The organism is Arthrobacter sp. NPDC057388 (genome assembly GCF_042668165.1).
GTDB lineage: Bacteria > Actinomycetota > Actinomycetes > Actinomycetales > Micrococcaceae > Arthrobacter.
On the sequence record NZ_JBHVBL010000001.1, the window covers coordinates 159702 to 214864 of the forward strand.

Sequence of the window (55163 nt, forward strand, 5' to 3'; positions counted from 1 at the left end):
CCCGCCTGTGCCGCGGGACTAAACTGCCTGGGCTATCCCGCCTGCCCGAGAACCGTGCGGTAGATTCCTGTATGGTCCAACTCGCCGTCGCCCGCGGCGATCATGAGCTCAAAGGCGCCGCGCACGCTGGCGGAGAGGGGCAGCTTCAGGCCTCTGTCCTTGGCTATCTCGGCGATGAAGTTCAGGTCCTTCAGCTGGTTCTTCGCAGAGCCGCCCCCTTCGAAGTCCCCGTCGATCCAGCGCCGCCCCTTCTGCCGGAGCACCTCAGAATCCGCCAGCCCCCCGGCCAGGATGGACTGCACCTTCTCGGGGTCGAGTCCGCTGGCAGTCGCCACCGCCATCGCTTCGGCCAGGGCCGTGACGGTGGCGGACACCACGATCTGGTTGCACGCCTTGACCGTGGACCCTGCGCCGGTTTCGCCGAACCGGACCACGGTGGAACTGTAGAGCCCGAAGAGCGGCAGGAGGCGCTGCACAACATCACTTGGCCCGCCGACCATGGTACTCAGCCTGCCTTCCTCGGCACCGATGGTCCCTCCGCTGAGCGGCGCGTCCACCACCGTGACCCCGTGCTGGCGGCGGCAGTGCTCGGCGAACTCGGCGACAGCCACGGGGGAAACCGTTCCGTGAACCACCAGAACGGGTTCCTCGATACGGGCCGCCCGCCACCCGGCCAGGAGCCCGTCATCGCCGGACAGAAGGCCGGCGACCTGCGGCAGGTCCGGCAGGACAGTCAGGACAGCCTCGGCGGCGGCCCCGGCCGGGGTGGCGGCTACCTGTCCCCCTTCGATGGCCCTGGCCTTTTCCGCGGTGCGGTTCCAGAGCGTGAGGGGAACGCCGCCGGCAAGGATGTTCCTGGCGATCGGGGCACCCATCGGTCCTGTGCCCAGCAGGGCAACGGACGCGGGGATGCCCTGGGTGAGGTTCTGTGTGTCTGTCACGGTGCTCATGTCGTTAGGAGGTGGTGTTGGTTAGAAGGGGATCAGGCCGGCCATGGCGGGCAGGAAGGTGCTGAACCACGGAACGGCAGCCAGCACCAGCAGCCCGATGAATACGGCGATGAGGTACGGCCAGAAATGCTTGAGGCTCTTTTCCACCGTCTCGAGTCCGGTTGCGCAGGCGACGTAGAAGCCGACGCCGGCGGGCGGGGCGAACGAACCGATGCCCATGGAGATGATCAGGACCATGGCGTACTGCACCGGGTTGACGCCGAATTCCGTGGCGATGGGCAGGAGCAGCGGCGCGAAGATCAGCACCGCGGGCAGGCCCTCAAGGAGCTGGCCCATGATGATCAGCAGCACGATGGTGAACAGCATGAAGAGGATGGGTGAGTCGCCCAGGCCGGACATGAGGTCATGGATCTGCTGGGATACACCGGCGAGGGCAAGCGTCTGGGCCAGCGGCGACGCGGCAGCGATGATGAACAGAACCATGCCCGCCGTCGTCGTTGTTTCCCGCAGGGTATCGCCCAGCAGCCGCTTGCTGCCGCGCCGGTAGGCGGCGGCAAGAACAAAGGCATAGGCGACGGCGACCGAGGACACCTCGGTGGGGGTGGCGAACCCGCTGAGGATGCCAACCACCATGCCCACCGGAAGCAGCAGCGTGGGGATGGCGAAGAACGTGGCGGAGCCGCGCGCACGCCAGGTGGCCTTGGGGCTGGAGACGCCGCCCTGCTTCTTTGCGCGGAGGAAGACGAGTGCCATGACCACGAGGGCCAGGAAGGCAGCCGGAACGAAGCCGGCGAGGAACAGCGTAGTGGTGGAAATCGTGGTGATGGAGCCCATGATGAGCAGGACGATGCTCGGCGGGATGGTCTCACCCATGATGGCCGAGGCGGACAGTACCGCCACCACCTCGCCGCGGGGGTACTTTCGTTCCTCGAGCATGCCGCGCATGGTGGTGCCGACGGCGGCGACGTCCGCAACCTTGGAGCCGGAGATGCCCGAGAAGATGTACATGGTCACGACGACCACCTGAAGCAGGCCGCCCCGCAGGTGCCCGATGAGTGCGTCCACCAGCTTGGCGAGCGGCAGGGTCAGCCCGGCGGAGTTCATGACGGTTCCGGCGAGGATGAAGAACGGGATGGCCAGGAGCACGAAGCCCTTGGCCCCGGAGGCCATGCCGATCGGGATGGCGCTGACTTCGGAGATCCCGCCCAGGTACAGGTAGATCCCGGAGGCCAGGGCGAGGACGAACGCGATGGGCAGGCCAAGGAACAGGAGGGCGAACAGGGCAACCAGGACCACGCCGAGGAGGACGTTGGGCGAGGCGTAGTAGAACAATGGCTGGGACAGGACCACGGCCGCGGCCAGGACGGCAGTTATCCCCGCGCCGACCAGGACGGCGCGGCGGGGCTGGCTCCACAGCTTCAGGACAGCAAACCAGGCGATGAGCACCATGCCGACTGAGAAGGGCAGCGAGACCCAGAACACCGGCAGCTGGAGGATCGGCGTCTTTTCCTCGAGCTGCTGGACGAGGGTGGGAACGAACAGCGCAAAGGCGCCCGCGCTCATGACGAAGACAAGCCAGTCGACGACGGCCGCCAGGTAGGGCTTCCAACTTGCCGGAAGCCGCATGATCAGCGCTTGGACGGCCATGTGCGCACCCTTGGGGTAGGCGATCGCGCCGCCGATGAAGGCGATGGTCAGGAGCGCAATTTCAGACACTTCCTGGGTCCACAGCACAGAATCACCCGTGGCCACCCTGACCATGATGTTCAGCAGGATCACGACGAGCTCGGCGAGGATGGCCGCGCCGACGGTCCATTCCAGGGCCTTGTCCAGCCAGATGGCGCCGCTCCAGCGCGGTGCGACGTGCCCGTGGTGGAGGATCTCTTCCGCGTCAGACGGAAGCACGTCTTCGAGGTCCTTGGGGGCGAGTGTATGTTCCATGTTCTTCCAGACTGTCAACGTTAAGAGCGGGATGCTGAGTTCGGGTGTGGGGCTGAGGGCCGAAGCGCCGGACTGCGCTCCGGCCCGCAAAGGGCCCTACTTGGCGGCGGCGATCGCCTGGTCGAAGAATTCCTTGCCGATCAGCTTCGAGAAGTCCGGGTAGAGGCTCTTGGAAACGGCCTTGAACTGCTCAATGCCGGCGGCGGTGGGCTCGTTGGCCTTCATGCCCTTGGCGGTAAGCTCAGCCAGCTGCTTCTCCGACTGCTCGGCGTCGTACTCCGTCTTGAAGGTGGCCGTCTCTGCCGAGGCGTCCGTCAGGATCTTCTTCTGGTCCTCCTTGAGGGAGTCCCACTTCTTCGAGGACAGGGCCAGGACCCAGGCGTCGTTGATGTGGTGCGTCAGCGAGACGTACTTCTGGACCTCCGAGAACTTGTTGGTCCAGGGCACCTCGATCGGGTTTTCCTGGCCGTCGATCGTTCCGGTCTGCAGGCCGGTGAACACCTCGGAGAAGGCCATGGTGGTGGGGCTGGCGCCCAGCTTGCCGAAGAACTCCGTCCACAGCGGGTTGCCCGGCACGCGGATCTTCAGGCCCTTGAGGTCCGACGGCTTTTCGATGGGGCGTTCGGAGTTGGTGATCTGGCGTCCGGTCCTGGTGAGGAAGGACAGCGCCACCGTGTTCTTCTCCTTGAGCTTTTCCTTCAGGACGTCGCCCGGCTTGCCGGCCAGGAACGCGGCTTCCTCCTTCGTGTCATCGAACAGGTAGGGAATGCTGATGGCGTTCATTTCCGGGACCACGGAGGCGTACACCGATGTGGACAGGATCAGCGCGTCCAGGGACCCGCCCTGCAGCCTGGTCACAGCGGCGTTCTGGTCTCCGCTGAAGCTGGTCCCGTTGGGCACCACGGTGACAACCACTGAGCCGTTGGAGGTCTTCTTCACCTGGTCGGCGAAGTGCTGGGCGGAGACACCCACCGAGGAGGTCAGCGGATCCGGGATGGACAGCTGGATCTTGGCTACCGGCGCGCCCCCGCCCGGAGCTCCGGAAGCGCATCCGGCGAGGAGCGTGGCGGCGAGGGCGGTGGCCAGCAGTCCGGTGAGGGCGCGGGTCTTGGTGTTCATGTGATGCCTTTCTTCATTGGAAGGAGTCTTTTCCGGCAGGCGCGGGATGGCATGGGCTTCCCGCGCCCGGACCGGAGGGGCAAAGCGGATGGTTAGGCGCTCAGGGCGGCTTCCGAGACGAGCGCTTCTGTTTCGCGGCGCAGCTCAAGGGCCTGGGAAAGGGATTCGTCCATGATGACGTCCTCCCACCGCACGGTTGCGCCCTTGGCGATGTCGGCACGCAGCTCGACGTGGTGGGCCAGGGCCACCGGCAGGGCGCCGATTTCCACCGAGTGCTTGGCCGAGACGAGCTTGCCCCACACGGTGAAGCCGCCCTCGCCGTCGAGGAATTCGCCGGCCTTCAGGTCCTTCTTGGCGGTGGCAACGACGTCGCCGAAGAAGCCGACGGGCGAGCCGGTGGCGATGCCGCGCAGCGCCGCGTTGGCGATGGACATATTCAGTTCGAGACCCACGTAGTGGTACGGGCGGTACAGCGCTGCGTACTGGCCGGTGGGGTCCGGGTGCCACGGGTACTCGTTGAAGCAGCCGGAGACGTAGCCATTCGTGGCCTTGACGACGACGAACACGCCTTCCTGGGTGTTGTGGCTGATCCAGCTGCCGTCGCGGTTGACGCTGGACATGACGTCCACGCTGCCCTCGTGGGCCAGGGCGCCACCGACGTCGGCGGGGCGGCAGATGGTGGCGATCTCTTCGACGTCACCCGGGGTGAAGCTCAGCCCGTTGTCCGACGGCGTGAGGCCGGCACCGTTGGCGACGGCGGCCATCTCGATGGATGCCTTGGTGCCGTCACGGAAGGAGGTGTGCATGTACGGGTTGAGCTGGCCGGAGTCGGTGAGCTCCTTGGAGAACTCCCAGTTTTCCCATACGTTGTCCGGGTTCATCTCGTGGTAGTGCTCGAGGTACTTGGCGCCCTTGCCCGCACACACCACGTCGAAGCCGCTCGTCCGGGCCCAGTCCACCAGTTCCATGATGAGCGCGGGCTGGTCGCCGTAGGCCATGGAATAGACGACGCCGGCCTCCTCCGCGCGCTTGGCGAGGGCCGGGCCGGCCAGGGCGTCCGCCTCGACCGTGACCATGATGATGTGCTTCTTCGTTTCGATCGCCCGCAGTGCGTGCTTCACACCGACGATCGGGTTGCCGGTGGCTTCAACGATAACGTCGATGCCGACGTCGAACAGCTCGTCGGCGTTGGCCACGATGGTGGTGGAACGGTTCTTGAGGGCGGTTGCGATGTCAGGAGCGATCTGGTCCTTAGGCCATCCGACCAGCTCGAACGCGCCTTCTGCCCGCTTCACATTGATGTCGGCGATGGCAACAACATGGATGCCCGGGATGTTGTTTGCCTGAGCCAGGTACATGGTTCCGTACCGGCCGGCGCCGATGAGGCCTACACGGATGGGACGGCCCTGGTTCTCGCGGTCGCTAAGAAGCTTGTGAAGGTTCATGGGGAGCTCTCTGGTTGATGTCTGACCGAAGAGAAATAGCCGTCCATTCGGGGGATGAGGCAACCTCTTCGTCGCAGCCAAGTGTGATCTGGGACGCAGATGCTGTGATCTGCGTTACCGGAGTGGAACCGGTTCCACTTTTGTACCAGTCAGTGTTAAGCTGTGTCAACAGATGTCGGTGAGCCCCACCGGCCACGAGGAGGAGCATTGAAGAAGGCGCCCACAATCCGCGATGTGGCGGCAGCGGCGGGAGTCTCGGTGTCCGTGGTGTCGCGGGTGCTGAACCCGGACTCCGGTCCCGTAGCGCCTGCCAAGCGCGAACAGGTGCTGAAGGTCATCAGCGAACTCGGCTACCGCCCCCGCGCTGCGGCGCGCGAGCTGAGCGCGGGCCACGCCCTCACCGTGGGCCTGGTGGTCACGGACCTGGCCAACCCGTTCTTCGCCCTGCTGGCTGACCGCGTGGTGTGGGAGGCCCGGAGCCACGGCGTGCAGGTGGTGGTCATGACCACCCAGGAGGACCCGCACCTGGAGGCCGAGTCCCTCGACACGCTCCTGGACCGCTCGGTGGGCGGCGTCATTGCAACGCCCACGGGCGGAAACGTCGAGAAATGGGACCGCCTGCGGGAACTCGGCGTCAACGTGGTGTTCGTCGACCGCGCCATTGCGGAACTTGGCGATGTCGACGTCGTCAGCATCGAAAACTCCGACTCCGCCCGGCGCGCCACCGACCACCTCATCGCCCTCGGCCATGAGCGGATCGGACTTATCACCGGACCGGCCAGCACGTCCACCGGGCGTTCGCGGATCGGCGGCTACCGCGCCGCCCTCGACAGCGCTTCCATAAGCCTTGATCCCACCCTGGTCCGCGACGTCCCGTTCCGCGGAGACGGCGGGGGCGACGCCGTCGGATCCCTTCTGGCGCTCCCGGATGCCCCCACCGCCTTGATCGTGGCCAACACCGCCCAGGTGCAAAGCTCAGTCCGGCGCCTCGTCCAGATGGGGGTGCGCATACCCGATGACCTATCGGTTATCGTTTTTGACGACAATCCGTGGACCGAGCTGACGAGCCCGCCGCTCAGCGTGATCAAACAGCCGATCGGCATGCTTGCGGTGCACTCCCTGGAGCTCGTCCTCGGACGGATGCAGGGCCGGCTCCCCGCCGGCGCCAGGACCATCGAAGTGAACGCGGATTTCGTGCCGCGGAGCAGCTGCGCGGCACCCGCCCGATCCCTGGCCAGCAAGTCCGTAAACCAGTAACCAGATAGGAAAAGGAAACCCATGAGCGTAGTTGTCACCGCCATGTTCACGCCCAAGGAAGGCGCCTTCGACGACGTCGTCGCCGCCCTCTCCCCCGCCATCGCGGAGGTGCATGAGGAGCCCGGCTGCATCCTGTACGCCATCCACGAAGCACCGAATGGCCAGATCGTCATGATCGAAAAGTGGGAGAGCGCCGAGCTCCTCGACGCCCACGGCGCCGGCGAGGCCGTCGCCCGCCTGAACGCCTCCCTTGAGGGACTGCTGGAAGAGCCGGTGGAAGTAACCCGGCTGGCGGCCATCCCCGCCGGCACCAGCGCGCAGGGCGCGCTCTAGCCTTTCAGTACACCTGAAGAACGACGGCGCCCCTCGCCTCTGCGGCAGGGCGCCGTTCGTGTACGGCCAGGAAGCCGAACAGCTCAGGCAGGCGGCGCCGTCGAGCCCCTGACCACCAGCTCCGGGTCCACGAGCTTCGTTTGAACCGGCAGGTCCGGATCCTTCATGCGCTCCAGCAGCGCCTTGGCGGCCCCGGCACCCACCGTGCCGTTGCGGCCATCGACCGTGGTCAGGCGCAGCAAATTCGCCGACGCCAGGGGCGAATTGTCGTAGCCGATCAGGGACAGATCCTCCGGGACGCGCCGGCCCCGGTCCCGCGCTGCCGCGGCGACCCCCATCGCCATCACATCGTTGGCGGCAAAAACCGCGGTCAGTGCCGGGTTCTGGTCGAGAAGCCGCAGTCCGCCTTCGTAGCCGTCCGGCTCCATCGTCTGCCCAAAGCCCTGCACCGTGGGCGCACGCAGACCGCGTTCGCCCATCGCCGCGGCAAACCCTTCGGCCCGCAGCCGGGCGGCGCCGCCCCCGCCGGTGACGTGGCCGATCTCCGTGTGTCCCAGTCCGATCAGGTGCTCGGCAGCCAGGCGGCCGCCGGCCTTGTCGTCGTTGGCAACGATGTCCGCTCCGGGAACTGCGACGTCACGGTTGCCCGCCACCACTGCAGGAACATCGACGGCGGCAAACATCTCTTCGGTGGGCTCGGTGGCAATCACGATCCCGTCCACCCGCAGTGACATCAGGCCGTCCACCGGAGTCCGGTCCAGATGGGCGTTGAAGGACGGGTCGGCCACCGCCACCCGGAAACCGAGCGGTGCAAGCTCATCATGCAATCCGCCCAGCAAGCCGACAAACCAGGGATTCCGGTAGTCGTCCAGAACGACGCCGATGGTGCGGGACCTGTTGCCGGCCAGGGTGGCCGCCGCGCGGCTCGGGCGGTAGTTCAATCGCTCGATGGCCTCCTCGACCGCGGCGCGGCGGGCGGGGGACACGCCAGGCGCCCCGCGCAGGACCAACGAGACCAGGGACTTCGACACCCCGGCCGCGGAGGCAACGTCATAAATGTTCGGGCGCCTGCCCGTCTCCTGGGTCACCCTGCAATTGTGCCCCACCAGCGGTTCGAGTTGGCATATTGACAGGACAAAGTAGCGGCCCTATCGTCTTTATGGAGCGCTCCATTTCACATCCATGTTTCCCGCGGCTGAGACCCGCAGAGCCCGTTTCAAAGGAGAAAACCAATGCCCAAAGATATCGGCGTCGCCGTCATCGGGGCGGGCATGGCCGGCAAGGCTCACGCCGCCGCTTACCGCACCGCCTCCGCCCTCTACAACCCGGTTCTGCCGCCGGTCCGGCTGGTCTCAATCGGGGACGTGAACCCGGAGTTCGGTTCCCTCGCTGCCAGGCGCTTCGGATACGAGCGCAACGACACCTCCTGGCAGGCCATCGCCGAGGCCGATGACATTGACGTGGTCAGCGTGGTCATCGCCAACTCCCTGCACCGGGAAGTGGTGGAGGGCCTCCTCGCCGCCGGCAAGCACGTGCTGTGCGAAAAGCCGCTGAGCGACACCCTCGAGGACGCCCGGGCCATGGCTGACGCCGCCCGCAGCGCCTCCTCGATTGCGCGCATCGGGTTCACGTTCCGCCGCACCCCCGGCATCGCCTACATCCGCGACCTCATCCACAACGGAACCCTCGGCAGGGTGCTGCACTTCAGCGGCCGCTACTGGACGGACTACGGCTTCAGCCCCGAGGCCCCCATGAGCTGGCGCTACAAGGGCGGCCCGGGCTCCGGCGCCCTGGCCGACGTCGGAAGCCACCTCACCTACGTGTCAGAGTTCCTCTGCGGCGACATCAAGTCCGTCAGCGGCGGCCGCCTCAGCACCGCAATCGACAAGAGGCCCCTCCCCCTGGGAGCCGTCATCGGACACGACCATGCCGCCGTCAGCGACACCTATGAGGCTGTCGAAAACGACGACTACGCCGCCTTTTCCGCCGAATTCGAAAACGGCACGGGCAGCCTCGAGGTCTCCCGCGTTGCCGCCGGGCACGCCAACAGCCTCAACTTCGAGGTCTTCTGTGAAAACGGCGCGGCGAAGTTCGACCAGCGCCGCCCCGGCGAGATCCAGCTGTTCCTCAACGACGGCTCCGGCCACGAGAACGGCTACCGACAGGTCAGCCTCGGCCCCGGCCACCCCTACATCGCCGGCGGCCTTGCCATGGATGCCCCCGAGGTCGGCTTCGGCCAGAACGACGCCTTCGCTTACCAGTCCCGCGCGTTCCTTGAAGAGGTCGCCGGATTCAGCGAGGCCGAATCCCTGCCCCGCTGCGCCACCTTCGACGACGGCGTCCGCAACATGGAACTGCTCGCAGCCGTCACCGAATCAGCCCTGAACAACGGAAAGAAGATCACGCTATGAAGCTCGGCGTCTACAACGCGATCCTGCACGACCGCCCGCTGCCCGAGGCGCTGAAGGTCGTCGCGGACCTCGGCCTGACCGGCATCGAAATCAACTCCGGCGGGTTCCTTCCCGCCGTGCACATCCCCACGTTCGACGACATCCTCGAAAGCGACGCCGCCCGCGACGACTACCTGGCCATCTTCGAGGGAACCGGCGTCTCCATCGCCGGGCTGAACTGCAACGGCAACCCGCTGCACCCCAACCCCGTCATCGGCGACAAGCACGCCGAGGACATCCGCCGCTCCATCCGGCTGGCGCACCGCCTCGGACAAAACCGTGTGGTCACCATGTCCGGCCTGCCCGGCGGGGAACCCGGCGCCACCGTGCCGAACTGGATCGTCAACGCCTGGAACTCGGCAGCGCTGGACGTCCTGGACTACCAGTGGGGCGTCGCCGCGAAGTTCTGGAAGGAAACAGACCGGCTCGCCGCCGACCACGGCGTCAAGGTCGCCCTGGAACTGCACCCGCAAAACCTCGTCTTCAACCCCGCGGACGTGTACAGGCTCGTCGAACTGACGGGGGCCACGCACCTCGGCGTCGAACTCGACGCTTCCCACCTGTTCTGGCAGCAGATGGACCCGGTCGCCGTCGTCCGCGAACTCGGCCCCCTGGTCTTTCACGCCGCCGCCAAGGACGTGCGCGTGAACAAGGAGACTGCCGCGATCTACGGCGTCCTGGACAACCGCTTCCGCCGGCTTTCCCCCGAGGAGAACCGCACCAACCTCGGCGGCGACGAGTGGGCCAACGAATGGCCCAAGCCCGCAGCGTGGGACTTCGTCGCCCTGGGCAAAGGCCATGACACCGCTTACTGGACCGAGTTCCTGCGCGCCCTCCACGAGGTGGACCCGGACATGCTCGTCAACATCGAACACGAGGACGTCGAGTTGGACCGCATCGAGGGCCTCGAAGTCGCCGCCGCAGTCCTCAAGGACGCCGACGCCGCCCTGACCGCTTCACTCGTCAGCCCCTAACCCTAACATCGTCACCGCGTCACGGCCGGTGGTGCACGAACAGCGGACCGTGGCGGTGGCGGGGGCAGACCTCTCCATGGAGTCCATCGAGCGCACGTTCCTGCTGAATCTGGGGCGGCGGGACGAACACGTCGCACTGATCACGGAAACAGGCAAGATCGTCGCCTCCAACAGTGCCCGCTTCGCCCCCGGTACGCGCTTCGAAGGTCCCCGAAGCGGGCCCGGTACGGTCACCGTGCCGGTGGCGGACCTCGCCACTTCCCCGTGCCACCTCGTCGCGGGCGAGTGAACGCTCAGCGCTGGTAAACGCCGGTCAGCGTGGCCGTGCCCAGCAGGTGCCGGGCAAGCTCGGGACCCAGGGCAGCCGGCTTCATCCCTGGCCCCCCAGGCAGCTCCTCGACATCCAGTGCGTAGACCGTGACGATGTAGCGGTGCCGGCCGTGCCCGGGAGGCGGGGCCGCCCCCAGGTAGCCGTGGAAGCCGCCGTCGTTCTTCAGCTGCACCCCACCGCTTGGGAGCTGCGGGCCGGCCTCGGCCCCGGCGCCCTCCGCGAGCGAGGTGACGTCGGAAGGGACGTTGATGACCGCCCAGTGCCAGAACCCGCCGGCGCCCGGCGCATCGGGATCGAACATGGTCACGGCATAGCTCCTGGTTCCGTCCGGCGCGCCGCTCCAGCTCAGCTGCGGGGAGTCGTCGGCCCCGCCCGCATGCATCCGGCCGCTGCGCTGAGGCGGCGGAAGGGTCTCGCCGTCCTGAAATGACCGGCTGGTGAGCCCGAACGTAGGGACGTCCGGCAGGTTTGAAAAAGGACCCGGCGTTGTCATGGCTGCTCCTCAGGTGGTGGGAACTTCTGCTTCCTCTGCTGCTGCTTCGACGTGGTTAAGCTCTGCCCGGGTGGGAGGATTGGCTCCCGCACGGGACACGGTCACGGCCGCGGCACGGGAGGCATGGGCCAGCAGCGCGGTGAGTCCCTCGGCCGGGAGTGCCCGCAGGTCCGCACGGTTCTGGGCGCCGTCCAGGCCGCGGTCCACCACGCCGGAAAGCAGCGCCGCCATGAAGGAGTCACCGGCGCCCACGGTGTCCGCCACCTCCACCCGGGGCGCGACAAACTCGGCCTCCCCTGCCGCAGTGATCCCCCACGGCCCTGCGGCGCCGCGGGTCACCACCACCACGGCCGGCCCCTCCGCGCCGCCCAGCGTCAGCCAGCGGCGCGCTGACGCCAGCGGGTCCACCCCGGGGTAGAGCCAGGCGAGGTCCTCGTCGGAGGCCTTGACAATGTCGGAGAGGGTCACGAACTTTTCCGCCTGCCGGCGGGCATAATCGGGATCCGAAATGATGCTGGGCCGGCAGTTCGGGTCAAAACTGATGGTCGACGCCGGGTGGGCGTGTTCGACGGCGGCCAGCACCTCCGCTGCGCCGGGCGCCAGCATGGTGGCAATGGAGCCGGTGTGAAGCAGCGTGGTTCCCTGCAGCATGAACGGCAGCCGTTCTCCCAGGCCGGGGAGCTCCCAGGCGAGGTCGAACGTGTAGGTGGCGGCGCCGTCGTTGTCCACCAGTGCGGTGGCCACGCTGGTGGGAAGCCCGTCCGGCGGCAGCGGAAGCATGACGGAACTGGCCCTGAGGTGGGCGGCCACGGAATCACCGTAGGCGTCCCTGCCATACCGTCCGATGAACTGCACCGGGTGCCCCAGGCGGGCGAGCCCGACTGCAACGTTGAGCGGGCTGCCGCCCACATGGGCTTCGATTCCGGAGCTGCGCTGGACCACGTCAACGAGGCCCTCGCCGATAACAGTGAGCATGGTCATACTCTGCCAGAGAACGCCGCCGGGCGCGCGGGTCCAGCGCCCCGGATTAGGCCTTCTTCCCCGGCAATGCCAGCTTGAACACCTTCGCCCAGGAGGATCCCACCTGCTTCAGCAGCGGCCCCGTGGTGTACGGCAGGCCATAGCGGCGGCAGATTTCCTGCACCTTCGGAGCCACCTCCCCGTACCGGTTGGACGGCAGGTCCGGGAAGAGGTGGTGCTCGATCTGGTGGGACAGGTTCCCGGTCATGATGTGCATGAACTTGGAACCGGAGATGTTGGCCGAGCCGATCATCTGCCGGACGTACCAGTCGCCGCGGGTCTCGCCCTCAACCATTTCCTCGGTGAAGGTGTCCGTCCCTTCGGGAAAGTGTCCGCAGAAGATGACGGCGTGGGCCCACACGTTGCGCACGGCGTTGGCCGTGAGCGTGCCGAGGAGTGCCTGCTTGCCCGAGTCGGTGAGCATGGCCACGGCGGGCGTGGCGGCGTAGTCCTTGGTGAACTGCTTGAGGGCTTTGACGCCGAGCGCCTTGAGGTCCCGGACCATGGCCTCCTTGCTCTTCTTGCCCTCGCGGTATTCGACGAGTTCGAGGTCGTACACGGCGATGCCCCACTCGAAAATCGGGGCCAGGATGGCGTTGTAGAGGGGGTTTCCCAGGGCGCGGGGCGTCCAGGGCTGGTCCTCGTCCATGCGCAGCAGGTTGTATCCGACGTCGTTGTCCTTGCCCACCACATTGGTCCAGCGGTGGTGCAGGTCGTTGTGGGTGTGCTGCCAGGAACGAGCCGGGGTCACAAAGTCCCACTCCCAGGTGGTGGAGTGGATGTCCGGGTCGCGCATCCAGTCCCACTGGCCGTGGAGGATGTTGTGGCCGATCTCCATGTTTTCCAGGATCTTTGCGAGGCTGAGCAGGCCGGTGCCCAGGACCCAGGCCTTCTTGTCCCGGCTTCCCAGCAGCGCTGCCCGGCCCGTGATCTCCAGCCCGCGCTGGATCTTGATCATCCCGCGGATGTACGCGGCGTCGGAGGAGCCGCGCCTGGCGAGGATGTCATCCCGAATGGCGTCCAGCTCGCGGCCAAGCTCTGCCACCTGTTCATCGGAAAGGTGCGCTGCGGCGGGCGGGCGCACAGTGGGCCGGCCGGAGGCTGCCAGTGCCCCCGGGCGCGGTTTCGCGGCGGCCCTCCCGGTAGTCGTGGTGCTCGCGGCTGTGCGATCGGATATTGCAGTCATGCTGGTGATGCTCCTCAGATGTCGAGGTTAACGGGCCCGGCGGCTGCCGAAACGCACGTCTGGATTAGTTGGCCCGGTTCACCGTGGACTTCACCGGTGCGCAGGTCCCGGACCTGCCCTGCACGCAGGGGCAGCAGGCAGCTGTGGCAGATGCCCATGCGGCAGCCGCTGGGCATGAGGACCCCGGCGTCCTCGCCGACGTCGAGAAGGGGGGTATCGCCGTCGGCCTCCACCTCACGGTCGGATGCCTCAAAGGTGACCAGGCCGCCGTCGTGCCCAACACCACCCAGCAGGCTGGTGTTGAAGCGTTCGATGATGAGGTTGACGGGGTCCGCCGCGAAGGGGCCCGTGGCCCCGTCCTTGCCGGACGTACCGGCGGCCCGGGGGTGTGTGGCCGCTTCCGCGGCCCAGAGGGCCTCGGCGTCGTCGAGGAACCCTTCCGGACCGCAGGCGTAGGCGGCCCGGCGGCGCCAGTCCGGGCACAGGGTATCCAGCGCGGCGGCTGAGCCGAAATCCACGCGGCCGCGCTCCCCCGTGTACCAGTGCGTGACGCGGAAGTTGGGAAACTGGTCCGCGAGCTCGGAGAGCTCTTCGCGGAAAATGCTGTCCTCCGGCCGGCGCGCCGAGTGGATGAGCACCACGTCGGCATCGGGGCGGTGCGGCACGAGGGTGCGGACCATCGACATCACCGGGGAGATGCCGCTGCCGGCGGTGAGCATCAGCAGCGGACGCGGATGTTCGGGGAGGACAAAGTCGCCCTGCGGCGGGGCCAGGAACAGGACGTCGCCGGGCCGGGTGTTCCGGACCAGCACACCGGAGACGGCGCCCATGGCGCTCACGGTGATGGCGGGGTCCTCGCCGGCCGGGGCACTGAGGGAGTAGGAACGCCAGTGCCGGACGCCGTCGAGCTCCACGCCGATCCGTGCCCACTGTCCGGCTTTGTGGGCCTTCCAGCCGCGGCCCGGCCGGAAATGGATGGTGGCTGAGTCAGGCGTTTCGGGGACAACTTTGGTGACCACGCCGCGCAGCTGCCGCGCCGAAAACACCGGGTCGAAGAGCGCGAGAATGTCCTCCGGCGCGAGGGGAGTGGTCAGGACAGACGCGGCGCGCGCCAGCTTTCTCAGCCGGATCAAGCTGTCCACCGCAAAATGGGTTCACCCACGTGTATCTCCTAGTGAAACCCGGGATCGTAACAAGCAAAAGTACCTCAGCCCCCACCTACAAGCGTCCTCCATGCCGGCGCGGGGAGCAACAAGCGTCCATTTCGGCGCCTTCGTTCGCTGGTCCCTACCCATCGCCGGGGTCCTGCCCATCGGCCGGATAGGGGGCGGCGCGCAGCTGGCGGGACAGGTGCGCCGCGTTGCGGGCCATGCTGGTGATCGAGTGGGCCACGTTCTCCGGAACCTCGGAAAGGTCCTTGAAGTCAACGGTCTGCATCGCCTCGCCCACCCAGTAGGTGGAACCCTGGGCGGGCAGCGAGAAGCCGACGTCGTTGAGCGCCTGCTGCATGTCCGCGACCACCTTGTGGGCGCCGTCCTCATTGCCCACCACCGCCACAAGCCCCACCCTGCCGTACATGATGGGCCGGCCCTGATCGTCGGTTTCCTGAAGGTCCGCATCCAGCCGTTCCACCACCCGCTGGGCGATGCTGCAGGGGTGCCCCATCCAGATGGGCGTGGCCAGCAGCAGGATGTCCGCGGCCAGGATCCTCTTCCGCAGGGCCGGCCACTCGTCACCGCCGCCCATGTCCACGTCCACGCCCGGCTTGATGTCCAGATCCACCACCCGGACGGATGACGTCTCGACCCCATTCCTGGCCAGCTCCTCCAGCACGTGGTTGGCCATGAGCTCGCTGCTGGAGGGTTCCGGCGAGGGCGTAAGGGTGCAGATCAGGGCGATGGCAGTGAGATCAGACAAGGCAAGGTCCCTCCGTTGTGGCGTCTGCGGCAATCGCGGTTGATGATAAGCATACTTACCGCCGAAGTGGATAGACCCACTAAGCCCCAATCAACAACGAACGGATGCCCGCGGAGTTCCCGCGCTGCTGTGTGGCCGGCCGTTGCCCGCCCACACAGCAGCGCCTAAAGCTGCAGCAGCTCCTGCACCAGTTCCCGGCACTTACGGTACGACGGCGCCTTGGGGTCGATCAGCGCGAAGTGGTCACCGGGGACCCTGACCACCTGGACCGGGGCGCCGGCTGCCCGGGCTGCGGTGGCGTAAGCCTCGGACTGGCTTACCGGCACGGTGTCGTCCTCCAGGCCGTGGACCGCGTAGACCGGGATGCTGAGGGGCACGGCGCTCATCGGGTCGGCGTACTTGTGGCGCTTGGGGTATCGCTCGGCGGAGCCGCCCAGGAAGTTGCTGACCGCGCCGTTGCTGAGGTCCAGCCACTCCGCCTGCGCGAGGTTGAGAAGCCCCGACTGGCTGACCACGCCCGTCAGGTGGACGGCCTGGCCGTTAAGGTTCCTGTTGACCTGCCGGTCAGCGTCGGCCGCGCCGAGTTCCGCAAGCCGGTCCCGCCCGGCTGCCCATACAGCAAGATGGCCGCCGGCCGAGTGCCCCAGCGCCACCACACGGTTCAGGTCAAGGTCATGTTCGCCCGCCACTTCGCGGAGCTTGTCGATCCCGGCGAGGACATCCTCAAAGGTCCGCGGCCAGCCGCCGCCGTTGCCCGCCCGCCGGTATTCCAGGTTCCAGGCCACGATGCCGTGCGCCGCGAGGTCCTTCGCCAGCGGCTCGCCCAGCTCGGCGCCGTACTGCGAGCGCCAGTAGCCGCCATGGATCACCACAACAATGCCGCGCGGGGAAGGCGCCTTGCCGTTGCGCGCGGCAGGTGTTTCCGGCAGGAAGAGCTCGCCCCACTGGCTGGGGTGGTCACCGTAGGTGTACTTCTGCCGCTTCACTGCATCCTCCTTGGATCCTTCGAACGGGGCGCCGGGCCCCTCCGTGCCGCCGCCCGCGCGCCCGGGATCCGGGAGTGCAGGCACGGCGGCGCACAACAGCCATATTCCGAGCCTACCGTGAGGTAGCTCTCATGGGGCAGAAGGGGCTGAAGTGGCGGGGTGTCCGGGGCGCTGCCGTCGCACCGCCTTGATAGTTTGGAGGCATGGCAAGCAACTGGGATCGCCTGGACGTCACGCAGCGCGACTCCGTGCAGGAAAACGTGGAACTTTACGAGCGCGTCCGGCCGGCCCTGAAGCTTGTCACCCGGGAAGTCCTGCAGGTGCTGCGGACCATGCTCAAGGACACCGAGGTCAATCCGCTGTTCGTCACCGGCCGGACCAAGTCGGTGGACTCCTTCCGCGAGAAGATCGCCCGGACCGAAGAGCCGCTGGAACCCGGCGGCCCGCGCGTCCTGAAGTTCCCGGACCCGTTCCGGACGCTTAACGACATGGTGGGTGTCCGGGTCATCACCAAGCTTCCGGCGGAAAACGCGATGGTGGCCAACCTCATCAAGCGCCAGCGGCACCTCTTCGACTGCCGCGGGGACCGGGAAAAGGACATCGGCTCCATCGAGTCCGGAACGTACGGCTACTCCAGCCGGCACCTGATCCTGCGCACCATCCAGAACGACGTCGTCAAGAACTACCAGCAGGTCTTCAACCCCGAAGTACCGCCCAACGGCAGCTACTTCTTTGAATGCCAGATCCGCACCGTCTTCGCGCACGCCTGGAGTGAGATTGAGCACGACATCCGGTTCAAGGCCGAGGACCCGCGGGCCTGGACGCCGCATTTCGACCGGCAGTTCACCGCCACCGCCGCCATGCTGGAAACCGTGGAGAGCGCCTTCGCTGACCTGCACGAACGCTACGAGGAGGTCCGCAGCTACTGGGACCTGGACGGCGAGGGCGCAGCCCAGCTCACCCCCAACCGCATCCGCGACGTCTGGCGCACCCTGCTTCCGCACGTAGACCGTAAAGTAGATGATGACTGGGGATGGGCGGCCGAACTCCTGGCGGCCCACGGACTCAAGCAGACCGTGCAGCTCGCCGGCCTGCTCAGCGCCAACCGGATCACCGAGGTCCGCAAGGCCCTGGACCACCGCTACTCCCCTGGCCCGGACCGCCTCCTGGATGACCTCCTGCTGTGGCAGTACGGCACCAAACACATCGACCTCACCGCTGAGGCGCCCGACGCCGTCCCCCACCCGCGGCGCGACAGCCTCCTGCGGCGGCTGAAGCAGATCGAGCGCTACCGCCAGACCAAGAAATAGAGTTCTATGAAGCCCGAACAGCTCCAGTCCGTCCGGGCCACGCTCCGTTCCCCGCGGCGCCTCAAGACCGAGGCCCTCGCCGGACTGGTGGTGGCCCTTGCCCTTATTCCGGAAGCCATCGCGTTCTCCGTCATCGCCGGGGTGGACCCCCGGATCGGGCTGTTCGCCTCCTTCACCATGGCGGTCACCATCTCGTTCGTCGGCGGCCGGCCCGCCATGATCTCGGCCGCAACAGGCGCCGTCGCCCTGGTGATCGCGCCTCTGATGCGCAGCCACGGACTGGACCACCTGATCGCCGCGGTGATCCTCGCCGGGGTGTTCCAGATCCTGCTGGCCGTCCTGGGCGTCACCCGGCTCATGCGCTTCATCCCGCGCTCGGTGATGGTCGGGTTCGTGAACGCACTGGCCATCCTCGTATTCATGGCCCAGCTGCCGGAGCTGATCGGGGTTCCCTGGCCCGTGTATCCGCTGGTCGGCGCGGGACTGCTGATCGTCGTCGGCTTCCGCAGGATCACGACGGCGGTGCCGTCACCATTGGTGGCCATCGTCCTCCTGACAGTCCTCGCCGTGGCGGCCGGGATCGACGTCCCCGCCGTCCAGGACAAGGGCCAGCTGCCGGAAAGCCTGCCCACACTGTTCATCCCCAACGTGCCGCTGACCTGGGAAACCTTCCAGACCATCGCCCCGTTCTCGCTGTCCATGGCGCTCGTGGGGCTGCTGGAATCCCTCATGACGTCCAAGCTCGTGGACGACATCACCGATACCCGCTCCAACAAGACCCGCGAATCCTGGGGCCAGGGCGTGGCCAATATCGTCACCGGGTTCCTGGGCGGCATGGGCGGCTGCGCCGTGATCGGGCAGACGATGATCAACGTCAAGGGCTCCGGTGCCCGCAGCAGGGTGTCGACGTTCCTCGCCGGCGTCTTCCTGCTGGTGCTGGTGGTGACACTCGGTGACATCGTCGGACTCATCCCCATGGCAGCCCTCGTTGCGGTGATGATCTTCGTCTCGGCCATCACCTTCGACTGGCACTCGGTTGCACCCGCAACACTGAAGCGGATGCCCAAGTCGGAGACCGCCGTCATGCTCATCACCGTGGGCACCGTGGTGGTCACGCACAACCTGGCGATCGGCGTCGGTGTTGGCGTTCTGGCAGCGATGGCAATGTTCGCCCGCCGGGTTGCGCATTTCGCCACCGTGGAGCGGACGGAAGTGGAGCTCAACGGCCGGACAGTCGCCACCTACACCGTGGACGGTGAGCTGTTCTTCGCCTCCTCGAACGACCTCTACACCCAGTTCGACTACGCCCGCGACGCCGAGCCGGACATCGGCGGCGTGGTGATCGACCTGCATGCCTCGCACCTGTGGGACGCCTCCACCATCGCCGTCCTGGACGCGGTCACGGAGAAATACCGCAGGCACGGCCGCGAGGTGGAACTGATTGGCCTTAACTCAGCCAGCATCCAAATGCGGGAACGGCTCGCCGGAAAACTGAATGCCGGAGCGTGAGGTTAATCACGTTACTTGACCGCTCAACCCTTACCTGACGCGGGTCAGCTCCAAATGAATGACACGCTGCCGTTACCTTAATGTGACATTACGGAAAGCCTCCCGTACGGTGGAAAACGTGCCTTCTTCACCGAAGGGGCACTCCCGCGCTGATTGCCTAACTCTGCCGCAGCCCGAGGAGTCAACCGAACACCCATGTCCGGCAGAGACGGGGAAACCACTTTTTGGCCCGCACTCAGCAGGCCTTGGGGTGAAGCCGCGCAGTTCCTGACCATGCTCAGGACCGCGGCCGGGTGCCTCCCATCCGAATCCGACAGCTCACCTCGCAGGCATCGGGAGAGGCTTCTTCATGTCGTTCCGCTTTATTTCTGGCCGCCGTGCTGCGGCCGCCCGCTCCAATCCGTTCACCCGCATCGCCTCCGCAAACGCCGGCATCAGCCGCCAGGCAGCCGTGATCCTCGCCGCTTCCGGCCTGGCTTTCACGGGCACCGTGGCCGCCAATGCCGGCGGCGCCGCCCCGGCCCAGCCGGCTCCGGCCGCCGCCCCGCAGGCCGCCCGCCAGGTCCAGGCTCCCCTGAACGCTGCGTCCGGCGTTCAGATCGAGTTTGATCGCACCGCGGTCAAGTCGGCACCGGCACCGGTGGCCGCACCCGCCGCCGCCAAGCCCGCGGCGAAGCCCGCCGCCGTAACGCCCGTGGTGAAGAAGGTGACGCCCGTCGTTGCCGCCGCTCCCAAGGCCGCAGCCGCACCGGCCGCCGCACCGAAGGTGACCGTCAAGGCCGCTGCTGCGGCGCCGAAGGCTCCGGCGGCGGCACCCGCGAAGGCCCCGGTCAAGGCGGCGGCAGGCGTCAACGCCGCCATGCTGGCCTCGGCCTACGCCCAGATCGGCATCACGCAGGACTGCACCGCCATGGTGGAGAAGGCCCTCGGCGCCGCCGGAATCCGGGTGGGCGACCTCGCCCCGATGCAGTTCCTGAACCACGGCAAGGTTGTTTCCACTCCCCAGCCCGGCGACATGGTGGTCCAGTCCGGCCACGTGGCCATTTACGCCGGCAACGGCAAGGTCATCAGCGGCGGCATGAACGGCATCAACGCCACCATGGCCCACCCGCTGTCCTGGCTCACGGCCACCGGCCCCGTCACGTTCGTGCGCGCGGCCTGATACGGGCTGACAGCCAAAACTGAATCCCGCCGTGTTCCGCTGCCTTGGGGGCGGCGGAACACGGCTATCCCCCAAGGTGCTCCCACCTTTCTCCAAGGATGCCGGAACACACTGGCTATGCCTGATGAAAGACCGCAGTCTCCGGCTGCGAGTCAGGATCGCCGGGTCCGGATTGTCCCCCATGCATTCCGGATCCGGTGCCTGCCTGTGCAGAACGCTGCTGCGCCGCTCGACCACGCACGGCACAGCTCACCCATGCATGGCTCAGCCCCGCACGGTGCGGTTCCGCCCCTGCGACTTGGCCTCGTAGAGGGCCACGTCGGCGGCCGCGATCACCTCGTCAAGGTCGGCGGTTTCGGCGTTGTAGACGGAAATGCCGTAGCTGACGGTCGGCATCCGCAGCAGCTCCGGGATGTGCTGGCCCGCCATCCTCCTGCTGATCTCACCGGCTATGATCTCCGCGCTCTTGGGGCCGGCGCCGGGCAGCAAAAGGATGAACTCCTCGCCGCCGTAACGCCCGGCAAGGTCCGTGGACCGGACCGAAGCGCTGCATGCCCCGGCAAACGCCCGCAGCGCCAGATCGCCTGCCGCGTGGCCGAAGGTATCGTTGACCGCCTTGAAGTGGTCCAGATCAGCCAGGATCAGCGAACCCCCGCTGTTGGCGGCCTTGCTGCGGGCCAGCTCCTCGGCGGCTGCTTCCAGGAAGGCGCCGCGGTTAAGGAGGCCGGTCAGCCCGTCCAGCGTTGCGACAGTCCGCAGCGCCCTCGTCTGCTGCTCAGTGCTCAGCCCCGCCATGCTGAAGGAAACCACCACCAGCAGCACCATGGTGACCATGGTGGTCACCGCGGATCCGAAGAACGTAACAAAGACGGCACCGTCCTGCCCGTTGATCAGGAAAACCAGCAGCCGGCAGAAGTAGAAGGCCGCCACGCCGCCTGCCGCGATGGCCATGGGGATCCTGACCCGCGAATAGCCCGGCTCCAGCCGCCACAGTTCATGCGAGGCCAGGCCGATGAGCACTGCCATGGACCCCAGGAACACTTCTCCCCCTGCCCAGGCGTTCGTGGCGGGGTTGTCGACGGCGGCGGCCACGCCGGCCAGGACCGGCAGCGCCACCGACAGCCACGGGCTGGGTTTGAGGTTGCGAAGGGAGCGCGCGCCGGCCCAAACGCAGCCCGCACCGGATATCAGCAGGACATTGCCCAGGGGGTTTGCCCAGACCTGTTGCGGGGTGCCGTTCATCAGGAAGAACGCCGCACCGAGAAGGAACAGGAGAAGGGCCGCGCACCACCAGGCGCTGTAGGGTGAGCGCGTGCTGCGATAGGTGGAAAAGTAGAAAAGCAGGGCCAGAATGAAGGCCATCGCTGCAAAGGCGATCCGAAGTGTCGCCGTGTCCAGGATCATTCGGCCCCCTAGAATCCCCGTCCGATGCACTCCAGTATCGCACCCCGGGGCCAGCCTCCGCAGTGCTCCCGGCAGTTTCCAGAGACGAAACAATTTGTCTGACATCAGTCACGAATTCGGGCGTTTCGGCCCGGCAGTGCCAGCATTATTGAATGCTTGAGGCAACAAAAAATTCCGCACCGACTCCCCCTGCCACAGCGGCCGACGCCGCACCCCTGAACCCCGCCCTTGCCGCAGAGGCCAGGATTGCGCGCGTCGCGGTCACTGTCTTCCCCCTGCTGGTGCTGGCGGCAGGAGTTGCCGGGTTCCTGCTCCCCGGTGCCTTCAAGCCCCTCGGCCCGGCGGTCCCGTACCTGCTGGGAATCATCATGTTCTGCATGGGCCTGACGCTGACGCCCCCGGACTTCGCAGCTGTTGCCCGCCGGCCCTGGGCCGTGGTGCTCGGCATCGTGGCCCACTACGTGATCATGCCCGGTGCGGGCTGGGCGATCGCCACCCTGCTCCACCTGGAGCCCGCCCTGGCGGTGGGGCTGATTCTGGTGGGCTGTGCACCCTCCGGCACCGCCTCCAACGTGATGGCGTTCCTGGCCAAGGGCGATGTTGCCCTTTCCGTGGCTGTCGCCAGTGTGTCCACCCTGATCGCCCCGGTGGTCACGCCCATTCTTGTGCTGTTCCTGGCGGGATCGTTCCTGACCATCGACGCCGGCGGCATGGTGCTGGACATCGTCAAGACCGTCCTGCTTCCCGTGATCGCCGGCCTCCTGGCCCGCCTGTTCCTCAAGAAGCTCGTGGCCAAGGCGCTGCCGGCGCTTCCCTGGGCCTCCGCCGTCGTTATTTCCCTGATCGTGGCGGTGGTGGTGGCGGGAAGCGCCAGCAAGATCCTGGCCGCCGGCGGCATCGTGTTCCTTGCCGTGGTCCTGCACAACGGCTTTGGCCTGGGCCTCGGCTACCTGGCCGGCAAGCTGGGCCGCCTGGACGCCAAGGCGCGCAGGGCACTCGCGTTCGAGGTCGGCATGCAGAACTCCGGCCTCGCGGCAACGCTGGCCACCGCTCACTTCACGCCGCTGGCGGCCCTGCCGTCCGCCGTATTCTCCCTCTGGCACAACATCTCAGGCGCCATCGTGGCGGCCTGGCTGGCCCGCAAACCCCTGCCCGAGCAGCAGGAAAGCTAGACGGCAGCACGAAGGCTAGACGCCGGCCGGTACCGGCGGAACAGCTGCGGCTCCCGTCCCGGAGGCGGCCGCGGCGAAAGCGTTCCCGGGCCGCGGCAGCCCGTAGTGCTCACGCAGCGTGTACCCGGTGTACTGCCGGCGGAACAGCCCGCGGGAGCGCAGGATCGGGATGACGTGGTCCACGAAGGCATCCAGCCCGGAAGGCAACACGGGCGGCATGATGTTGAACCCGTCGGCCGCGCCTTTTTCGAACCACTCCTGGATGGCGTCCGCCACCTGCTCCGGCGTTCCGGAGAAGGTGCGGTGCCCGCGGCCGCCGCCCAGCCTGCCGATGAGCTGCCGGACGGTGAGCCGTTCACGCCGGGCGAGTTCCACGATCAGCGTGTATCGGCTCTTGGCGCCCTCGATCGCGTCCTCGGAGGGGAGGTCCTCGGGCAGCTGCGCATCCAGCGGGAGCGATTCCGGGGAAACCCGCAGGACACAGGCCAGCTGCTTCCGCGCGTGCTCCGGATGGATGAGCTCATCGAGCTGCTTCTCGAGCTGCCTCGCTTCGCGCTCGGTGGAGCCGATGACCGGAACGATGCCGGGAAGGATCTTGATGTGGTCCGGGTTCCGCCCCGCGGCGGCCGTCTTCCGCTTGAGGTCGGCGTAGAAGCGCTGGGCCTCGGCCAGGGTCTGTTGCGCCGTGAACACCGCCTCGGCGTAGCGGGCGGCGAAGTCCTTGCCGTCCTCGGACGAGCCCGCCTGCACAATGACCGGATGGCCCTGCGGTGAACGCGGCACGTCCAGCGGACCCTGGATCCGGAAGTAGCGGCCCGTGTGGCCGACGGTGTGGACGCGGGAGCTGTCCGCCCAGACCCCGGCCGCCTTGTCCCCCAGCGCGGCGTTGTCTTCCCAGCTGTCCCAGAGCTTCCGGGCGGCGTCGAGGAACTCCGCGGCGCGCTCATAGCGGCGCCAGTGCGCCGGCTGGTCCTCCAGCGAGAAGTTCCGCGCGGCCGCCTCGCCGGCCGTGGTCACCACGTTCCAGCCGGCCCGGCCGCCGCTGATGTGGTCCAGGGAGGCGAACCGGCGGGCCAGGTTGTAGGGGTCGTTGTAGGTGGTGGACGCGGTGCCGATCAGCCCGATCCGCCTGGTGACGGCCGCGATGGCGCTGAGCAGGACCGTTGGCTCAAGCGTTCCGTAGGGGCGCTGGCGCACGTCCCCGTGCAGTACCGGGGAGTCGGCGAAGAAGATCGAATCGAACGTGCCGCGTTCGGCGGTGCGGGCGAGCTGCTGGAAATGCGACACCTGGGTGCCGGCGAAGCTGTCGCTTTCGGGCAGCCGCCAGGACGCCTCATGGTGTCCGGTGCTCATCAGGAAGGCATTCAGGTGGAGTTGGCGTTCAGGCATGGTCAGGTTCCTTGGGTAGGTAGGGCGGTCAGGCGGTCCGGGAGCCGACGGCGGTCCGCCAGCGGGAGAAGTGGCGTTCGACGGCGACCAGCAGGTAGTTGACCAGCAGGCCGAGCAGGGAAACGGTCAGGATGCCGGCGTACATGTCCGGGATGAGGAAGCTCATCTGGGAATTGACGATCAGGTAGCCCAGGCCGGCCTTGGCACCCACCATTTCGGCGGCAATCAGCACGAGGATTGATGAGGTACCGGCCATCCGGATGCCCGTGAAGATGGTGGGCACGGCCGAGGGAAGGATCACCTTTTGGAACAGCTGGAAGTTGGACAGCCCCAGTGAGCGGGCGGCCCGGATCAGCAGTGGGTCCACGGTCCGGACGCCCGCGATGGTGTTCAGCAGCACGGGGAAGAAGGCCGCGTAGGCGACAATGCTGATCTTGGAGGTTTCCCCGATGCCCAGCAGCAGCGTGAACACCGGGAGCAGTGCCAGCGCCGCCGTGTTCCGGAAGACCTCCAGCAGCGGGTTGAGGAAGCGGTTAAGGGCCCCGTACCAGGCCACGAGCAGCCCAAGGGCCACCGCGGTGACGACCGCGATGCCGAAGCCGCTGACTGAACGGCTCAGGCTGGCGGCGAGGTGGTTTTGCAGCTGTCCGTTGGCAATGAGGGTGCCGAGCGCCTCGAGCACCGTGTGCAGGGGCGGAAGGAACACCCTCGTCGACGCCGGCGCGAGGTAGGTCGGTCCCAGTTCCCACAGCAGCAGGAACAGGATGATCGCCCCGGCACTCCACACGGCTTTGCCGCCCTGCAGGGCGTAGAGGCGCAGCCTGGCCCCGGCAGTTTTGCCGGGCGCGGGATGGAGAGCCGGTGTGGCCGCCGCCCTTTCCTCGGCGGCAGCTGCCGCGGGACCGGTGCGTGTTTCCGTTTCCTTGGTCAGTGTTGGCGTGCTCATCAGGCTGCCTTTCCGGTGGTGATGGTCCTGGTTTCGTCCGGCGCCGTGCCGTCGGGCTGGATCTTGGCGTGCCCGGCTTCCTGGGCGCGGCGCACCTCGTCATGCAGCAGGGACCAGACGCTGTGGCGGTGTTCCACGAACGCCGGGTTGGAGCGGACGTCCTCGTCTCCGGAGCGGTCCCCCAGGTCGATGTCCACGATTTCCTTCAGCCGTCCCGGCCGGGAGCTGAGCACCGCCACACGCTGGCCGAGGTACACGGCCTCGTCGATGCCGTGGGTGATGAAGATGATGGTCTTGCCGGTGGCGGCCCAGATGCGCAGCAGCTCGGTCTGCAGCTGCTCGCGGGTCTGGGCATCGAGGGCAGCGAAGGGCTCATCCATCAGCAGGATGTCCGGCTCGTAGGCCAGGCTGCGGGCAATGGCCACGCGCTGCTTCATGCCGCCGGACAGCTCGTGCGGGTACCTGTCCTCGAAGCCGCCGAGCCCCACAAGTTCAAGGTATTCGCGGGCCTTCCCGGCCCGCTCCTTGCGGGTGTAGCGCTTCCCGTCACTGCCCGCGCCTTCCAGGCCGAAGGAGACGTTGGCCGCGGCAGTCCGCCAGGGAAACAGCGCATACTGCTGAAAGACCACGGCGCGGTCCCGGCCGGGACCGGCGACTTCCCGTCCGTCCACCAGCACCTGCCCGGTGTCCGGCCTGGTCAGTCCTGCCAGAAGGTCCAGGAGGGTGGTCTTGCCGGAGCCGCTGGGGCCCACCAGGGTGATGAACTCGCCGGCGGAGACGTCGAGGGAGATGCCGTCCAGGGCGGTAAGCACTGACCCTTCCGGGTTGTCCTTGCTGGGCCGCACCGTGAACTTCTTGGTGATGTTTTGAAGGCTGATTTTCGGTATCGGCCCGGTTCCGGAGGTCATGGTGTGCTTCCCTTCAGCAGGTCGTTCAAGGCGTTTGGTGTCCACCATGAGAGCAGAGATGGAACACCGCCTGAAGGGCGCGGTCACGAGGGGAAACGGGGCGTAACCTGCCGGGCGCGGCCGCGGATGGGGACGGCGGGACGCGCAGGTACTTCAAAGTAAACACGGCGTAATGCCCGCGTCGTCCGGCGACACCCGATGACGCATGGCGACAGAATCCGGGACCCCGTAGCCCCGGATGTTGCGGCTGGCTACGGACGATGACAGACGGTGGCCTCAGGCCGCCGGCCTGGAAGGGGACAGCGGGGAACGCCGATTGTTACGCCAGGCGTTACCGCAGCGGTGAACCCTAGAAGGTGGGAATCTGCTCCACGAACACCCCGGCCGCCGAAAGCACCTCGTTCAAAAGCTGGAGCGCACCGCCGCCCAAAAGGGCGTGTCCGCTGAGGCGCTTCCAAGAGGACGAGGCTTCCGCGGCCTGGGCGGCGTATCCTGCCATCCGGTCCATGAGCAGCGCGACGGCCTGCTCGGCATGCACCGATTCCGAGATGACAACCTGCGCGATCCCGCGCCTGGCCAGTTCGGCGACAGCATGGTCCTCTTCCCCGGAGGAGGACGGGACGCTCACGATGACGCCGTCGGCGCCGCCGGCCAGCATGAACTGCCGCCAGGACTGGCCGAGCAGGATCACCGGCTGGTAGCCGTGCCGCGGAAGTATCGCGGCGGCTGCCATGGCCAGCGCCCGGTCCGGGGGCCACTCCAGGTCCTCAATCGCGATGGCCACCAGGTCAGTCCTGCCGCGGCGCATTCCCCGTGCCGCGTGGTTGGGCACGTAGCCCAGGTCGTCAACGGCGGCCAGGACACGTTCCTGTGTGGACGGGCTAATCCGGGTGGTGCCTCCGCTTCTGCCGGACAGCACGTAGGACACCGTCGTCAACGAGACTCCGGCCCGTTCGGCGACGTCCCGGATGGTGGGGCTGGACATGCTCCGCACTGTTTCTCCTGTCGTTAGTCCGTGCAGCTTCTGGTGAGGACGTTCCGTGTCACTCCGTGTGCGGGTGTATCGCCTGGCCGTCAAGCTGTTCCGCGTCCCACGGCGGTTCGGCGGCCATGTCCACGCCGGTTCCGGCCGCGGATCTGGGGCCGACGGCCACGTCCGCGGCCGGAATGTGGGATTGCCGGCTGATGCCCTCGCGGACACTTTCCACGGTTTCGTCGCCGAGCAGCGGGCCTGTGTAGCTGATGGTCAACTGCCCGTCGCGGGCCACGGTTCTGTAGTTCCCGAGCGCATCGGAGACGATGCCCTCCCTGTCCACGCGGGCCGACACTGCTGCCGGGTCGGCTGTGGCGACGCTAAAGCGCAGATCGTGCACCAGGACCGGCAGGACGTAGAAGTTCTTCACGCCCAGTTTGCCGGTGTCCTCCCCGGTGACTGCCCGGACGATAGTACGCCCGTCGTCGGGGGTCGCAGTTGACGGCAGGGCCACGATCACTTCGGGGACCATCTGCTGCAGCACGGCGGGTTCCAGCACATCAGGCGAAATGGCGGACAGGGCTGTGCCCCGGGCCGCGGCGGCCGCGTCCAGACGTTGCCGGATGCCGGCGATGTCCGCGTCCAGTGAGGTGTGGACGGCGATCACCACCCTGCGCCGGACCATGAGGCCGTCGTAGCTGACCGTGGGCCGGCCGTTGCCCAGGTCCTGCCCTTCCTCCGCCTGGGCGAGGACCCGGTCCGCGGTACCCGCCGCGTTGGCGGCACTGTTGGCGGCACTGCTGGCAGGCGGGCTGGGAGCCGGATTTGCCACGGGGCTTGCCTGGCCGCCGCCGGTGCAGCCGGCCAGGGAGCAGGCCAGCAGCACGGCGGGCGCGATCAGGAGCGTCCGTCCCATCTCAGGTCCCCGCCGGGTAGGCCGTCTTGTACTTTGACGCGTAGTACCCTTCGGGCCGGGTTTCCAGCACGGGCCTGACGGCGTTGATGGGGTCGTTGTTCCGCAGGTCGCCGACCGAGAACTGGACCATCATGTCGTGGTCTTCGTGGACGAGGTTGTGGCAGTGCACCATGTACCGGCCGCCGACGTGCTTGCCGGTGTCGAACTGCATAAGAACGGTGACCGATTCGTTTTCGCCAGCGTAGAAGACATCCTTGGGCCCGCCTTCCCAGGCGAACGGTTTGCCGCCGTTGGTGTTGCGTCCGATGATCTTGCCGTCGATCAGGTGGATGTGGACCGGATGGAACCAGCCCCCGGACTCGTTGACGATGGTCCACTGCTCCACCTGGTTGCGCTGCGGGTTGGCGAAACAGCGGGTGAAATTGGATTTTTCCACGTCGTCCCAGGTTTCACCGTTGATGGTCCATTCCCCGCCCTCCCGCTGGACCCGGAGGATTCTCTTGGCCACGGCCATGTCCGCGGTCAATGCCATGGTGTCCAGCCCGCCCAAGGCCCTGGTGGGATGCGGACCGGGGTCAAGCGTGGTGGGGATGGAGGAGATCGTGCGGGACCCGGGCTGCGCCGGGGAATCAGCCACCACCTGGAACTTCATGACCTTGCCCGTGTTGGCGAAGTTCACGTTGTTCTTGTTGCTCAGGTTGCGCAGTTCCACGGACTGGCCCGGCTTGTACTTCCGGAAGTCGATCAGTACCTCGTAGCGTTCGGCCGTTCCCTGGCGCCAGGAGGACACGGCCTGCACCTTCGGCGTCATCCCGGCGTCGGTGCCCACCACGTAAAACGGGTCGCCGTTGGACAGGGCAAAGCGGTAGGAGCGGGTGATCGAGCCAACCAGGAACCGGAACCGGTAAATCCGTGGCTTGACCTTCATGGTGGGCCACGGGACGCCGTTGACCATGATGATGTCGCCCCAGAGCCCTGCGTGGCCGTTGTCGTTGTAGCCGAGGGACCCGTCAGCGTTCAGCATGACGTCCGAGACCAGGACGGGCACGTCGAACTCGCCCTGGGGCAGCTGCGCACGCTCACGCTCGTTGGTAATGCAGTACATCGAGGCCAGCCCCGAGTACACGCCCTGCGCCGTCAGCATGTGGTTGTGGTCGTGGTACCAGAGGGTCCGCGCGGCCTGCCAGTTTGGATAGTGGTAGTTTTTCACCTTTCCCGGTGCTGTGCGGTCGTTGGCGTACCCGTCGTACTGGGGCAGCGATGCCGAGCCGTGCAGGTGGGTGACGGTGTTGAAGGTGTTCGGGTACAGCAGGCCCGTGGCGGGCAGGCGGTTGCTGATCCTCAGCTCGGAGCGGGTGCCCTGCTGTATGCGGATGGTAGGGCCCGGAAAAATGCCGTTGTACCCCGCCAGGGTGGTGCTGAGCCCCGGTGCGATCTGGGCCTTGCCGAGCTTTTGGTTCAGTGCATATTTGGCGAACGGAGTGCCGTCGCGGTCCCGGCCCGTGGAGTAGGGCAGCAGCTGCGGCGGCCGCCGGAAAGCCCGGGTGTAAGGAACCGGCGTATTCTGCGGCGCGAGCGTGCTCGGGGTGGTGATCGGCGCTTCAATGTCGTCCGCGCCCTGCCTGCCGGGGACAATGCCCGGCACACCGGCCAGCGCCGGGCCCCCGGTGCCTGCGGTGACGGCGACGGCGCCGCCTAACAGGCTTAGTTTCAGCACGTCCCTGCGTGTTGCTCCCATGACGTCCTCCCAGCTTTATGGTGGCCACAGCGACGGCGTTGGCGCTGGGCGAATATCGAGACACAAGTCATGGTGCGCCGCGCGTCTTCAGAAAACCTTGGGAAGGGGCACCCGCGGACGCCCGTCCCACCTGAATGGGTGGGACGGGCGCCATCTGGAGTCAGGTGTGCCGCAGGCCCGGCAGCAGCAGGGGGGTGCCCCGCCGGGCCTGCGGCCTGGCCGGCTGTTGGCTGGGTGTCCGCCGACCAGATGGCTTCACTGTGCCAAGGCGCCCTTGTGGAAACCACGGGCCACCCGGTGGCTCCACCCTCAAAGCGGTTCCCGCAACCACCCTGGAAGGTGGGACCCCCCAAGTGGGGCCGCCGCGGATGCCGCCCGGCCTCTGGGCTCCCGGGTATTCACAACGCACCGGCGGCAGACTTCAGCATGAAGCAAAGGAGCGTGGTCTCATGCAGGAGGAAGGACTTCGGCACCAGATTATGGGCGTGATCAGTCACGTCCTCAATGACGAGGGCACCGACACCCACGTCCGGATGGCGCTGCTGCGGCATCTGGGCGAGAACCCCGGGAGCCCGGAACGCGCGCTGCTGGCGCACCTGCGCGACTGCGCAGGGCTAAGCGCCAGTCCGGCTCATGCCCGGCCAAGTCCGGCGGGCCCGCCCTGAGCCTGTTTCAGATGTCGTCTGCGCCTGACCCGGCCGTGCGGTTGGTTCTCCTGTTGACCAGCCAGGTGACCAGCCACAGCACCACACCAATCCCCATCAGCCCGCCGGCGATCTGGTACTGGATGGCGTCCCTTCCCACCCACGGACCGGCCAGGAAGGCGCACAGCAGGGCCGCGACAAGCGGCAGTTGCCCGGGCGAGGTGAAGAACACCTCCCGGTCCGGGTCACGCTTGCGGCGGAGCACAACACAGGCCACATTCACCACGGTAAACACGCACAGCAGCAGGAACGCCGTCGTGCCGGACAGGTTCGCAACGATGTTGCTATCCGGATCGCTGGTGACGTACCAGATCAGCCCGAGCGCCAGGACAGTGGAGAACGCAATGCCGGCCCACGGTGTGCGCCGGCCCGGCAGCACCTTGCCCAGCGGCCGCGGCAGCACGTCCTGGCGCGCCATGCCGTAGATCAGGCGGCTGGCCATCAGCATGTTGATCAGCGCCGTGTTGGCCACCGCGAAGACCGCCAGGAACGGGAAGACCCTGTCGATCGGGAAGTCCGGCGAGCCCTTATGCACCACCTCAAGGAGCGCGGCGCCTTCGGCCTCCCGGATTCCGGTGAGTTCGGCGGGTGTAAGAACGCTGACCACAGACACGGCGACCAGCATGTAGAGGAGCATCGCGATGCCGAGGCCGGTCAGCATGGTCCGCGGGAAGATCCGCTCGGGGTTGTGGGTCTCCTCGACCATGTTCACCGAGTCTTCAAAGCCCACCATCGCGAAGAAGGCGATGGAAGTGGCTGCCGTAACTGCGAGGAAAAGGCCCTTGTCCTGGCCGTCGGTGAAAACCGTAATCTGCCCGACGTTTCCGCCGCCCTGCGCCATCACGTAGAAGCCGACCCCGATCACGATGCACAGGGCGGTCATCTCCACCAGGGTAAGCACCACGTTGAACTTCACGCTCTCCCCCACGCCGCGCAGGTTGATCAGCGCCAGCAGCAGCATGAAGCCGAGGGCCACCGCTGTGACCACCCCCTGGGCGGGCGCCTCCATCCAGCCGTTGATCTCCAGGCCGCCGAAGAAATTCTGGGCGAGCACATTCGCGGACGTCGAGGCGCTGGTGATGCCGGAGCAGACGACGGCGAACGCCACCAGGAACGTGACGAAGTGGATGCCGTAGGCCTTGTGTGTGTAAAGCGCTGCGCCTGCCGCCTGCGGGTACTGCGTGACCAGTTCCAGGTACGAGAAGGCGGTCAGTGTGGCCACGATGAAGGCCAGCAGGAACGGCAGCCACACAATTCCGCCCACCGTTCCGGCCATGGTCCCGGTGACCGCGTACACGCCGGCGCCGAGGATATCGCCGACGATGAAGAGGAGCAGTAGCTTTGGTCCGAGGACCCGTTTCAGCTCCGGCGCGTCGCCCGCCGGGGTTGAGTCGGACACTTCACGGGATGTCGCGCTCATGGTTGGCCTCCACAGCAGTACCGGTTACCTGGAACCGCGGCCGGGTTTCCGGCCTCGGCGTGACCTGTCTTCAGGGTGACCTCGGCGCGGTCCTTTGGCAATACTGCGGGCTACCGCTTGCCCTTTTTCCGCGAGCCGCGGCCCCTCCCCTTGTCCGGGTTGGGGGCGTAGCGCTGGGCGATCTTCGGCTTCTGCGCGCCCGCGCCGGCGCCGCCCCGGTGGTCCGGCTTGGGCGTCTTTTTCGGTTTCTCCTGGCGGGCGGAGGGCTGCCGCGAGCTCTGCGCCGTGCGGCCGCGGACAATGCCGATGAACTCCTCAATCACGTCATCCGTAGCGTCGCTGGGCCAGGCCAGTGCGATCTGTGTTCCCGCTGCCCCTGTGAGGCGGCGGGCCACGGTGTTCCTGACATTGAAATGCCGCGCCACGGACATCGGAAGGATCAGCAGGCCCGCGCCGGACGCCACCACCTGCAGGGCCATTTCCTGCCCGCCCAGTTCATCGGCGTCGAGGAACGTTTCCTCGGCGAGGTCCTCCAGCGCCACCTCTTCGAACACGCTGATTTCGTGCCCCTTGGGCGCCACCACCACAGGCTGTTCCTCATACAGCGGGATGACGTTGAGGCCTTCGCGCTCCACCGGGAGCCGGACAAAGCTGAGGTCCGCGGAACCGTTACGCAGCACCGACAGCTGGGTGCCGTCGTCGGACATGAAAGAACGCAGGGGAACGTGCGGCATCCGCTCCTCCCAGCGCCGGATCCACTTTCCCGGCGTCACTCCCGCGACGTAGGCGAAGCGGAGCTCGCGCGGCGGGGAGTCCGGCGCGGCCGGTTCCAGAGTGGGTTCATCTTCAGCGGACACACCTTCACAGTACTGCGGATACCCTTAATGCATGACCTCTGCGAACTCCCAGTCCATGAAGCCGGCCACCGCTGCCAAGAAGCTTGGCATCTACCTGCCTGCGACGCCCCAGGAGTTCCAGGATTCAGCCATCACCCGCGAGGAGTTCGCCGAGCTGCAGTCCAACCCGCCGGAGTGGCTGGCCGAGCTGCGCCGCAACGGCCCGCACCCCCGCCCGGTGGTGGCCCAGAAGCTCAACATCTCCATCAGCGGACTTGCCCGCGCCGGTGTTGAAGAGGCGCTGACGACGGCGGACATCACCGCGCTGCTGCAGACTCCCCCCGCGTGGCTGGTTGCCGAGCGGGCCACCCATGCCGCTGTCCGCGCCGAGGCCCAGCGGGTCAAGGAGGAGGCTGCCCGGAAGGCAGCAAAGAAAGCGCGCCAGGGCTGAGGCCGCCGGCGGGCCCCGGCTTCCGGCGCCCCCTTGGAAAATGCCGGAATTCCGCTCCCCCGCGCGGGGGGAGGGGGGGTTCGCAATCCCGCGGGGGGTGCTGGTCCTCCCTCCGGCCGAATGCCTGAAACTCCCGCGCTCACGTGGGCAAACCGCTGTTGGCCCCCTCACGGGCCCCTCCGGGTGGGGGGACTAAAAGGTGTGGCTAAACCGGGGCCGGAAGTGATTTTCGCGGGCCAAAACACCCAGCGTTTCCCCAAGGGGCCTTCTTGATTCTGTGATTGTGCGTGAAGGTCGCGCACCTCGGATCGATGAGGTCATCATGAAATCAGCACAAAACGAGCCGGGAGCGCACACTTCTCGCCTTCCCGGCGCCCGCAGGGCCGGCGTCCTTGCCACCGTCTCCGCGGTCATCTGCTCAACGTCCATGTTCGCCATTCCGGCCGCCAACGCGGCCGTACCGGCGTTCCCGGACAACATTGTTGTCTTCCCCGACCGCGACTTCGTCTCCATCGAGGGATATGAGGGGCACGCCGGCGAGACCGCCACCCTTGAAGTCAAGCGTGCCGGCAAGATCATCGGCTCGGCGGAGGCAGTGGTCGACGCCGGCGGCGTCGCGTTTGAGGTCAACCACCCCGGCGGCGTCTGCTGGGGTGCCGGCACCGGCCTGAACATCACTCCCGACATCCGCCCGGGCGATGTCGTGTCCATGCGGTTCGGCACCACTGCCGCCGGCGAGACGACGGTCCAGGACACCTACGTGACGGGCGATTCCGAACTCAGCGGCAGCACGCTCACCGTGAAGGGACACATCGGAGCCGGCGTCAATCCGGCGCAGCTGGAACAGCGCATCATTGAGCCGGCCCTGAAGGACACCAGCATCGCCCGCCGTGACATCCGCGCCGTTCCCGGCCCGATGACCCCGTCGGACAAGGGCGGCTACTCCTCCGGCCTGGAAGTCACGGGCGATACCTTCACCGCCACCTACATCTTTGATGATCCTGCCAACGCCGAAATCGCCGCGAACGCAGGGCTCGGCGAGCGCGCCATGGCCTGGGAGCTCGAGGACGCCGACGCCAACCGGCAGGGCCTGACCATCTCCGAATACGGCGAGCCCGGCGGCCCCGGCATGGGCGGCTGCCCCAACGGTCCGCTGCAGTCCGGGCCTCCCGCGCCCTCGGGAATCACAGCTGCCAAGGTCTCCGGCGGACTGAAGCTGAACTGGACGCCGGCCGAAGCCATCCCCGGCACTCCCGACATCACGGGCTACCGTGCCGTCGCCGTCGGCAAGACCTGGACGAACAACGAAACGGTGGAGATCGGCAAGCGCATCTCCGGCAAGGCTGCCACCGGCACCATGATCACCGGACTGTCCGCCGGTGAGGAGTACGACATCTACGTGGTCGGCGTCAGCAGCGTCGGCGAGTCCTTCCCCGCCGCACACGCCATCCCGGTCACGGACACCACGGCACCCACGGTCTCTGCCACGCCGAACGGCGGCACTTCGGCGGTGGCGCGAACGGTTACGCTGGCGGCCAGCGAGACAGGCAGCGACATCTACTACACCGTTGACGGCTCGGATCCGCTCCTCTCCGGCGGAGTGCTGTCAGACTCGGCAATCCGCTACACGGCCCCGATGGAGATCGCGTCCACGACTACCCTGAAGTTTGTGGCCTTTGACCCGTCCGGCAACGTCTCCGCAACCAGCGAGGCCCTCTTCACCGTCACCAACGACCCCGTACCGGCGGCTCCGACATTCGCCAGCGCACCGGTCGTCGGCCAGGGCACGGCAACGCTGTCCTGGACTGCCCCGAACCCGGGCGCAACCGGCCTGACCATCACCGGCTACTCCGTTCAGGCCTACACCGCCGACGGCACGGCCTTCGGTGCACCCAAGACGGTGGCCGGCGGCGTCACCACCCTGGTCTATGACGGCCTCAGCGGCGACACTGCCTACCAGTTCACCGTAAAGGCCACCAACAGCAACGGCACGGGTCCGGAGTCCGAGAAGACCGTAGCCGTCACCGTGCAGGGCGCAGTCGTGGCCTCCGCAGGGCCCGACCAGAACGTTGTCCGCCGCACCACGGCCACCACGGTGACCCTGGACGGCACCGGTTCAACCACCACCGGGGCGACCTACAAGTGGGAGCAGGTCCTCAGCAGCGCTACCGATCCGAACAAGGTGACGCTGAACGGAGGCACCACGCTCAAGCCGACGTTCAGCCTTCCCCTCTACCGGACGCCAATGACGAACAACCCGCTCGTCTTCCGGCTGACGGTTACGGTGGGCACGACGGTCCGGACGGACGAGGTGAAGGTGGTTCCCGCTACTGACCGGGTTACCATCAGCAGCGCCCAGTGGAAGAGCGGCGACTTCAGGGTCAACGGCACCAGCTCCGTAGTGGGCGGCACCATCACCGTCCGCGTCGGCAGCGCGGCGGGTAGGGTACTCGGCCAGGCAGCTGTCACCGCAGCGGTGGCCCCGGAAACCGGCGGCGTGTGGACGCTCCGGCTCCGCAATGCAGCGGCCGGCACCACCAACCCCGGCACCGTGTGGGTTGAATCCACCGTAGGCGGCACGGCAGGACCGCTGACGGTGGCCAACAAGTAGTACCGAGCCCTTAACCACCGAGTCCGGTGCCTGGCGGCAATCAGCCGCCAGGCACCGGACTTCTGTTTGTGGGTCTTGAGGCGTCAGCTGCTGCTGGTGGCGTCCTGCACCTCGCCCACCAGTTCCTCGATGATGTCCTCAAGGAACAGCACGCCGGTGGTGTTCCCCCGCGCGTCGAAGACCCGGGCCACGTGGGCGCCGGTGCGGCGCATGGTGGCCAGGGCGTCCTCCAGTTCGCTGCCGCGGAAGGTCGAGGCCAGCCGGCGGATGCGTTTTTCCGGCACCGGCCGGCGGAACTTCTCCGCCGTGGTGAGGTCCATGACGTCCTTCAGGTGCAGGTAGCCGGAGGGGTCGCCGTCGTCGTCGGTCAGGATGTAGCGGGAGTAGCCGTGCTCGGCAACCGCCCGCTGGATATCCGCCGGGGTCGACGACGCCGGCAGCAGCACCATCTCATCAATGGGCACCTCAACGTCGGCCACGGTCTTCGCCGTGAACTCGAAGGCGGCTGTGAGGGTTCCCGTGCTGTCGGTCAGGACGCCTTCCCTCGTGGACTGCTCCACGATGGTGGCCACCTCGTCCAGGGTGTAGGCGCTGGTGGCTTCGTCCTTGGGCTCCACCCGGAACAGCCGAAGGATGGAGTTGGCGATGCCGTTCAGGGTCCAGATGACCGGTTTGAACACGCGCGCCACCATCACCAGCGGCGGGGCCAGGATGAGCGCCGCGCGGGTGGGGACCGAGAACGAGATGTTCTTGGGGACCATTTCGCCGAGCACCACGTGCAGGAAGGTCACCAGCAGCAGCGCCGTCACGAAGGCGATGATGCCGATCGCCTCCCCCGACAGGGACGTCAGGCCCAGCGGGATTTCCAGCAGGTGGTGGATGGCCGGCTCGGAGACGTTCAGGATCACCAGCGAACAGACGGTGATGCCCAGCTGGCTCGTGGCCAGCATGAGCGTGGCGTGCTCCATGGCCCACAAGGTGGTTTTCGCGGCCTTGCTTCCAGCCTCCGCCTTGGGCTCGATCTGTGACCGCCGGGCCGAGATGACGGCAAATTCGGCCCCCACGAAGAAGGCGTTGACCACCAGCAGGACGGCGAGCCAGATGATGCCCGGGAGGTATTCACTCATGGGTCAGCTCCTGTGTGAGGCTGTCGATGATCCTGTCGTGCGCGCTCTTGGGCGGCTCTGCCGATTCCTCGGGCGTGAACTTCAGCCGCCCGACGTGGGTGCCGGCAACCCGCTCCACACGGAGCGTGCCGCCCTCGATGGCCACCTCGTCGCCGAGTTCCGGGATGCGGTCCAGCCGGTCCGCGACGAAACCGGCCACCGTGTCGTAGTCCTCGCCGTCGGGAACGGGGATGCCGGTGCGGTCCAGGAGCTCGTCCGGGCGCAGCGACGCATCGAAGGTGATGGACCGGCCGGTCCGGACCACACCCACACGGGCGCGGTCGTGCTCGTCCTCCAGTTCACCGACGATCTCTTCCACCAGGTCCTCGAGCGTAACGATGCCGGCCGTTCCGCCGTGCTCGTCGGAGACGATGGCCACCTGCAGGCCCTGTTTTCGGAGCAGCACCAGCAGGGAGTCCACGCCCATGGATTCGGGGACCATGAGCGGTTCGATCATCAGGTCGGCAGCGAGGACGCTGGCGCGTTCCTCCAGGGCGACGGCGAAGGCCTGCTTCACGTGGAGCACGCCAAGCACATCGTCCCGGTCCCTGCCGATGACCGGAAACCGCGAGTAGCCGGTGGAGCTGGCCAGCGCGATGATCTGCTCGGCCGTGTCGTCGGTGTTGACGGCGGTCATCCGCACCCGGGGCGTCAGGACGTCGCCGGCGCTGTGCTCGGCGAAGCGCAGCGTCCGGTGCAGCAGGGCCGCGTGGTCCAGGTCAAGAACGCCTTCCACCGCGGAACGGCGGACCAGCGAGCTCAGTTCCTCGGCGCTGCGGGCGCCCGAGAGTTCCTCCTTGGGCTCGATGCCGAAGGACCTGATGACGGCGTTCGCCGTGTTGTTGAACAGCAGGATGACGGGCTTGAACACCGTGGTGAACAGGGCCTGGAACGGGACCACCACCTTGGCCGTGGCCAGCGGCAGCGCGAGCGCGAAGTTCTTGGGCACCAGTTCGCCGATCACCATCGAGAAGATGGTGGCGATGAAAATCGCGACGACGGCACCGACGCCGGGCACGAGGCCTTCCGGCAAACCGGCTGCCGTCAGCGGCCCGCTCAGCAGCTTGCTGATGGCCGGCTCGAAGGTGTAGCCGGTCAGGAGGGTGGTGAGGGTGATGCCCAGCTGCGCACCGGACAGGTGCGTTGAGGTGATCTTCAGGGCTTTGATGGTGGGGGCAAGGCGTTTCTCACCCCGGGCCTGGCGCGCTTCCAGGTCGTTGCGGTCAAGATTGACCAGGGCAAACTCGGATGCGACGAAGAATCCGGTGCCGACTGTCAGGATCAGGCCGATCCCGATCATGATCCATTCATTCATTGGGGGCGCCCCTCTCCCGTGATAACCGGCGTGCCGGTCAAAAGGATGAGGGGCCAGGGCATATGTGAAGGAGGGTCGTCCATAGTGCACTCCACTATATCGGGTGTATTTGCTGGCCCGTCTCTCCATCGCCAGGAGCGAACGGTCAGGCTTCCCCTTGGCCAGCTTTCGGATAGGCGGCCATCAGGGCGGCGGAGGCGACCCAGACTATGCCGACGAGGGCAAGGCTCAGTGCCCCGCCCAAACCGGTGGCGGAGGCGGCCAGGGCTGCGCCGCCGGCCGAGGCGCTGGCGCGCAGGCCCGCGCCCACCGTGAACACTTGGGATCTGAGGTGCGGGGGGCTCAGATGGTTGCGGAGGAAAAGCATCGCGGCGGCGGTGGACGCCGTGAAGACACCAGACAAGCCGATGGCGACGACGGTCCAGGCCGTCCCGATGTCGACGGCGGCGCCGACCGTCAGCAGGCCCGTGGCGAAGAAACCGGCCATCATGACGGCGTGCGGCCGGGCCCGGGTGGGACGGACCGTCTCCAACAGGGCGCCGAAGAGGCTGCCGACGGCGAATGAAGTCACCACGAGTGCGCCGTCGCCCGGCGACCCGATCCGTTCGATGGAAAGGGCGACGGCGGCGATCGCCAGGCCGCCCTGGCCAAGTTGGCTCAGGGTGGACGCGGCCGTGACCACGGCCAGGGGGCGGTGGCTGAAGATCCGGTTCAGCCCGGCGGCGACCGCCTGCCACGGTGAAACCCGGGCGGATGAGTGCGGCTTCAGCCCGGCGAAGCCGACGCTGACTGCTCCTGCGGCAGCCGTGGCCGCCAGCACCGCCAGCGAGGCCGGGGCCGGGAGGAACAGGGCCATGATCGCCACGAAGGCCGGACCGGCGACCGCCGAGACATTGTAGGAAAGGGCATCGAAGGCAAACGCCCGGCGGCCGTCAGGGATGACATCGGCGACGAAGCTGGAAAGTCCCCCCATATAGAAGGGCGAGACCGCTCCTGCTACGGCCAGGCAGGCGAACACCAGCGGCAGCGGGAGCTGGCCGAGGAATGCGGTCACGGCAAAGGCGATTGCAGTGAGCGCTCCGGAAACCGCCACGAGCAGGGCCGGGCGCCTGGCACGGTCGAGCGCGGCACCGGCGAGCGGCGCGGCGAGGACGCTTGGGCCGAGGGACACCGCCACCAGCGCACCGCCGATCCCCACGTCGTTCAGCTGCTGCACTGCGAGGATGGGGATGGCTACGGCCGAACCGGCCATGGCCATCCTCGGGGGTACCGAGGCCGCAAGGTATCCGGGCGCACTCATGGACCGGCAGGGACCGCCTTTCTGGGACGTGTTGCTTTGACCTTAGTCCATTCCGGCTGACGGCCAGCGCGGGGGAAGCCGCGCTAAAACGGAAGCGGCAGCTTGGCCGTCCTGCCGCCGTCGAGCACCACAATCTCTCCGGTCAGGAAGCCTGACCGGTCACTGGCCAGGAAGACCGCAAGGTCCCCGACATCGGTGGGCTGGCCCACGCGGCCAATGGGGTGGAGGCGGTTCAGCGCCTCCCGTGCGCTGTCCGCGTCCGGCTGGGACTCAAGGTAGTTTTCGCTCAGCTCCGAAGCGATCCAGCCGGGGGCGATGGCGTTGCAGCGGATGCCGTCCTTGCCCAGGTCCACTGCCATGGCCCGCGTCATTCCGTGGATGCCGGCTTTTGACGCGCAATAGGCGGCGTGCAGCGGATTCGCCGACAGCCCTTCGATGGAACCGACGTTGATGATGCTTCCAGCACCCCGCCGCTGCAGGTGGGGCAGGGCAGCCTGGGCAAGGAACAGCGGGGCACGCAGGTTCAGCGCCATCATCAGGTCCCATTCGTCCAGCGTGATGTCCGCGATGCTGCGCTCAAACATGACGCCGGCATTGTTGACCAGGATGTCGATGCCGCCAAAGTGGGCGGCGGTTTGATCGGCAGCCGCCCTGATGGCTGCGGCATCGCTGAGATCGGCCCGGATGCCGAGGACGCCCGGATGCTGCAGCAGGTCCTCCCCCAGTTCCCGCCGCTGAACGACGGCGACCTGCGCCCCCTCCGCCAGGAACCGGTCAACGATGCCCCTCCCTATGCCCTGCCCGCCGCCGGTGACCAGTGCGACTTTGCCGTCCAGTTCCATGCTTTCCTGCAGTCCCCTCTAGTGCGCCGACGCTGCCTGCTGCACCGCAGGCTGCCCGGCGGCGTGCTCGGCCAGGACGCCGCGGGTGGCCGTGGACAGCTCAATGGGTCCGGTGTAGATGGTGAGGTTCAGTTCCGGTGCCGTGAGGGGGCTGGGCCTGCTCGTCTCGCCGGGAATCTGCATGCTCTTCCTTCCACGAAAATTGTGTCATGCACCACTCTACTCGTGCGTTCAATAAATAACCATCTCGTTCATTTTGCGAACATGCTCTGAGTTGTTGACTCAGGTGTGAGGGACCTCCGCGCCGTAGAATACGACCGAAAGCAGCTGGCGGGCAGGAGCAGGGATGACCGAGACAACGATTGATGAAGTCCTGGCGGAACTGGCTGCGCTCGAGGATCCCAGCGTGCGCGAGGTGAACCGGAGGCGCGGGGATGACCACGGCGTGAACCTGTCCAGGCTGCGCGCGGTCGCCAAGCGGCTCAAGACCCAGCACGGCCTGGCCGTCGGGTTATGGGCGACGGAGGACACGGCCGCCCGGCTGCTGGCAGTGCTGCTCTGCCGGCCGAAATCCTTCGGCCGGCAGGAACTGGACGCTATGGTGCGCCAGGGCCGTGAGCCTAAAATCCACGACTGGCTGGTGAACTACGTGGTGAAGAAGAGCCCGCATGCCGAGGAGTTGCGCGTCGCCTGGACCGCCGATCCGGACCAGGTGGTCGCCAGCGCCGGCTGGGCCCTGACCACCGAGCGGGTGGCGAAGAAGCCTGAGGGACTCGACCTGCCGGGGCTGCTGGACACAATCGAGGCGGACATGAAGGACGCCCCGGACCGCCTGCAGTGGGCGATGAACCACACGCTGACACAGATCGGCATCGAGCATGCGGACCACCGCGCCCGGGCTATTGACATCGGTGAACGGCTGGAAGTCCTGAAGGACTACCCGACGCCGCCGAACTGCACGTCGCCCTATGCCCCGGCCTGGATCAACGAGATGGTGAGCCGGCGGGGCGGGGCCTGACGCTTCTGCCTACCTGGCCGCGATGGCCAGGAACCGGATGGGCAGGTCCAGCAGCTCCAGCGGGCCATGCGGGCCTTCGCCGTCCAGGAGCAGGGAATCACCGGGTTCCATCGTGTATTCGTATGCACCGTGGCCGTAGACCATCCGGCCGTCGAGCATGTAGATGAACTCGGTGCCGGGATGCTGGAACAACGGGAAAACGTCGGACGCGTCGGTCAGCGTCACCAGCGTCGGTTCGATGGCGTCAGTGCGGCCCTTCAGGGTCCCCAGCACCCGGTACTCGTGCCCGTGCTGGGTTCCGCTGCGCACGGTGAGGCTGCCTTGGCCGCTCTTGGTGAAGGTGGCGTCCCGGTCCGTGTCCGCCCCGCGGAACAGCGCAGTGACCGGGATCCTCAGCCCGTCCGCCAGCCGCTGGAGGGTAGTCAGGGAACAGGACGTGCTGGCGGTTTCAATCTTGGAAATCATGGCCTTGGACATGCCGGTCCGCGATGCCAGCTCCGACGCGGAGAGCCCGTTCGCCGTCCTGTAGTGGCGGACCTGGCCGGCAATGATCCGCTCCAGCCTGCCGGCCACGCCGTCGCCGGTGTTCTCCGTGGCCATGTCCTGCGCTTCGCCCGCCTGATCCGTCATCAGGCCATCATAGGCGGAGTTCTCACTGCACTCCCGGGATCCAGCTGGTGCCGGCGAGCGGAACCCGTGCCATGGCCGACGCCTCGATGGTCAGGGCCACCAGGTCCTCCGGCTCGAGGTTGCGCAGGTGCGACTTGCCGCAGGCCCGGGCGATGGTCTGGGCTTCCATGGTCAGGACCCGCAGGTAGTTGGCCAGGCGCCGGCCGCCCTCCGCCGGATCGAGGCGGGATGCGAGCTCCGGGTCCTGCGTGGTGATCCCGGCAGGGTCCCGGCCGGCCTGGAAGTCGTCGTAGAAGCCTGCCGCCGATCCCAGGGCCGCGTATTCGGCGGCATACCGGGGGTCGTTGTCGCCCAGCGCAATCAGTGCCGCGGTGCCAATGGCAACGGCGTCGGCACCGAGGGCCATGGCCTTGGCGACGTCGGCGCCGGTGCGGATGCCGCCGGAGACGATGAGCTGGACCTTGCGGTGCAGGCCGAGTTCCTGCAATGCCTGGACGGCCTGCGGAATGGCGGCCAGGGTGGGGATCCCGACGTTTTCGATGAACACCTGCTGCGTGGCGGCGGTGCCGCCCTGCATGCCATCGACGACGACGACATCGGCTCCGGCCTTCACGGCAAGGGCGGTGTCGTAGTAGGGGCGGGACGCACCGATTTTGACATAAATGGGCGTCTTCCAGTCCGTGATCTCGCGGAGCTCGCCGATCTTGATTTCCAGGTCGTCGGGTCCTGTCCAGTCCGGGTGGCGGCTGGCGGAGCGCTGGTCGATGCCGACCGGCAGAGTCCGCATCCCGGCGACGCGCTCGGTGATTTTCTGCCCGAGCAGCATGCCCCCGCCGCCGGGCTTGGCGCCCTGGCCGAGCACCACTTCGATCGCGTCGGCCTTGCGGAGGTCGTCCGGGTTCATGCCGTAGCGCGAGGGCAGGTACTGGTACACCAGGTGCTTGGACTGCCCGCGCTCCTCCGGCGTCATGCCGCCGTCGCCGGTGGTGGTGGAAGTGCCCACCTCGCTGGCGCCGCGGCCCAGCGCCTCCTTGGCGTTGGCGGACAGGGCCCCGAAGCTCATGCCGGCGATGGTCACCGGGATCTGCAGGTGCAGCGGCTTTGAGGCGTGGCGGTCGCCAAGAACGACGTCGGTGCCGCACTTTTCGCGGTAGCCCTCCAGCGGGTAGCGGGACATGGAGGCGCCCAGAAAGAGCAGGTCATCGAAATGCGGGACCTTGCGCTTGGCTCCCCAGCCGCGGATGTCGTAGACGCCGGTGGCGGCGGCCCGCTGGATGTCGGCGATGGCGGCGCGGTCGAACGTGGCTGATTCGCGCAGGCCCAGTTCCTCGGTTGTCATGGTGGTTGCCCTTCTAGTAAGACGTCGAGTTGTGGACGCTGAAGTGGTAGAGGTTGCGGGCCGAGCCGTAGCGCTTGAAGTCCGCCGGATTGTCGGTGCGGCCGGCGGCGGCGAGCAGCCCGGCGAGCTCCTCCAGGTGCTCGGCCTTCATCGGCTTCTCGATGCAGTCCGCGCCGAGGGACGCAACGGCTCCCTTCACGTAGATGCGGGCCTCGTAGATGGAGTCACCCAGGGCGTCCCCGGCGTCGCCGCAGACCACGAGCCTGCCGGCCTGGGCCATGAAGGCGGACATGTGGCCTATGTTGCCGCCCACCACGATGTCCACCCCCTTCATGGAGATCCCGCAGCGGGCTCCGGCGTTGCCGTCGATCACCACGAGTCCGCCGTGGCCGGTGGCCGCCGCCGACTGGGAGGCGTCGCCCTTCACATGGACCCTCCCGGACATGATATTCTCCGCGAGTCCGACGCCGGCATTGCCGTTGATGGTCACCGCACCCTTTTGGTGCATCCCGGCGGCGTAATAGCCGGCATGGCCGTTGATGGCGACCTCGATATCCGCGTCGATGCCGACCGCGAGGCTGTGCTTTCCACCCGGGTTCTCGACGGTCCAGGACTGCCCGTCGACGGCGTCGTGCAGGGCCTGGTTGAGGTCACGGACCGGGCTGTCGGCGAGGTCCACCAGGGCGGGAACGCCATCGCTGGCGGTCGGGCAATCCTGCGTCTCAGTTTCGATCAGAGTGACCATGTGTAGACCTTTCCGGGTTCCGGTTCAAAGATGCGGGCGGTTTCGATACCGGGCAGGGATGCAAGGGCGCGGTACTCGGAAGCCATGGCCACGTAGTCGGCGGTTTCGGCGATGATGGCCGGCTTGCAGGCGATGAGGTCGCGGACCACGGCCATGCTGTCGGCGGTGGTGACGACGAGCGTGTAGAAGCCGTCGAAGACCTTGCCCAGGTTGGTCAGGGCCTCCTCCAGGGTGTCGCCTTGCTGCAGACGGGAGGCGATGTAGCGGGCGCCCACTTCGGTGTCGTTGTCCGAGTCGAAGACGACGCCTTCACGCAGCAGCTCCCGGCGGATCGTGGCGTGGTTGGAGAACGAGCCGTTGTGGACCAGGCACAGGTCGTCTGCCACGGAGAACGGGTGGGAGCCGCCGGCCGTGACGGCTGACTCTGTGGCCATGCGGGTGTGGGACACGCCCTGGCTGCCGGACATGGCCTCCAGCCCGTGCTCCGCGGCGATGTCCATCGGGTGGCCCACGCCCTTCATGACGGCGACGCGCTCTCCACGGCCGATGATGGTGGAGTCCGGAAGGGTTGCGCGCACTGCCTTGGCGAGCAGCCCGGTGTCGACGGCGGAACTGACGAAAGTCGTGTCGCCCACCACTTTGACGGATGTCCCGGCAGAGGCGGGCAGCAGATTCTCGAGCGCCGCGGCGATCCCCGCTGCCGGCAGGCCCTGGTCCTTGCCCAGCAAGCTGAGTGTTGAGGTGTTGCCGGAAACGAGGCCCGGGGTGTCATAGACGGCGAGGCCGGCGGAGTCCGGGCCGCGGTCCACGATCTGGCACATCATGGCGGACAGAAGGCTGCCCAGCCGGGGGCGCAGCAGGGGATTGCGCAGCTGCAGCGCGGCTATTCCGCACATTTCAGGGTCCTTTGCTCGGTCGAAACGTTACCCATCAGGAAACATCGTTGAACAATAGTAGCCAAAGCGAGGCCATGATCGGGCACCCGAAGTTTGCTAATTCCGGACACCCTCCCACTGCGACTGATCGCAACGGAAAGTTAACCGGCCCGAAACCCATGGGCGTTCACTGTGAGGAATCCTGATTTCACGTTGTTAGACACGCATTTCCCCGAACGGCCGCTAAAGCCGCCCGTCTTCCCCCTCCCCGATTGGAGTTCCATGAATTCTGGAGATGTTGCCTGGATTCTCGCCGCGAGCGCCCTGGTGTGCATGATGATCCCCGCGCTTGCCCTCTTCTATGGGGGGATGGTGGGTTCGCGCAGGATCCTGAACATGATGATGATGTGCTTCGGCGGCGTCAGCGTCGTCGCGGTGCTTTGGGCGGTGTTCGGCTACTCGATGGTCTTCGGCAATTCCATCGGCGGAGCCGGCCTCATCGGCGATGCCACCGAGTACTTTGGCATGGACCGACTGCTGGCCGAGGATCCCGACGCCGCCATACCGCCCGCCCTGTTCGCCGCCTTCCAGCTGTTCTTCGCCGGAATCACCACCGCCATCATTGCCGGGGCTGCGGCCGGCCGGATGAAGTTCGGCGCGTGGATGACCTTCGCCGCCCTGTGGGCAACCATGGTTTACTTCCCGGTGGCCCACTGGGTTTTCGCCTTCAGCTCTGCGGACGGCGCAGTGACCGGCGGCTGGATCGTCAACAACCTCAAGGCGGTCGACTTCGCCGGCGGAACGGCTGTGCACATGAACGCCGGAATTGCCGCCCTCGCCCTCGCACTGGTCCTGGGCCGCAGCGCCGGGTGGCCCAAGAGCGAGCACGTCCGCCCGCACAGCCGCCCGCTGGTGCTCGTCGGAGCGGGGCTGCTGTGGGCCGGGTGGTTCGGATTCAATGCCGGCTCCGCCTTGACGGCCGGGCACTCGGCGTCGGTGGTCTTCCTGAACACCGCCGTGGCCGGCGCCGCCGGCCTGCTCGCCTGGACCCTCGTCGAACGCATCCGGCTCGGCAGCGCCAGCAGCATGGGCGCCGCGTCCGGCCTGATTTCAGCCCTGGTGGCCATCACCCCGGCCTGCGGTGCCGTGAGCCCCCTCGGCGCACTGGCCATCGGCATCATCGCCGGTGCCGTCTGCTCCCTGGCCATCGAGCTGAAGTTCCGGCTCGGCTTTGACGACTCACTCGACGTCGTCGGCGTGCACCTCATCGGCGGCATCATCGGAACCCTGCTGATCGGGCTTTTCGCCACGGACGCCGCACCGAACAAGATCAACGGACTCTTCTACGGCGGAGGGTTCGACCTGCTCGGCATCCAGACGGTCGCGACAGTGGCCACTCTTGCCTACTCCTTTGCCGTCACCTGGGTCATCGCCAAGGTCCTCAACATCACGGTCGGCCTCCGCATCGACGAGGCCGCCGAACTCCGCGGGATCGACATCGCGGCCCACTCCGAATCGGCCTATCTGATGGATGAGGAGCCGGTGGAACTGGGCTCCCCGCACCGGGTCTGACATGCACCGAACCTGAGCAGAAAACAGCACCTCCGGAGCAGGCCGGGCCTACTTGTCAGGCCCGGCCTGCTCCGCATATTCAACAGCTTTTCCGCCCACCTGGCTCAGGTAGGCCCCGGACTGGTTGTAGGACCAGATGGCATCGCTCCACCCCTGCGCCGAGGTGAGGTCCCGGCCCCCGGCGCACAGGTAGCCGGCGGCGCTGAGGGCGGCATCGTCGATGTTGTGCGGATCAGCAACGCCGTCCCCGTTGGCGTCCTGTCCCGCCAGTTTCCATGTGGACGGGATGAACTGCATGGGTCCAACGGCGCGGTCCCAGCGGGGATCGCCGTCGAGCGCGCCGCCGTCGGTGTCTGCAATGGCCGCGAAGCCTTCACCGTTGAGGCCGGGGCCGACGATGGGGCCGGTCACCTCCCCCGATGCCGTCAGCCGGCCGCCGCCAAGGGCACCATGCTTGGATTCAACGAACCCGACGGCGGCCACGGTGTTCCAGCCCATTCTGCACGCCGGCGCCGCTTCGTTGGCCGCGCCTGCGGCGGCAACATATGCCCGAAGGGCCCGCGCTGGAATTCCTGTCCGGACGGCGGTCCGCGCCAGCCAACCCGGGTCAACGGTCCTGGTGATGTTCACGGCGTGCGTGCTGCCGCTTCCCAGCGGGACGAACTTCCCCGCTGCCTGCGGCGGGGCCGCGTGCCGCATGTCAGCGTCGGGCATGCCTGACCCGGCCATACCGGGGAGCCAGAAGGCCAGCCCGGTGATGGCGCAGAACGCGAACAGGCTGAGAACCGCAAGGCGTTTCAGTCGAAGCACGGAACAGCCTAACCCGGGAGTGCCAATACATTGACAAAGTGCTGGCCCCGCCGTTCTACTTTTATGCAGGCACCGAACAAGATGCACGCGAGACAGTATGCGTGGACCGGCTTTATCAGAGCCCCGTGGGGGCGGTGCACCAGCGGCCTACCGGCCGCACATATTGGCGCCCGGCGCCGCTGCGTACGCAGTGATCCCGGAGCTCCCTGCCGCCATTCCGCACGCGGCCCACAATTTCTGAAAAGCCCAAATTTTGAACTGCCCAAAGGACACGCATGCCCAGCACTACCCAAACCATCGACATCCACGTAGACAACCGCAAGGTCCTCGACGAACGGCTCGATGCTGCCGTCAAGTGCCTTCAGGAAGCGGCCATGGCCACCGGAACCCACGGCATCATGGTCACGCGCAACCGGCCCGGGAGCTACACCGCCACGCTTTCCGATGAGGTTCCGTTCGGCATGACCCGCGAAATCATCCTCTAAACTTTGGGGACCTTAACCCGTCCCCGGTTTTCGGGAATACCTGGCGGCGCCCACTCGTTGAGTCCTGCGAATGTGCGCCGTCCGGGCGCTCAGCCGAAGGAGTAAAAACCATGGCAACTGACTACGACGCCCCTCGCGTGGCCCAAGAGGACCAGCCGGCCAACGAATCCCTCGAGGCCATCCAGTCCCGGCAGGGCGGGTCCCAGACTGCCCTGCTGGACGTGGAGGAAGCGGACACCGCGGAAGGCATCGACCTTCCCGGTGCCGACCTGTCGCACGAAGAGCTGCTGATCCAGGTTGTTCCGGTGCAGGAGGATGAGTTCACCTGCATGTCCTGCTTCCTGGTCCACCACCGCAGCCAGCTCGCGCGCGAAAAGGACGGCAAGAAGTACTGCTCGGAGTGTGAAGGCTAGTACCGGAGGTCTGGCACTGCAGGGGCCGGCACTGAGAAAATAGCGCTGTGCTGGCCCGGCTCCGATCGTCCTGGACCGCCGTCGTTCCCGTCGTCGGCCTGATCGTGCTGGCCGTGACCTGGGGAGTCTCCCCCGGGCCCCTGCTGGCCACCGTTATCGCGGTGGTACTTGTGGGCGCCGTCCTCGCGGCGGTGCACCACGCGGAAGTGGTCGCGCACCGTGTCGGCGAGCCCTTCGGCTCGCTTGTGCTGGCGGTAGCCGTGACCATCATCGAGGTTGCCCTGATCGTCACGCTGATCGCGTCCGGCGGCGAAGGGAGCCACTCACTGGCGCGGGACACCGTGTTCGCCGCCGTCATGATCACCGCCAACGGCATTGTGGGGATTGCCCTGCTGGTGGGCGCCCGCCGGTACGGCATTCCGCGGTTCAACCCGGAAGGTGCCGGCGCGGCGCTGGCCGTGGTCACCACCCTGGCCACCCTGACGCTGGTCCTGCCGACCTTCACATCATCGCGGCCGGGGCCGGAGTTTTCTCCCCTGCAGCTGGGCTTCGCCGCCGTGGCCTCGCTGGCTCTGTACGGCGTGTTTGTGCTGACCCAGACGGTCCGCCACCGCCACTTTTTCCTTCCCGTCGTGTCCCCCGGCGACGGCGAGGACGACCCCCACGGCCCCACCCCCACCAACCGGGCCACCTACATCAGCCTGGCGCTGCTGTGCGCGGCGCTGGTCGCCGTCGTCGGACTGGCCAAAACCGTATCCCCCGTCATTGAGGCTGGTGTCACCCGGGCCGGGATTCCGGAGTCCTTCGTGGGTGTGGTCATTGCGCTCCTGGTCCTGCTGCCGGAGGGGCTTGCCGCCACCAGGGCAGCGTCCCGCAACAGGATCCAGATCAGCCTCAACCTTGCCTACGGCTCGGCAATCGCCAGCATCGGCCTGACGATTCCCGCCATCGCCGTGGCCAGCATCTGGCTGCAGGGTCCGCTGACCCTGGGCCTCGGCGGCACGCAAATAGTCCTGTTCCTGCTGACCGTTATCGTGGGAACACTCACGGTGGTGCCCGGCCGGGCCACGCGGCTGCAGGGTGCCATCCACCTGGTGCTGTTCGCCGCGTTCCTGTTCCTCGCCATGTTCCCGTAGCCGGATTTGGCACTTCGATATCATGGCATCATGACTTCCCCTTCAGGGAGCGAGGAAGACCTCCTGCTCGAGCGGCAGCTCTGCTTCGCTCTCGCTGTCGCCTCGCGCACCGTCATCAGCGCCTACCGGCCCGTCCTGCAGGAGCTGAACCTCACCCACCCGCAGTACCTGGTGATGCTGGCACTGTGGGAAAGGAGCCCGCGCTCGGTGAAGGAGATCAGCGACGCCCTCCTCCTGGTGCCGGCCACCCTGTCGCCGCTGCTCAAGCGGCTCGAAGCGCTGGGATATGTCACCCGCCGCCGCGTACCCGGGGATGAACGTTCCCTTGCCGTGGGCCTGACCCCCGAAGGGGCCGCCCTCCGGGACAGGGCCATGGGCGTGCCCGGCACCATGCTGGCCAAGCTCGGCCTCAGCCGTGCCCAGGCTGAGGACATCCACCTTGCCATGACGCAGCTCATCGAAGCCGCCCAGGTTGACCACACCCTCCTGCCCGCTCCCGGCGTTGAAGACCCGGCCGCGGATGACGAGGCAACGGCCTGACCTCCTCAGGAGTTTTTGTACAGGTAATGGGACTTAGAGGCCCCTGAAGCCGCGATACGTGTACAAAAACTCCGGCGTTGAAGGCCAGGTTCGAGAGCGGATTAAAGGCCGACGGCGGTCAGCGCCTGGTCGTAGATGTCCAGGGCCGTGGCCACTTCCTCGGGCGTGACAACGGCGGGCGGGACAACGTGGATGCGGTTGTCCGCGATGAAGGGCAGCAGGCCCAGGCGCAGGAGTTCCGCCTTGAGCCGGCCCATGTAGTCTGCGCTGACAGGGGTCCGGGACGTACGGTCCTGGACGAGTTCCAGCGCCCAGAACACGCCGCGGCCGCGGACATCGCCGATCACGGAGTGCTTCCCGGCGAGGGCGCGCAGGCCGGGTCCGAGATGGTCGCGGCCGATCCGGGCGGCGTTCCCCACGATGTCCTCCTCCTCGAAGGCCTCAATGGACGCGACGACGGAGGCTGCGGCGAGGGGGTGGCCGGAGTAGGTCAGGCCGCCGGGGAAGACGCGCTCGTCGAAGGTGGAGGCGATCTCGCCGGAGATGATGACACCGCCCACGGGGACGTAGCCGGAGTTCACGCCCTTGGCGAAGGTGATGAGGTCAGGGGTGGCGTTAAAGGCGTCGAAGGCGAACCAGTCACCGGTGCGGCCGAAGCCGGCCATGACCTCGTCCAGGATCATCACGATGCCGTACTCGTCGCACAGTGCGCGCACGCCCTCGAGGTAGCCGGGCGTCGGTACCAGGATGCCGGCCGTGCCGGGGACGGTTTCCAGCAGCACGGCCGCAACGGACTGTGGGCCTTCGGCCTGGATGACGCGGCGCAGGTGGTGCAGCGCGCGTTCGGTTTCCTGTTCCGGCGTTTCGGCCCAGAACTCGGAGCGGTAGAGGTAGGGGCCGAAGACGTGGACGTGGCCGCGGGCGTATTCGTTGGGAATGCGGCGCCAGTCCCCGGTGGCGACGATCGCCGCGCCGGTGTTGCCATGGTAGGAGCGGTACCGGGAAATGACCTTGTCGCGCCCGGTGTGCAGCCGGGCCATCCGGATGGCGTTCTCGTTCGCATCGGCGCCACCGTTGGTGAAGAAGACCTTCTTCATATTGGCCGGAGCGTGGGACAGGATCTTGGCCGCTGCCGTGGCCCGGACGTGGTTGGCGTGTGCCGGTGCCACGGTGGCCAGGCTGGTTGCCTGCTGCGCGATGGCCGCGATGACCTTGGGATGCTGGTGGCCGATGTTGGTGTTCACCAGCTGGCTGGAGAAGTCCAGGTACGTGTTGCCGTCGTGGTCCCAGACGGTGCTCCCGGATCCGCCGGCGATCGCCATCGGGTTCAGGGACTTCTGCGCCGACCAGGAGTGGAACACGTTCGCCCGGTCCAGGGCGACGACGTCGGCATTGCTTACTGTGCCGCTGCTGGCTGCTGCGCCGGGGACTGCGGTGTTGGCGACGGCAGCGTTGGTGAGTGCGGAGTCCAGGATTGCCTGGCTGGCGGCCATGACGGTTCCTCTCGGTGGAAGGATTGGGGAGTTCCTTCATCATCCGGTCCACGGCCACCCCGGGCCGATATACCTTTGTACAATCAGTCCCATCCCGTTCGACGTTTTCACATCCCTAGGGGTCCGGCATGCCGCCAAGCCTGAACGTCCTCCTCCGCAGCCGCGCACTGAAGCTGCGCCTCGTCGTTCCCGACGCCGGGTCCCCGGTCCTGGATGGGCCCGTCAGCTGGGTGCACAGCTCCGACCTGGAGGACCCCACGCCATTCCTCGACGCCGGACAGCTGCTGCTCACCGACGGAACCCAGTTCCCGGTGGAGGGCGGGTTCCGCACCGGCTATGACGGGTACGTGGGACGCTTGGTGAAGCACGGCATCGCGGGCCTGGGCTTCGCCACACAGGTGATCCACGGGACGCTGCCGCCGGCCTTGGAGGAAGCCTGCCGGAACCGCGGGCTTCCGCTGCTGGAGGTTCCGGACAGGACGCCGTTCATCGCAGTCATCCGCATGGTGGCTGACTACCTGGCCAAGGAGGAGCACGCACGGGCGGAATGGTCCCTGCAGGCGCAGCGTGCCATCTCCCGGGCGGCCCTGCGCCCTGACGGGCTGACCTCGATCCTCGGCGAGCTGGAACGCCAGCTGCACAGCTGGGTGGCGCTTTACGACGCTGCCGGCAATTACGTGCGGATGCCCAGGAACCGCCCCGTTCCTTCCGACATCGCCGGCGACGTCACGGCGAAGGTCCGCAGCGCCCTGGACCTGGGGGCCCGTTCCGCCTCGCACCTGGACATCGCGGGCCAGTCGGTGACGCTGCAGACCCTTGGCCGGAAAGGCAGCCTCCGCGGCGCGCTGGTGCTGGGTGCCATCGAACCGCTGGACCCGGCGAGGACGGACATCGTCAACAGCGTGATCGGCCTGGCCAGCCTGGCGCTGGAGCAGGCCCGCACCCTGGACACGGCTCGCAGGCATCTCCGCGCGGGCGTCTTCGAGCAGCTGCTGGCGGGCAGCACCGACGTCGCGGTTAAAACGGCGCGGCAGGTGTGGGGCCAGCTGCCGCGGGATCCGCTGTTCGTGACCGCCTCGCGGCAGGAGAATCCGGCGCCGAACCTGCTCGAGGCACTGGAACTGCTGGCCGATGACCACCGGGGTGCCGTGTTCTACGCTCTCCGCGGTGACCTTTTGGTGGTCCTGGCAGGGCGGCAGCACCAGGACAAGGTCCTGGAACTGCTGCAGCGGCACGGTGTCTGCGGCGTCTCCTCCGAGACCGCCATGGAGGCGCTGCCGGGCGCCCTTGAGGAAGCCAGGCGCGCGCTCCGGCGCGCCACAGAACTGGGGAGGGCCGCCGTCGAGTTCTCCGAACTGTCCGACGGCGGGATGCTGGGTTTGCTGCGGGAGGAAAAGGCCGGGCCTGTGGCCCGGGGACTGCTGCAGCCGCTCATCGCTCACGATGCCGCGGAGCAGACGGACCTGCTGGCCACCGTCCGGGAATGGCTCGCGAACGACTGCGTGTGGGACAAGACCGCCCGGCGCCTGGGCGTCCACCGGCACACCCTGCGGAACCGGGTGGACGCCGCCGGCCGCATTCTTGGCCTGAACCTTGACGGCATGCGCGACCGGCTGGAACTGTTCGCCGCCGTGCAGTTCCTGGAAGAAGCCCAATCGCGGAAGGGTTAGCCGTTTGACGGCACGATCTGAGGAAGGGTTTGGGGAAACCCGACAGGACCTGAGGAAGGGTTTGGGCAAACCCGACGAGACGTGAGGAAGGGTTTGAAAGAGGCAGGGCCTCCGGCGCGGGGATGTGCGCCGGAGACCCTGTCCCTTTATTCAGTTCCCTGGCTGACTTGTCAGTTCTGCGGGAAGCCGAGGTTGATGCCGCCGTGGCTGGGGTCGAGCCAGCGGGAGGTGATGGCCTTCTCGCGGGTGAAAAACTGGAAGCCCTGCAGTCCGTAGGCCTTGGAGCTGCCGAAGATTGAGTCCTTGAAGCCGCCGAAGGAGTAGTAGGCCACGGGCACGGGGATGGGGACGTTGATGCCGACCATGCCGACCTCGACCTCGTTCTGGAACCGGCGGGCTGCGCCGCCGTCGTTGGTGAAGATCGCGGTGCCGTTGCCGAAGGCGCCGGAATTGATCAGGTCCAGGCCTTCCTCGTAGCTGCGGACGCGGACCACGGCCAGCACCGGGCCGAAGATCTCTTCGGTGTAGACGCGGGAGGTGACCGGGACGTCGTCGATCAGGGTGGGGCCGAGCCAGAAGCCGTTCTCGTCGCCGTCTACGTTGATGCCGCGGCCGTCCACCACCACCTTGGCGCCGTCCTCGATGGCGACGTCGATGTAGGAGGCCACCTTGTCGCGGTGCTGCCTGGTAACCAGCGGGCCCATGTCGCAGTTGCGGCGGCCGTCGCCGATCCGCAGCGTGGCCATGCGGGAGGTGATCTTTTCGATCAGCTCATCGGCTACGGGCTCGACGGCGACCACCACGCTGATGGCCATGCAGCGTTCACCGGCGGAACCGAAGCCGGCGTTGATGGCGGCGTCGGCGGTCAGGTCCAGGTCGGCGTCGGGCAGGACCAGCATGTGGTTCTTGGCGCCGCCGAGGGCCTGGACGCGCTTGCCCTTGCGGGCGGCGGTCTCGTAGATGTACTGGGCGATGGGTGTGGAGCCGACGAAGGAGATGGCCTTCACGTCGGGGTGCGCCAGGAGGCCGTCGACGGCTTCCTTGTCGCCGTGCAGGACGTTGAAGACACCGTCCGGCAGGCCCGCTTCGCTGAACAGTTCGGCAAGCCAGTTGGCCGCCGTCGGGTCCTTTTCGCTGGGCTTGAGGACCACGGCGTTGCCGGCAGCGATGGCGATCGGCAGGAACCACAGCGGCACCATGGCCGGGAAGTTGAACGGGCTGATGATGCCCACGACGCCCAGTGGCGACTTGGTGGAGTAGACATCCACACCGCTGGAGACGTTCTCGGAGTGTTCGCCCTTGATCAGGTGCGGGAAGCCCGTGGCCAGTTCCACGACCTCGAGGCCGCGGGTGATTTCACCCAGTGCGTCGGAGACCACTTTGCCGTGCTCGGCGGTGATGATCTGCGCCAGCTCGCCCTTGCGCTCGTTCAGCAGCTCGCGGAACCGGAAGATGATCTGCTGGCGCTTAGTGATGGACAGGTCGCGCCAGGCCGGGAAGGCCTTCTGTGCGGAGGAGACGGCAGCCTCGACGTCTGCGGCATTGGCGAGCGCAACCCGCTTGGTCTCGATGCCCCGGGCGGGATCGAAGACCGGGGACGTGCGGTCGCCGGACGAGAGTGCTTCCGCTCCCCCGATCCAGTGGGACAGCACGGGAAGTTCCTGGTTTTCGGACACGCTGTTTTCGGACACGCTTCTTCTCGCTTTCGGGGGTGTGGGCAGGGGCGCCGTAGCGGCTTGCTAGCCACCGTAGTTGCGCGGCACCCTGGCAGGCTGCCGACATTTGTCATGCACATCCGGCATGGATCGACATATGTACACGCCCGACGGCGGGATGGCCGGCTCTACCGTGAGTGTCACCAGCGAGCCCAACCAGGAGAGTTCATGAAACGACCCAGCGCCTTCTCCACCACTGCGCGCGAGCCTGCCGCCGTCCGCACCGGAGAGCACTGCCCCCGAACCGG

The 55163-nt window shown here is 67.2% G+C and carries 52 protein-coding genes and 1 riboswitch (1 of these 53 only partly in view); of the genes, 20 read left to right on the plus strand and 32 right to left on the minus strand.

Annotation, left to right across the window (positions count from 1 at the left end):
• Nucleotides 1-32 precede the first annotated feature (32 nt).
• The 4 genes from ACFUTU_RS00700 to ACFUTU_RS00715 all read right to left on the minus strand — a co-directional run bounded on the left by ACFUTU_RS00700 (nucleotide 33) and on the right by ACFUTU_RS00715 (nucleotide 5455).
• Nucleotides 33-941, minus strand: a complete 909-nt coding sequence (locus ACFUTU_RS00700; protein WP_377959847.1) for an NAD(P)-dependent oxidoreductase — start codon at nucleotides 939-941, stop codon at nucleotides 33-35.
• Nucleotides 942-971: 30 nt separating this feature from the next.
• The gene (locus ACFUTU_RS00705; protein ID WP_377959848.1) at nucleotides 972-2891 is read right to left on the minus strand and encodes a TRAP transporter large permease subunit; all 1920 of its coding nucleotides are present in this window, start codon (nucleotides 2889-2891) and stop codon (nucleotides 972-974) included.
• Between the two features lie 96 nt (nucleotides 2892-2987).
• A complete protein-coding gene (locus tag ACFUTU_RS00710) occupies nucleotides 2988-4010 on the minus strand; it encodes a DctP family TRAP transporter solute-binding subunit (protein WP_377959849.1) in 1023 nt (340 codons plus the stop codon).
• A 92-nt stretch (nucleotides 4011-4102) separates the two neighbouring features.
• On the minus strand, nucleotides 4103-5455 hold the full coding sequence (locus ACFUTU_RS00715; protein ID WP_377959850.1) for an NAD(P)H-dependent oxidoreductase: 1353 nt from the start codon (nucleotides 5453-5455) through the stop codon (nucleotides 4103-4105).
• A 207-nt stretch (nucleotides 5456-5662) separates the two neighbouring features.
• Between ACFUTU_RS00715 and ACFUTU_RS00720 the strand changes: the two genes are divergently transcribed.
• Both ACFUTU_RS00720 and ACFUTU_RS00725 read left to right on the plus strand, forming a co-directional pair.
• The gene (locus ACFUTU_RS00720; RefSeq protein WP_377959851.1) at nucleotides 5663-6712 is read left to right on the plus strand and encodes a LacI family DNA-binding transcriptional regulator; all 1050 of its coding nucleotides are present in this window, start codon (nucleotides 5663-5665) and stop codon (nucleotides 6710-6712) included.
• Between the two features lie 21 nt (nucleotides 6713-6733).
• A complete protein-coding gene (locus tag ACFUTU_RS00725) occupies nucleotides 6734-7045 on the plus strand; it encodes a putative quinol monooxygenase (protein ID WP_377959852.1) in 312 nt (103 codons plus the stop codon).
• An 83-nt stretch (nucleotides 7046-7128) separates the two neighbouring features.
• On the opposite strand, the gene ACFUTU_RS00730 is transcribed toward ACFUTU_RS00725, so the two are convergent.
• Nucleotides 7129-8133 (minus strand): LacI family DNA-binding transcriptional regulator, encoded by a 1005-nt coding sequence (locus tag ACFUTU_RS00730; RefSeq protein WP_377959853.1) that lies wholly within the window; start codon nucleotides 8131-8133, stop codon nucleotides 7129-7131.
• A 144-nt stretch (nucleotides 8134-8277) separates the two neighbouring features.
• On the opposite strand from ACFUTU_RS00730, the gene ACFUTU_RS00735 reads away from it, so the two are divergent.
• Genes ACFUTU_RS00735 through ACFUTU_RS00745 form a run of 3 tightly spaced genes read left to right on the plus strand, consistent with a single transcriptional unit; the run spans nucleotide 8278 to nucleotide 10758 of the window.
• Nucleotides 8278-9456, plus strand: coding sequence for a Gfo/Idh/MocA family protein (locus ACFUTU_RS00735; RefSeq protein WP_377959854.1), 1179 nt, complete (start codon nucleotides 8278-8280; stop codon nucleotides 9454-9456).
• Nucleotides 9453-10469, plus strand: a complete 1017-nt coding sequence (locus ACFUTU_RS00740) for a sugar phosphate isomerase/epimerase family protein (RefSeq protein ID WP_377959855.1) — start codon at nucleotides 9453-9455, stop codon at nucleotides 10467-10469. Before ACFUTU_RS00735 ends, ACFUTU_RS00740 begins: the two co-directional genes overlap by 4 nt.
• A 31-nt stretch (nucleotides 10470-10500) precedes the next feature.
• Nucleotides 10501-10758, plus strand: coding sequence for a hypothetical protein (locus tag ACFUTU_RS00745; RefSeq protein ID WP_377959856.1), 258 nt, complete (start codon nucleotides 10501-10503; stop codon nucleotides 10756-10758).
• A gap of 4 nt (nucleotides 10759-10762) precedes the next feature.
• On the opposite strand, the gene ACFUTU_RS00750 is transcribed toward ACFUTU_RS00745, so the two are convergent.
• From ACFUTU_RS00750 to ACFUTU_RS00775, 6 genes are all read right to left on the minus strand, one after another.
• Nucleotides 10763-11293, minus strand: coding sequence for a YbhB/YbcL family Raf kinase inhibitor-like protein (locus tag ACFUTU_RS00750; RefSeq protein WP_377959857.1), 531 nt, complete (start codon nucleotides 11291-11293; stop codon nucleotides 10763-10765).
• Nucleotides 11294-11302: 9 nt separating this feature from the next.
• Nucleotides 11303-12268: a carbohydrate kinase gene (locus ACFUTU_RS00755; protein ID WP_377959858.1), complete on the minus strand. Its 966-nt coding sequence runs from the start codon at nucleotides 12266-12268 to the stop codon at nucleotides 11303-11305.
• 52 nt (nucleotides 12269-12320) lie between these two features.
• Nucleotides 12321-13499 carry a fatty acid desaturase family protein gene (locus ACFUTU_RS00760; protein ID WP_377959859.1) on the minus strand — a complete coding sequence of 393 codons (1179 nt, stop codon included), beginning with the start codon at nucleotides 13497-13499 and terminating at the stop codon, nucleotides 12321-12323.
• A 14-nt stretch (nucleotides 13500-13513) separates the two neighbouring features.
• Nucleotides 13514-14632 carry a ferredoxin reductase gene (locus tag ACFUTU_RS00765; RefSeq protein ID WP_377959860.1) on the minus strand — a complete coding sequence of 373 codons (1119 nt, stop codon included), beginning with the start codon at nucleotides 14630-14632 and terminating at the stop codon, nucleotides 13514-13516.
• Between the two features lie 154 nt (nucleotides 14633-14786).
• The gene (locus ACFUTU_RS00770) at nucleotides 14787-15416 is read right to left on the minus strand and encodes a flavodoxin family protein (protein ID WP_377959861.1); all 630 of its coding nucleotides are present in this window, start codon (nucleotides 15414-15416) and stop codon (nucleotides 14787-14789) included.
• Nucleotides 15417-15580: 164 nt separating this feature from the next.
• Nucleotides 15581-16402, minus strand: coding sequence for an alpha/beta hydrolase (locus ACFUTU_RS00775; RefSeq protein WP_377959862.1), 822 nt, complete (start codon nucleotides 16400-16402; stop codon nucleotides 15581-15583).
• Nucleotides 16403-16605: 203 nt separating this feature from the next.
• Between ACFUTU_RS00775 and ACFUTU_RS00780 the strand changes: the two genes are divergently transcribed.
• The 3 genes from ACFUTU_RS00780 to ACFUTU_RS00790 all read left to right on the plus strand — a co-directional run bounded on the left by ACFUTU_RS00780 (nucleotide 16606) and on the right by ACFUTU_RS00790 (nucleotide 20383).
• Nucleotides 16606-17712, plus strand: a complete 1107-nt coding sequence (locus ACFUTU_RS00780) for a GTP pyrophosphokinase family protein (protein ID WP_377959863.1) — start codon at nucleotides 16606-16608, stop codon at nucleotides 17710-17712.
• Between the two features lie 6 nt (nucleotides 17713-17718).
• Nucleotides 17719-19221 carry a SulP family inorganic anion transporter gene (locus ACFUTU_RS00785; RefSeq protein ID WP_377959864.1) on the plus strand — a complete coding sequence of 501 codons (1503 nt, stop codon included), beginning with the start codon at nucleotides 17719-17721 and terminating at the stop codon, nucleotides 19219-19221.
• A gap of 180 nt (nucleotides 19222-19401) precedes the next feature.
• Nucleotides 19402-19567, plus strand: a riboswitch (cyclic di-AMP (ydaO/yuaA leader).
• Nucleotides 19568-19570: 3 nt separating this feature from the next.
• Nucleotides 19571-20383: an NlpC/P60 family protein gene (locus ACFUTU_RS00790; protein WP_377959865.1), complete on the plus strand. Its 813-nt coding sequence runs from the start codon at nucleotides 19571-19573 to the stop codon at nucleotides 20381-20383.
• Between the two features lie 264 nt (nucleotides 20384-20647).
• On the opposite strand, the gene ACFUTU_RS00795 is transcribed toward ACFUTU_RS00790, so the two are convergent.
• Nucleotides 20648-21787, minus strand: coding sequence for a GGDEF domain-containing protein (locus ACFUTU_RS00795; RefSeq protein ID WP_377959866.1), 1140 nt, complete (start codon nucleotides 21785-21787; stop codon nucleotides 20648-20650).
• 152 nt (nucleotides 21788-21939) lie between these two features.
• On the opposite strand from ACFUTU_RS00795, the gene ACFUTU_RS00800 reads away from it, so the two are divergent.
• Nucleotides 21940-22959: a bile acid:sodium symporter family protein gene (locus tag ACFUTU_RS00800; RefSeq protein WP_377959867.1), complete on the plus strand. Its 1020-nt coding sequence runs from the start codon at nucleotides 21940-21942 to the stop codon at nucleotides 22957-22959.
• Between the two features lie 15 nt (nucleotides 22960-22974).
• Here ACFUTU_RS00800 and ACFUTU_RS00805 read toward each other — a convergent pair whose 3' ends face one another.
• The 6 genes from ACFUTU_RS00805 to ACFUTU_RS00830 all read right to left on the minus strand — a co-directional run bounded on the left by ACFUTU_RS00805 (nucleotide 22975) and on the right by ACFUTU_RS00830 (nucleotide 29829).
• Nucleotides 22975-24348 (minus strand): LLM class flavin-dependent oxidoreductase, encoded by a 1374-nt coding sequence (locus ACFUTU_RS00805; protein WP_377959868.1) that lies wholly within the window; start codon nucleotides 24346-24348, stop codon nucleotides 22975-22977.
• A 28-nt stretch (nucleotides 24349-24376) separates the two neighbouring features.
• Entirely contained in the window at nucleotides 24377-25294 is a 918-nt protein-coding gene (locus tag ACFUTU_RS00810) for an ABC transporter permease (RefSeq protein ID WP_377959869.1), read from the minus strand.
• Nucleotides 25294-26202 carry an ABC transporter ATP-binding protein gene (locus tag ACFUTU_RS00815; protein WP_377959870.1) on the minus strand — a complete coding sequence of 303 codons (909 nt, stop codon included), beginning with the start codon at nucleotides 26200-26202 and terminating at the stop codon, nucleotides 25294-25296. Before ACFUTU_RS00815 ends, ACFUTU_RS00810 begins: the two co-directional genes overlap by 1 nt.
• Before the next feature lie 349 nt (nucleotides 26203-26551).
• The gene (locus ACFUTU_RS00820; RefSeq protein WP_377959924.1) at nucleotides 26552-27187 is read right to left on the minus strand and encodes a LacI family DNA-binding transcriptional regulator; all 636 of its coding nucleotides are present in this window, start codon (nucleotides 27185-27187) and stop codon (nucleotides 26552-26554) included.
• A gap of 58 nt (nucleotides 27188-27245) precedes the next feature.
• A complete protein-coding gene (locus tag ACFUTU_RS00825; protein ID WP_377959871.1) occupies nucleotides 27246-28091 on the minus strand; it encodes a hypothetical protein in 846 nt (281 codons plus the stop codon).
• A gap of 1 nt (nucleotide 28092) precedes the next feature.
• Nucleotides 28093-29829 carry a multicopper oxidase family protein gene (locus ACFUTU_RS00830; protein ID WP_377959872.1) on the minus strand — a complete coding sequence of 579 codons (1737 nt, stop codon included), beginning with the start codon at nucleotides 29827-29829 and terminating at the stop codon, nucleotides 28093-28095.
• A 449-nt stretch (nucleotides 29830-30278) separates the two neighbouring features.
• On the opposite strand from ACFUTU_RS00830, the gene ACFUTU_RS00835 reads away from it, so the two are divergent.
• Entirely contained in the window at nucleotides 30279-30494 is a 216-nt protein-coding gene (locus ACFUTU_RS00835) for a hypothetical protein (protein WP_377959873.1), read from the plus strand.
• A gap of 7 nt (nucleotides 30495-30501) precedes the next feature.
• On the opposite strand, the gene ACFUTU_RS00840 is transcribed toward ACFUTU_RS00835, so the two are convergent.
• Both ACFUTU_RS00840 and ACFUTU_RS00845 read right to left on the minus strand, forming a co-directional pair.
• Nucleotides 30502-31953: an APC family permease gene (locus ACFUTU_RS00840; RefSeq protein WP_377959874.1), complete on the minus strand. Its 1452-nt coding sequence runs from the start codon at nucleotides 31951-31953 to the stop codon at nucleotides 30502-30504.
• 110 nt (nucleotides 31954-32063) lie between these two features.
• Nucleotides 32064-32810, minus strand: coding sequence for a substrate-binding domain-containing protein (locus tag ACFUTU_RS00845; RefSeq protein ID WP_377959875.1), 747 nt, complete (start codon nucleotides 32808-32810; stop codon nucleotides 32064-32066).
• A 31-nt stretch (nucleotides 32811-32841) separates the two neighbouring features.
• Between ACFUTU_RS00845 and ACFUTU_RS00850 the strand changes: the two genes are divergently transcribed.
• Both ACFUTU_RS00850 and ACFUTU_RS00855 read left to right on the plus strand, forming a co-directional pair.
• Nucleotides 32842-33240, plus strand: coding sequence for a DUF5997 family protein (locus ACFUTU_RS00850; RefSeq protein ID WP_377959876.1), 399 nt, complete (start codon nucleotides 32842-32844; stop codon nucleotides 33238-33240).
• Nucleotides 33241-33562: 322 nt separating this feature from the next.
• The gene (locus ACFUTU_RS00855) at nucleotides 33563-35851 is read left to right on the plus strand and encodes a fibronectin type III domain-containing protein (protein ID WP_377959877.1); all 2289 of its coding nucleotides are present in this window, start codon (nucleotides 33563-33565) and stop codon (nucleotides 35849-35851) included.
• Between the two features lie 83 nt (nucleotides 35852-35934).
• On the opposite strand, the gene ACFUTU_RS00860 is transcribed toward ACFUTU_RS00855, so the two are convergent.
• The 5 genes from ACFUTU_RS00860 to ACFUTU_RS00880 form a co-directional block, all read right to left on the minus strand.
• The gene (locus ACFUTU_RS00860) at nucleotides 35935-36978 is read right to left on the minus strand and encodes a hemolysin family protein (RefSeq protein WP_377959878.1); all 1044 of its coding nucleotides are present in this window, start codon (nucleotides 36976-36978) and stop codon (nucleotides 35935-35937) included.
• Nucleotides 36971-38332: a hemolysin family protein gene (locus tag ACFUTU_RS00865; protein WP_377959879.1), complete on the minus strand. Its 1362-nt coding sequence runs from the start codon at nucleotides 38330-38332 to the stop codon at nucleotides 36971-36973. The genes ACFUTU_RS00860 and ACFUTU_RS00865 overlap by 8 nt, the downstream gene beginning before the upstream one ends.
• 145 nt (nucleotides 38333-38477) lie before the next feature.
• Nucleotides 38478-39584: an MFS transporter gene (locus ACFUTU_RS00870; RefSeq protein WP_377959880.1), complete on the minus strand. Its 1107-nt coding sequence runs from the start codon at nucleotides 39582-39584 to the stop codon at nucleotides 38478-38480.
• Between the two features lie 131 nt (nucleotides 39585-39715).
• On the minus strand, nucleotides 39716-40474 hold the full coding sequence (locus tag ACFUTU_RS00875; RefSeq protein ID WP_377959881.1) for an SDR family NAD(P)-dependent oxidoreductase: 759 nt from the start codon (nucleotides 40472-40474) through the stop codon (nucleotides 39716-39718).
• An 18-nt stretch (nucleotides 40475-40492) separates the two neighbouring features.
• A complete protein-coding gene (locus tag ACFUTU_RS00880) occupies nucleotides 40493-40657 on the minus strand; it encodes a hypothetical protein (RefSeq protein ID WP_377959882.1) in 165 nt (54 codons plus the stop codon).
• Between the two features lie 163 nt (nucleotides 40658-40820).
• On the opposite strand from ACFUTU_RS00880, the gene ACFUTU_RS00885 reads away from it, so the two are divergent.
• Nucleotides 40821-41492: a DNA alkylation repair protein gene (locus ACFUTU_RS00885; protein ID WP_377959883.1), complete on the plus strand. Its 672-nt coding sequence runs from the start codon at nucleotides 40821-40823 to the stop codon at nucleotides 41490-41492.
• 9 nt (nucleotides 41493-41501) lie between these two features.
• Here ACFUTU_RS00885 and ACFUTU_RS00890 read toward each other — a convergent pair whose 3' ends face one another.
• From ACFUTU_RS00890 to ACFUTU_RS00905, 4 genes are read right to left on the minus strand one after another with little or no spacing between them, the layout of a single operon-like run.
• On the minus strand, nucleotides 41502-42122 hold the full coding sequence (locus tag ACFUTU_RS00890) for a helix-turn-helix domain-containing protein (RefSeq protein WP_377959884.1): 621 nt from the start codon (nucleotides 42120-42122) through the stop codon (nucleotides 41502-41504).
• 22 nt (nucleotides 42123-42144) lie between these two features.
• Nucleotides 42145-43461, minus strand: a complete 1317-nt coding sequence (locus ACFUTU_RS00895) for an FMN-binding glutamate synthase family protein (RefSeq protein WP_377959885.1) — start codon at nucleotides 43459-43461, stop codon at nucleotides 42145-42147.
• A gap of 13 nt (nucleotides 43462-43474) precedes the next feature.
• Complete coding sequence (locus ACFUTU_RS00900) at nucleotides 43475-44206, minus strand: protein glxC (protein WP_377959886.1); 732 nt, start codon at nucleotides 44204-44206, stop codon at nucleotides 43475-43477.
• A complete protein-coding gene (locus tag ACFUTU_RS00905; RefSeq protein WP_377959887.1) occupies nucleotides 44194-45102 on the minus strand; it encodes a glutamine amidotransferase in 909 nt (302 codons plus the stop codon). Before ACFUTU_RS00905 ends, ACFUTU_RS00900 begins: the two co-directional genes overlap by 13 nt.
• A 261-nt stretch (nucleotides 45103-45363) precedes the next feature.
• On the opposite strand from ACFUTU_RS00905, the gene ACFUTU_RS00910 reads away from it, so the two are divergent.
• Nucleotides 45364-46653 carry an ammonium transporter gene (locus ACFUTU_RS00910; protein WP_377959888.1) on the plus strand — a complete coding sequence of 430 codons (1290 nt, stop codon included), beginning with the start codon at nucleotides 45364-45366 and terminating at the stop codon, nucleotides 46651-46653.
• A gap of 48 nt (nucleotides 46654-46701) precedes the next feature.
• On the opposite strand, the gene ACFUTU_RS00915 is transcribed toward ACFUTU_RS00910, so the two are convergent.
• On the minus strand, nucleotides 46702-47463 hold the full coding sequence (locus ACFUTU_RS00915) for a lytic transglycosylase domain-containing protein (protein ID WP_377959889.1): 762 nt from the start codon (nucleotides 47461-47463) through the stop codon (nucleotides 46702-46704).
• A gap of 275 nt (nucleotides 47464-47738) precedes the next feature.
• Between ACFUTU_RS00915 and ACFUTU_RS00920 the strand changes: the two genes are divergently transcribed.
• The 4 genes from ACFUTU_RS00920 (at nucleotide 47739) to ACFUTU_RS00935 (ending at nucleotide 50037) form a co-directional block, all read left to right on the plus strand.
• On the plus strand, nucleotides 47739-47948 hold the full coding sequence (locus ACFUTU_RS00920) for a hypothetical protein (protein WP_377959890.1): 210 nt from the start codon (nucleotides 47739-47741) through the stop codon (nucleotides 47946-47948).
• Between the two features lie 110 nt (nucleotides 47949-48058).
• Nucleotides 48059-48361, plus strand: coding sequence for a DUF4193 domain-containing protein (locus tag ACFUTU_RS00925; protein WP_003802821.1), 303 nt, complete (start codon nucleotides 48059-48061; stop codon nucleotides 48359-48361).
• 47 nt (nucleotides 48362-48408) lie between these two features.
• The gene (locus ACFUTU_RS00930; protein ID WP_377959891.1) at nucleotides 48409-49497 is read left to right on the plus strand and encodes a calcium:proton antiporter; all 1089 of its coding nucleotides are present in this window, start codon (nucleotides 48409-48411) and stop codon (nucleotides 49495-49497) included.
• Between the two features lie 30 nt (nucleotides 49498-49527).
• The gene (locus ACFUTU_RS00935) at nucleotides 49528-50037 is read left to right on the plus strand and encodes a MarR family winged helix-turn-helix transcriptional regulator (protein ID WP_377959892.1); all 510 of its coding nucleotides are present in this window, start codon (nucleotides 49528-49530) and stop codon (nucleotides 50035-50037) included.
• 101 nt (nucleotides 50038-50138) lie between these two features.
• Here ACFUTU_RS00935 and ACFUTU_RS00940 read toward each other — a convergent pair whose 3' ends face one another.
• Nucleotides 50139-51530: an aspartate aminotransferase family protein gene (locus ACFUTU_RS00940; protein ID WP_377959893.1), complete on the minus strand. Its 1392-nt coding sequence runs from the start codon at nucleotides 51528-51530 to the stop codon at nucleotides 50139-50141.
• Between the two features lie 128 nt (nucleotides 51531-51658).
• On the opposite strand from ACFUTU_RS00940, the gene ACFUTU_RS00945 reads away from it, so the two are divergent.
• Nucleotides 51659-53200: a PucR family transcriptional regulator gene (locus ACFUTU_RS00945; protein ID WP_377959894.1), complete on the plus strand. Its 1542-nt coding sequence runs from the start codon at nucleotides 51659-51661 to the stop codon at nucleotides 53198-53200.
• A gap of 170 nt (nucleotides 53201-53370) precedes the next feature.
• Here ACFUTU_RS00945 and ACFUTU_RS00950 read toward each other — a convergent pair whose 3' ends face one another.
• Nucleotides 53371-54891, minus strand: coding sequence for a CoA-acylating methylmalonate-semialdehyde dehydrogenase (locus ACFUTU_RS00950; protein ID WP_377959895.1), 1521 nt, complete (start codon nucleotides 54889-54891; stop codon nucleotides 53371-53373).
• 192 nt (nucleotides 54892-55083) lie between these two features.
• Between ACFUTU_RS00950 and ACFUTU_RS00955 the strand changes: the two genes are divergently transcribed.
• Nucleotides 55084-55163, plus strand: partial view of a hypothetical protein gene (locus tag ACFUTU_RS00955; protein ID WP_377959896.1) — the 5' end (the start) only. It continues 127 nt past the right edge of the window; only the first 80 of its 207 coding nucleotides appear in the window; its start codon is at nucleotides 55084-55086; its stop codon lies beyond the right edge, outside the window.

Excerpts from the sequence above, each read along its gene's own strand:
- ACFUTU_RS00705 (WP_377959848.1), bottom strand. The coding sequence starts at position 2,891 with ATGGAACATACACTCGCCCCCAAGGACCTCGAAGACGTGCTTCCGTCT.
- ACFUTU_RS00710 (WP_377959849.1), bottom strand. The coding sequence starts at position 4,010 with ATGAACACCAAGACCCGCGCCCTCACCGGACTGCTGGCCACCGCCCTC.
- ACFUTU_RS00715 (WP_377959850.1), bottom strand. The coding sequence starts at position 5,455 with ATGAACCTTCACAAGCTTCTTAGCGACCGCGAGAACCAGGGCCGTCCC.
- ACFUTU_RS00725 (WP_377959852.1), top strand. The coding sequence starts at position 6,734 with ATGAGCGTAGTTGTCACCGCCATGTTCACGCCCAAGGAAGGCGCCTTC.
- ACFUTU_RS00735 (WP_377959854.1), top strand. The coding sequence starts at position 8,278 with ATGCCCAAAGATATCGGCGTCGCCGTCATCGGGGCGGGCATGGCCGGC.
- ACFUTU_RS00740 (WP_377959855.1), top strand. The coding sequence starts at position 9,453 with ATGAAGCTCGGCGTCTACAACGCGATCCTGCACGACCGCCCGCTGCCC.
- ACFUTU_RS00750 (WP_377959857.1), bottom strand. The coding sequence starts at position 11,293 with ATGACAACGCCGGGTCCTTTTTCAAACCTGCCGGACGTCCCTACGTTC.
- ACFUTU_RS00755 (WP_377959858.1), bottom strand. The coding sequence starts at position 12,268 with ATGCTCACTGTTATCGGCGAGGGCCTCGTTGACGTGGTCCAGCGCAGC.
- ACFUTU_RS00760 (WP_377959859.1), bottom strand. The coding sequence starts at position 13,499 with ATGACTGCAATATCCGATCGCACAGCCGCGAGCACCACGACTACCGGG.
- ACFUTU_RS00780 (WP_377959863.1), top strand. The coding sequence starts at position 16,606 with ATGGCAAGCAACTGGGATCGCCTGGACGTCACGCAGCGCGACTCCGTG.
- ACFUTU_RS00785 (WP_377959864.1), top strand. The coding sequence starts at position 17,719 with ATGAAGCCCGAACAGCTCCAGTCCGTCCGGGCCACGCTCCGTTCCCCG.
- ACFUTU_RS00790 (WP_377959865.1), top strand. The coding sequence starts at position 19,571 with ATGTCGTTCCGCTTTATTTCTGGCCGCCGTGCTGCGGCCGCCCGCTCC.
- ACFUTU_RS00795 (WP_377959866.1), bottom strand. The coding sequence starts at position 21,787 with ATGATCCTGGACACGGCGACACTTCGGATCGCCTTTGCAGCGATGGCC.
- ACFUTU_RS00800 (WP_377959867.1), top strand. The coding sequence starts at position 21,940 with ATGCTTGAGGCAACAAAAAATTCCGCACCGACTCCCCCTGCCACAGCG.
- ACFUTU_RS00805 (WP_377959868.1), bottom strand. The coding sequence starts at position 24,348 with ATGCCTGAACGCCAACTCCACCTGAATGCCTTCCTGATGAGCACCGGA.
- ACFUTU_RS00810 (WP_377959869.1), bottom strand. The coding sequence starts at position 25,294 with ATGAGCACGCCAACACTGACCAAGGAAACGGAAACACGCACCGGTCCC.
- ACFUTU_RS00815 (WP_377959870.1), bottom strand. The coding sequence starts at position 26,202 with ATGACCTCCGGAACCGGGCCGATACCGAAAATCAGCCTTCAAAACATC.
- ACFUTU_RS00820 (WP_377959924.1), bottom strand. The coding sequence starts at position 27,187 with ATGTCCAGCCCCACCATCCGGGACGTCGCCGAACGGGCCGGAGTCTCG.
- ACFUTU_RS00825 (WP_377959871.1), bottom strand. The coding sequence starts at position 28,091 with ATGGGACGGACGCTCCTGATCGCGCCCGCCGTGCTGCTGGCCTGCTCC.
- ACFUTU_RS00830 (WP_377959872.1), bottom strand. The coding sequence starts at position 29,829 with ATGGGAGCAACACGCAGGGACGTGCTGAAACTAAGCCTGTTAGGCGGC.
- ACFUTU_RS00835 (WP_377959873.1), top strand. The coding sequence starts at position 30,279 with ATGCAGGAGGAAGGACTTCGGCACCAGATTATGGGCGTGATCAGTCAC.
- ACFUTU_RS00840 (WP_377959874.1), bottom strand. The coding sequence starts at position 31,953 with ATGAGCGCGACATCCCGTGAAGTGTCCGACTCAACCCCGGCGGGCGAC.
- ACFUTU_RS00850 (WP_377959876.1), top strand. The coding sequence starts at position 32,842 with ATGACCTCTGCGAACTCCCAGTCCATGAAGCCGGCCACCGCTGCCAAG.
- ACFUTU_RS00855 (WP_377959877.1), top strand. The coding sequence starts at position 33,563 with ATGAAATCAGCACAAAACGAGCCGGGAGCGCACACTTCTCGCCTTCCC.
- ACFUTU_RS00860 (WP_377959878.1), bottom strand. The coding sequence starts at position 36,978 with ATGAGTGAATACCTCCCGGGCATCATCTGGCTCGCCGTCCTGCTGGTG.
- ACFUTU_RS00865 (WP_377959879.1), bottom strand. The coding sequence starts at position 38,332 with ATGAATGAATGGATCATGATCGGGATCGGCCTGATCCTGACAGTCGGC.
- ACFUTU_RS00870 (WP_377959880.1), bottom strand. The coding sequence starts at position 39,584 with ATGGCCGGTTCGGCCGTAGCCATCCCCATCCTCGCAGTGCAGCAGCTG.
- ACFUTU_RS00875 (WP_377959881.1), bottom strand. The coding sequence starts at position 40,474 with ATGGAACTGGACGGCAAAGTCGCACTGGTCACCGGCGGCGGGCAGGGC.
- ACFUTU_RS00880 (WP_377959882.1), bottom strand. The coding sequence starts at position 40,657 with ATGCAGATTCCCGGCGAGACGAGCAGGCCCAGCCCCCTCACGGCACCG.
- ACFUTU_RS00885 (WP_377959883.1), top strand. The coding sequence starts at position 40,821 with ATGACCGAGACAACGATTGATGAAGTCCTGGCGGAACTGGCTGCGCTC.
- ACFUTU_RS00890 (WP_377959884.1), bottom strand. The coding sequence starts at position 42,122 with ATGACGGATCAGGCGGGCGAAGCGCAGGACATGGCCACGGAGAACACC.
- ACFUTU_RS00895 (WP_377959885.1), bottom strand. The coding sequence starts at position 43,461 with ATGACAACCGAGGAACTGGGCCTGCGCGAATCAGCCACGTTCGACCGC.
- ACFUTU_RS00900 (WP_377959886.1), bottom strand. The coding sequence starts at position 44,206 with ATGGTCACTCTGATCGAAACTGAGACGCAGGATTGCCCGACCGCCAGC.
- ACFUTU_RS00905 (WP_377959887.1), bottom strand. The coding sequence starts at position 45,102 with ATGTGCGGAATAGCCGCGCTGCAGCTGCGCAATCCCCTGCTGCGCCCC.
- ACFUTU_RS00910 (WP_377959888.1), top strand. The coding sequence starts at position 45,364 with ATGAATTCTGGAGATGTTGCCTGGATTCTCGCCGCGAGCGCCCTGGTG.
- ACFUTU_RS00920 (WP_377959890.1), top strand. The coding sequence starts at position 47,739 with ATGCCCAGCACTACCCAAACCATCGACATCCACGTAGACAACCGCAAG.
- ACFUTU_RS00925 (WP_003802821.1), top strand. The coding sequence starts at position 48,059 with ATGGCAACTGACTACGACGCCCCTCGCGTGGCCCAAGAGGACCAGCCG.
- ACFUTU_RS00935 (WP_377959892.1), top strand. The coding sequence starts at position 49,528 with ATGACTTCCCCTTCAGGGAGCGAGGAAGACCTCCTGCTCGAGCGGCAG.
- ACFUTU_RS00940 (WP_377959893.1), bottom strand. The coding sequence starts at position 51,530 with ATGGCCGCCAGCCAGGCAATCCTGGACTCCGCACTCACCAACGCTGCC.
- ACFUTU_RS00945 (WP_377959894.1), top strand. The coding sequence starts at position 51,659 with ATGCCGCCAAGCCTGAACGTCCTCCTCCGCAGCCGCGCACTGAAGCTG.